We start from the raw sequence: 44260 nt of genomic DNA on the forward strand, positions 1-44260 counted from the left end.
ATAGAATCCACAACCCCATCGTGGGTTGCGAACCCTGTGGGGCTTCAGGTGATCCCAAGCGCAACCCGCGTTGGGGTTGTGAGAAAACCACGACTAACCCAGGGTAGGCGCTCCTGCGTCGCGCCAACCCTGGGCTTTGAGCCGGAATCCCTTTGGGATTCTAACATTTGGTCGAAGAACTTGTGGGTAATGCTTAGGGCATGCCACGGCGCCGTCCAGAGGGCGAATGGTCTCGCTGGTCGCTCCTGGAACTCAATCCGCTCGCTTGGCTTCCCAGTCGGTTTCGGTGTCCTCACCGTTCACTTCCGATTCGATTTTCCCTTTGATCGTATCTCCTTCGAGCTTTCCTTCGAAGTTTTGAACGGATCGAAAGTCGCCACGGCCGCGCTCAACGGTGAACTTCACAATGCCGTCCTTGAAGCTTGCATCCTTGATCGGAGTATCCCGCGGGCCGCGCCCTCCGCCTCCCCCGCCGAATCCTGGCATGGTGCCGGTCAGCTTATCGTCTTCGAGCTTCAAGGTGACGCTCACATCGAACTCCCGTTCACGGAACATGGCCTTCCACTTCCATCGGCCTTCGATGCCAGCGGCTCGTCGGGCCTCGAAGGGATACTGTTGCCGAGTGCCGTTCCAATTCCAATCCGACTCTACCGTGCCTTTCAGGTGGTTACCCTCCAGAGTCGCCTCATAGTGAGTCGTGGCCAGGATTCCGTTTCGCTCGCGAATGACATCAAAGCGCAGCACCTTGCCGTTCATCACGCCATTGGTGATCGCGACGTCGGGGCCGCCTCGATGACTGGAGGTCCCGGTGACCCGGCCGTTCTCCTGCTTCAGCTTGAGCTTGGGCTGGACTTCGGTTCCGTCCGGCATGCGAAACTGCCAGCGCCAGGTGCCGGTGACCGTCGAATCCGCTGCTGCCGGATCCGCCGCATTGACGTTGTGGCCGCTGACGAGCAACAAAACGCTGAGAAGCAATCGTTTCATGGGGATGGGTTCCGGGAAGGAGCGCGCGAGGTCTTCGTTGTCGGTGTGGCTGGGACGGAGAACTTGAGCTTCAGCTTCTCCTCGTTTCTTAGGTTGCGTCCACTGAAGGAAACTTGGATGGAGTCGCCCAGATCGTTCACGCTGATCAGCCCAAAGGCTCCTTCGCCCTTTTCCACCCGGTAAACTCCCTCGCTATACGGCCCGCCCTTGATGGATGCGTCTTGGTCCAAGGGGGCGGCGCCCATCACGGGCAGGGTGAGCGACCCAGTGGTGGCAAAGTTGGCGTTGCGTCCGTCGTCGGCGGCGAGCATGTGGGAGTCACCGTGCAGGATGCAGACACCCGAGATTTGGTTGGTCTGGATGAAGTCGCAAATCTCGCGTCGCTCGGTCGCGTAGACGCTCCAATGATCTTCGTCGAGAGGAGGAGCCGCATCGCGTCGCCGCCCCGTGCGGTTGGTGCTGGAGGAGTTGGTCGATGAACTGCGAGCCCGCTCCGCGTTCAACTGCGTATGATGGATGTAGCCGAACTGATTCGACTTAATGTTGCGATAGTAGTTGGAGCCCTTCTGTCCAAGCCAAGGAACCGAGCTGACCCAGCAGATCAGCGGAAACTTGCCTTTGGCGGAGAGTAGCTCGTTCTTGAACCATTCCTTTTGGGCGGCGCCCATCATGGATTTCTTGGAGTCGTCCTTGTTGGTGACGGAATCCCGTTCCGAGCGCAGGTCGGTGACGATGAATTTGACCCGTCCGACTTCGAAGGACTGATAGATGGGCACATCTCCGGATCCGGCGGCGAGCGGGTAGTGCGGAAGGCACTCTTGATAGGTGAGACGGGCCGCTTCGCGGCTGCTCGACCATCGTCCGCTCCCGTTACCCCCGAAGTCGTGGTCATCCCACATGTAGACCAAGGGGACTTCGCGATAGAGTGCCGATTGTTGGGGTGACGCCAGCACGGCATCGTAGCCTTCGCGATACCGACTTCGAAGATTGGTGGCGATGTTCAGATAGTGGAAGTCGCCCATGTTCATGTAGAACAGCGGTTGGGCCTCCCGGATCCGGTCGAAGACTTCGCTGGTGCTGCCGGTGCGAGCACAGGACGCGAGCGCGATGCGGAAGGAGGCTGGTCCAGAAGGGAAGGTTCGAAGCTTTCCGCGCTTAGCAGGCTCGAGTCGCCCCGCCACTTCGAGGGTGTAGGAGTAGCTGGTGTCCGCTTTCAGTCCGGAGAGGTCGAAGCTCACGATGTTGCCGGAGTTCGTATCGCTCGTTACGGGCCCCCAGACCTGAGCTCGTTTTCCACCGGGTTCCTCGGCGAGGCGCAGTCGCACCGGCAGTCCTCCGCTGGAGACCCTGGCCTTGATGGTCGCCGAGTGCGGGGTGACCGCTCCGGACCAGGGACCGCTGCCGATGCGGGAGTAGAAGACTCCCAATTGGTCGAACAGAAAGCCATAGACATCTGAGAGCTGAGCGACCCGGGCGCTGAACGGGGTGCCGGATCCATGCCCGGTGGTTCCGCTCGTCCGCAGGAGAACGGGTCGGGAGCCTTTGGTGGCCGCCTGGAGCCGGGCGGCCATTTTTCGGGAGTGGGCGGGGTTAACCCGGCCGTCGTTCTCTCCGGTGAGCAGGAGCACGGCGGGATAGTCGACACCATCCTTCACCTGATGGTAAGGGGAGTAGGACCGAAGGGCGCGATACTGCGCCGGATCCGTCACGGTTCCGAACTCGGTGATGTTAAAGGCGCCGTTTGGATCCAGTTCCACCCGGAGTGAATCATAGATGCCCACATGAGCTACGACCGCTTGGAACAACTCGGGACGCTGGGTCAACAGTGCACCCATCAGGAGTCCGCCGTTGCTTCCCCCTTCGATCGCCAGCTTGCCGGCGCGCGTGTAGTTCGACCGGATCAAAAACTCGGCACACGCCGCGAAGTCGTCGAAGACGTTTTGCTTGCGGGTTAGATTTCCCTGGAGATGCCAGGATTCGCCGTATTCGCCGCCGCCGCGGAGATTGGCCACCACATAGATTCCTCCCTGGTCAAACCAGGCGCGGCGAGCGACATCGAATCGCGGGGTGAGGCTGATGCCGTAGCCTCCGTAGCCATAGAGGAGGGTTGGATTGTTGCCATCCCGAGGTAGGCCGCGCTTCGCCAGGATGTTCAACGGAACCTGGGTGCCGTCCTTGGAAGTGGCGAAGGCTCGCTGCACTTCGATATCGCTAAAATCCGCTGCTGCGGTGGCGGCGAACTCCGTGGCCGTCACGCGCGTGCGATCTCGTCCCGGGTCGCAGGCATACCATTTGAACGGCTCGGTATAGCTTTCCACCCGAAACACGGCGAGATCACCGGCGAGGACGAGCGGAGGGCTGATGGAAACCGGCTCAGCCGAGCCTCCGGAGCGCGGATAGATCAGGCGATTGGTCTTCTCGCTGAACTCGCGGAAGTAGAGCGACATCGGCCCTCCATCGAGATAGTTCAGATACATTCCATTGGCGGTCGGGCTGAAGCCGACCAGGGCTCGTTTGCCCTCGGGAACGACGGTTTGAGCTTGGCTCAACCGCGGTCCTGCCAGGGAAAGGGGAAGTCGAAGCAACTGACCTTTGGGCGCGCCGGCGTGGGACAGAAAATAGAGAGCGTTGTCGCGCGGCCATTCGATAAAGACGGGATCGCGGCCGAAGCCCGCCTGACTCGCACCGTCGCTAAAGCGAGTCACCTGCGTCCATTGGCCTTGGGGGTTGCGAAGGTAGTGGGCAAATTCTCCGCCGTCCCCATTCGCCACCGTCGCGAGCTGCCACTGGTGGTCGGGGCTGGAATCCAGCTGGATTTCCGCGATGCGGGGAAACTGCTTGCCCACCTCGTAGGTATCAGCGTCTGTGGGTGTGCCCAAGCGATGAAAGAAAACCTGCTGATAGAACGCCAGATCCTCCGCAGGCCGCTCCCCCGGTGCGGGATAGCGCGTGTAAAAAACTCCCGTTGAATCGGCGTTCCACGCCACACTGCCCCCGGCCGTCGGGCCATTCACGCGCGGCAGTTGGTCGGGTAAGGCGCGTCCGGTTTCCGTTTCGTAGAAGTGGAGGGTCCCCAACTCGCTTCCTTGAGAGGAAAGGGATACCGCTACCCAGCGTCCATCACGAGAAGGCTGATACCAGTCGATCGAGACGCTCCCATCGGCGCTGAGTTTGTTCGGGTCCAGAACGATCTGGGCTTGGCTGGGGCCGTTGGTTCCCTGGACCCGTTTGAGCAGGGGTTGCTGGGACGGTGGTAGGAACTCCAGGTAGAAGATGTTGGTCCCGGCAGCGCTCAGCGAAAAATAGTTGGCCGAGACTTTGGCGAAGAGTTCCTGCAGTCGGTCGCCGACCCATTGGCGGGACTCAATTCGATCGAGTCGCGTTCGGGAGCGCTGGTTCTGTTGCGCTGTCCATTTGCGCACGGCGGGATTCGTCCCCGCCTCGAGCCACTGGTAATCGTCCCGCACCGATTCCCCATGATACTGTTGCGTGACAGGTTGCCGGGCTGTTGCCCCCCAGGACGCGGAGGTGATTGCCATCTGGGTCACCAATAGGACCAGTCCTAGACCCAGGCCTCTCCTCGTACCAACGAGCCTGCTGATTCGGGTGGACACCGGTGTGCTGCCGTCGAGGGGGTCAGACGGCGAAAGGTCCGGTCCGGGAGGCATGCTGGGGTTCACGCTTGAACGGGGGTGAATCCGGAGACGATATCGAACCGGGCCGACAGTTCGCCGATGCGCGAGCCTTTGACGGGCTGGAATGGCACGAGTACCGACTTGCGCGCTTTCGGATCCTGAATGCCCTTCAGAACCCCATCCCCATCGTTGCTAGGATCTCCGGCGATGTAACACTGAGTGACGAACTTCGGCTGGCCTTTCACCTTTACCGCAAAGTGGATGTGAGGCGTCCGCCCGGGGTAGGGGACAGGCTTGATCGTGCGAAATAGGTATTCGCCAGTAGAACCGGTGAGGAATCGGCCAAATCCCTGAAAGTTGCCATCTCGTTTACCCCCGTTGTCACTCTTGCTGTGGAGATAGACCCCGTTCCCGTCGGCCTGCCAAATCTCGACCAGGGCATTGCGAACCGGACGTCCTCGCGGATCAAGAATCCGCCCGCTGAGCCATGTTACCTGGCCGACGCTCGGGTTGATGGCATCGTTGATGATCAACAGATCGTTGTCGGTGTCCAACGGCAGCTTGTCGGGATAGAACGGTCCTTCGGTCTGTGGCGGGGTGCGCACCAACTCGCGAGCGAAAGCCCCTGGCACAGCCAGGAGACTGGCGGCCAAACCGAGGTGCAAGAGGAACCGCCGACGAGGTTGTGGGACAGACAGGATGGGTTTGGTCGGCGGCAAGAAATTCGAATTCATGAGGAAGTGTATGGGGTTTATTCGACTGAGCGTTAGTGATACCCGCCGATGGCCGGACTGCAAGCTCAAGATGCCCGGATTGCGGGAGGGGATCCGCGCAATCCGGGCCGGGGGGCAAACAGTTTTAGGACGCCTTCTTCTTGGCTTCTTCGGACACCTCTACCTTGGTGCTGCCAATGTCTTTAATCTCCACCGTAGTCGTGCGATCAATCGTCATGTCGTTGCCGTTGAAGCTCATCGTACCCTGAACCTTGTATTCATACTTGCTGACGACGCCATCCTTCACCCAGAACTTGACCGAGCCCTTGGGATCGGCGGGCGACGGCGCTTCGCCGCCGGGACGCCGGAAACCGCGGGTGAGCAGCTCTTTGACCCCTTCTTCAGTCAAGTCCCCGGAGTAGACGTCGTCCGCCTTCTTCAGTTCCTTGGCCTTGCCGGCCAAGTCTTCCGCCTCGACGGCCGGCGAGCGGAACGTCTGCAGCATCCGGGCGGTAGCCCGTGCGGGATTTCGTTGGCCACCACCACCGCCATCGCCCTCCGTTGCTTCCGCGAGGGACTTCCAGCCGTCCGCTGTCTTGATGGCACCTTTCCCGGCTTTCACCACCGCCTCCGTGGTGTTCTCCCCGCGGGTGATCGCGAGTAGCGCAAACCCGTCCTTCTCGATCTTGCCCTCCACCGGACCGGGACGACCCCGCCCGCCCGCATTGGCATTGGCGCTCTCGGTGGTGGACTTCCAGCTGTAGCTGGCTTTGTCGGCCAACTTTTTAGCAGCGCCTTTTACTTCATCCTTGGGACCGGAGTCGGCGGCAAATAGCGACGCGGCGAGCAGACAAGAGAAACTCAGAATTGCTGGTGTTTTCATGGCAAATGAGATGGAGGGGTCGGTTGTTGTGAGTCCAGGTCACCGTTACCGCCTTACCGAGCGGGACATCAGAAGTGTCCCACGGTCCAGAGAAATGTCTGTCGGCCTGAGCGCTCAGTGACACGGGTATATTGATCTGGCAGCAGGCTCCGTTCCAGGGGGCCAGCCGCGTCAGGAATTGTTGGGGATAGGCAGGCGCGCTCCCGCCCACTCGCAGGTGAAAATCGTTCAAATGATTAAGAATTCTTAATTTATTCCCCGTTTTCCGCTGGGGCATGGTTTCCTGAACGGTGGACCCTCATCGTCAACCAGGCGCCCGCGACTCCGGTGAGTTATGTGCAAAACCTGCGCAAAGAGTCCTCCATCTCGCGCAAAAGATGCGCGTTGCTCAGGCCCGGGGGCTTGGCTATGAGTGTTCGAAGTTCGTGGGGGATGTCGAAACCGTGTCAGTGGTGTGGCGGAATTAAGTTTGGTTTTGGCGGGGGAACTGCCGATCCGCCTCGGTTTTTGGACGACGACGGACGTGTGGTGGGGGGCGGAAGGACGATCCTTGCGTTCCTGGCATGCTAGCTGCATGTGGTGGTGTGTTGCATCTTTGCCCGAGGACCCTAAGTCCCTCAAAGGTGCGTAACCGAAACTAAAGATTCTTACTCTCGATACCTTATGAAAATGCTTCAATCCAGGATGTTCCTCGGGGTTCTTGCCGCAGTGCTCTGCCTCGGTGGAAATTCATTGTCCGTTCAAGCGCAAGATCGTCCGCAGGGCGGCCGTGGCAATTTCGATCCCGAGCAATTCAAGCAGCGCATGATGGAACGGTATCGCGAGCAGTTGGAAGTGAAGGATGATGAGGAGTGGAAGCTGATCTCCACCCGCGTGGAGAAAGTGCTCGATGCTCGTCGTGACGTGGGGACCGGCGGCATGGGCATGGGCATGGGCTTTGCGGGAGGTCGAGGCGGCCGACGTGGCGGTGGGGCGGATGGCGGTGGCGATGCGGCCCGGCCTGCGCCGGCTGGCGATGATCAGGGCGGACGCCCTCGTGGCGGTGGCGGTCCCCGTGGGTTTGGTGAGACTGGACCCGAAATCGAAGCCTTGCAACAGGCCATCGAGTCCAAGGCCTCGGCCGAGGACTTGAAGGCGAAGATGGCGAAGGTGCGCGAGGTTCGCAAAGCGAAGGAAGCCAAGTTGGAGAAGGCTCAAGAGGAGCTGCGCGCACTGCTCAGCGCCCGTCAAGAGGCTGCTGCCCTGCTGGGTGGACTGCTTAAGTAGGCTGCGCCGAACGGCTGATTCCCTAGCTTGCGCCTTTCATGAACGCATTGACACCTCACCCGGCGGCGTTGGCCGAGGCTCTCGATCGGTATGTTGCCGCTCGGCAGCTTTCGGCCTCGGATCGCGAGGCGTTTGCGGCTGATTGGCGTCAGCAGAATCCCGACGGCGTGCCGTCGGAGGAAGAGGTGCTGAAGTGGTTGGCTCGGGAATACGACGTGCGGTTTACGATCTTGGATGACGTGGAGCCGGACAAACAGGTCCTATCCCTGTTTCCCGCGCGACTCTTGCTCAAGGATGAGTTGCTTCCGTTGCGTCGGGTGAATGATGAGGTCGAGATTGCGACGAGCCGGCTGTTCTCCACGCAAGGGTTGGACGCGCTCAAGACCACCAGCGGCCTCAAGCTGAAAGTGGTGTTGGCTCCTACCGAGGTGATCCAGCGGGAGATGAAGAAGCGTCTCGGCGTCGGGGCGGACACCATCGACACCTTGGGGGAGGAGGCCTCGTTCCAGGTGGTGAACGACGAGAATGAGGAGGACACCAACCTCGACAATGCCGCCGAAGACGCGTCGATCATCCGCTTCGTGAATCAGGTGCTTCGCGACGCCATCGATCTCCGCGCTTCCGACATTCACCTCGAGCCGTTTGAAGACGAGATGCGCATTCGGTATCGCATCGACGGCGTCCTTCAAGAAGTCCCGGTGCCGGCTCAGATCAAGCGGTTTCAGCCGGCGATCGTCTCGCGGGTTAAGATTCTCAGCCACCTGAACATCGCCGAGAAGCGCCTGCCTCAGGATGGGCGGATCAAAATTCGTCTAGATCAGGCGGAGGTGGATATTCGGGTGTCGATTATTCCCATGCTGCATGGTGAGGCGGTGGTCATGCGTCTGCTGCGTCAAACGTCCACCCTGCGGGGGATGGAGCAGCTGGGCATGGATGCCCGCGAGCTCAAGTCGTTCCGCCGAGTGCTCGGGCTGCCTCACGGAATTATCCTGGTCACCGGTCCCACGGGAAGCGGCAAGACGTCCACGCTGTACACCGCGCTCAACGAGATCAACGATGCGGTCCGAAAGATCATCACCATCGAGGATCCCGTCGAGTATCAGCTCAAGGGGATCAATCAGATTCAGGTTTCGGAGAAGGCGGGTCTTACGTTCGCCCGAGGTCTTCGCTCCATCCTTCGTCACGATCCGGATGTGGTGTTGATCGGTGAAATTCGCGATCAGGAGACGGCGCAGATCGCCGTGCAAGCCTCGCTCACCGGGCATCTGGTCTTCTCCACCCTGCACACAAACGACGCTCCCGGCGCCTTGACCCGTTTGGTGGATATGGGGGTGGAGCCTTATTTGGTCGCCTCCTCTTTGGAGGCGGTGCTGGCCCAGCGCCTGGTGCGTGTTCTCTGTCCGCATTGCAAGCAGGTGGACACATCCTCTACGGCGCAGGCCTTGCAGCTCCAGGTGGAAACGTTGCGCAACGCCACGATCTATCGTGCCGTGGGGTGCCGGGAATGCCGCAACACGGGCTACCATGGTCGGCGCGGCATTTTTGAATGGATGGATGCCTCCCAGGAGGTGCGTCGGTTGATTCTCAAGAACGCCTCCAGCGGCGAGATTCGCGAGGCCGCGTGCCGTCGCGGTCTTCGCTCGCTGTCGGACGATGGCTGGCGGCTGGTGAGGGAGGGAATCACGACCCCTGAGGAAGTGATGCGGGTGACGAAGGATCAGTCGCTCAGCGACGGAGAGGATCTGCCCGCCGCCGAGTTGCTGGTGGAGAAGGCTGGATCTAAGTCGAGCTAACCCGTCATGGCTACCTTTCAATATCGGGCGATACAATCGGACGGGCGCATCGCCGAAGGCCAAATCGAGGCCGGGGGGCGATCCGATGCGTTCCGTCAGATGGAAGGAAAGGGTTTGCGGCCGATCAGCCTGAGCGAACGAGCGGGAGGCAAGGGGCCGGGCAAGGAGGCTGTTTCCGCACCTGCAGCCAAGGACGCCAAGCCGGGCTCCTCGCCGGAGGTTTCCAAGCTTTCCTTCGGCGGTGGGCGGATCACCCCGAGGATTCTCGAGAACTTTACCCGACTGCTGTCCAGTTTGCTTTCGGCCGGGGTCCCGTTGAGTCGGGCCCTGGTGATTTTGTGTCGGGAAGCCGCCACGCCCGTGGCGGGCGCGCAATGGAAGAAAGTGCATGATCTGGTGATCGACGGCCTCACCTTGGCTGACGCCATGTCCCGGTCCCCGGAGACCTTTCCCCGGGTCTATGTGGCCATGGTGGAGGCTGGTGAGACCGGCGGCTTTCTCGATGTGGTGCTCGCGCAGATCGCCGACTTCCAGGCTCGGGAGAAGGAGATGCGCTCCAAAGTCACCACCGCGTTGCTCTACCCCATCATCCTGATGGTGCTCGCGATTGGGGTGCTGGTGTTTCTGCTCGTCTTTTTCATTCCCCGCTTTCAGACAATCTTTGCCGGTTTCGGTGCATCGCTTCCGTTGCTCACCCAGATGATCGTGTGGGTCAGTGAGATGCTCCGCAGCTACGGGCTCTTCCTGCTTTTCGGAATCGTTTTCGCCCTGTTCTCCCTTCGAACCTGGCTGACCTCGGTCGCCGGTCGCCGAGTGTGGGAAGGTTTGATGTTGCGCGCTCCCGTGATTGGTCCGCTGGTGGCGCAGTTCGCGATGTCGCGTTTCTGTCGCATGCTGGGCACACTTCTCGGTGCCGGAGTTCCGTTGATCAATGGATTGAATGTGGCCCGGCGTTCCATCGGGAATCAGATCCTGGTGGACGCGGTATCGAACTCCATCGAGCGTGTCAAGGAAGGCAAAGCGTTGGGACCGAGCTTGGGCGAGTGCCGGACCTTGTTCTCGGGCTCGGTCCTGGAAATGATTTCGGTGGCGGAGGAAAGTGGACGGCTGGATCAGGAGTTGGTCCGCATTGCCAACGTGACCGAGGGAGATCTGGATCGCCAGCTCAAGACGGCTGTGGCGATGGCTGAGCCCCTGATGTTGTTCCTGATTGCAGGTTTTATCGGAACCATCTTTATCGGCATGGTTATCCCCATCTTCTCGCTCCAGGATCATATCAAGTAAGCTGACTTTTGCATTTATATGAAAACTCAAACAACCACCCTCCACCTGTTTCTCCGTCGCCGTCGAAGCGGCTTTACTCTGATCGAGCTTCTGCTCGTGCTGGTGATCCTCGGCATCTTGGCCGCCATCGTGGTTCCTAAGTTCTCGGGCCGGACCGAGCAAGCTCGGGTTACGGCAGCCCAGACGCAGATCTCCACTTTCGGCACCGCCCTGGACGCCTTCGAAGTCGACATGGGCTATTACCCGAAGGGCAAGGATGGGTTGAACGATCTGGTGCAGCCTCCACGCGATGGTCAGAACTGGAAGGGGCCCTATCTCAAGAACGAGATCCCATTGGATCCCTGGCAGAATCCCTATGTGTATGAATATCCGGGGAAGCGAAATGCGAAGTCGTACGACCTGCTGTCCATGGGACCCGATGGACGGGTGGGCGGCGATGATGATGTGACCAACTGGCAGTTGGGTGGGGGCTCAGGAAAGTAACCGAACCATGCTCCCCGACGTTCAGCACCTTGAAGTCATGCGCGAGTCCGCCCGATGGGGTGGTGGTCGAGTGAATTCATGGCGGCGGCGTACTCGGCTGGGGTCGGGTTTCACTCTCATCGAGCTGATTCTGGTCATGTCGATGATGTTGATCGTTCTGTCGCTCATCGGACCGTCTCTCTCGGGGTTTTTCCGCGGTCGCACCCTGGATTCGGAGGCGCGGCGATTTCTGGCCCTGACCCGTTTTGCTCAGGCGCGGGCGGTGTCGGAGGGGATTCCCATGATCCTATGGATCGATGCCCAGCAGCGTCGCTTTGGCGTCGAGAGCGAGTTCTCGTATACCGGGGTGGATGAGCAGTCCAAAGAGTTTGCCCTGAGCGACACCTTGGAGATCGAAGCCCAACTGCTTTCCACCTCCTCAGGCAGCTTGGGTGGAGGCGCAGGACAGGGAGGCTCGGGATTGGGGAAATCAAGTTTGCTCGGAATGAACTTGGGGGGCGGACGCAGCGGGCTGCGCATCCGGTTCGCGGCGGACGGGTCCATCGCCGGATCGAGTCCGGATTTGATCACCTTGCGAGAAGCCCCTCGCGCCGGCGAAACACTGAGGAACTCGGGGGCTACGGTCTATATTGCCCAGAGCTTGAATCGGCTGAACTATGAAATTCGCACCAACAACCTGGTCTACTTGCGTCGCTAAGCGGAGCCGATCCGCTTTCACGCTGGCCGAGGCGTTGGCTGCCTTGGCCTTTATGGCGATCGTTATTCCCGTGGCCGTCGAGGGGTTGCGGGTGGCGAACCAAGCGGGCCAGGTCGCGGACCGCAAGGCCGCCGCCGGCCGGGTGGCGGATCGGGTTTTGAACGAGATGCTGGTCACGAAACAGTGGCAGCAGGCTTCTTCGAGCGGAGAAGTCCAGGAAGGCCGCCTGAGCTACCGGTGGCGATTACTGACGGAGGCTTGGGTACAGGATACCCTCAAGCAGCTTACCGTGCTTGTGACTTATTCGGTGCAGGGGCAGGAGTATGACGTTCGTCTCAGCACCCTGGTGGATTCGGCGCAGCAATGAACCCCGCAATGACATCCTCGATTCGCACCCGGCGCACCCTCAACGGCTTTACGCTGATTGAGCTGATGCTGGCGATCGTGATCTTTGCGGTAGTGCTGACGGCCATCAATGGCGTGTTTTTCGGCGCGATGCGCCTGCGCAACAAGACCACCGCGATGTTGGAACGCAGCGTTCCGGTAGCTCAGACCATGACCATTATTCGGCGGGACCTGATGGGCATTGTGGCGCCGAGCGGCCTCCTCTCCGGCAGTCTCAAGACGGGGGCTGCCACGGGTGGACTGGGGCAGGAGACGAGCCTGGAATTTTTCAGCAACACGGCCGCCCTCGATGAGTTGGCGCCCTGGGGCGAGATCCAGCGCATTAGCTATGCCCTGCGCGATCCGACCAACCGGCTGAGCCGTGGGCTGGGCAAGGATTTGGTACGACTGGTGACCCGGAACCTGCTCCCGACCGCACAGGAAGTTGTGGAGGAGCAGGGGTTGATGAATGATGTCACGGCCCTCGAGTTTGGCTTCTACGACGGCACTCAGTGGCGGACGAGTTGGGATTCAACCACCGAGACCACAGTGCTGCCCAAAGCTATCCGACTCATCCTCAGCACGGCCCCGGAAGAAGAGGAGGGGGTTCCAGGCGCCATTTCCCAGCGCACCGGCCCCACCCTGCAGCTGGTGGTTCCGGTGATGGTGAACGTCTCCACCAATCAAATCTAGCGACAACGGAAAAGTGATGAGTGACGAGTGACGAGTGACGAGTGACGAGTGACAACTGGCAACTGACAACTGACAACTGACAACTGACAACTGACCCCCGGAACCAAATTCATTCGATCGATGAGAACCCAACCACAACACAAGATTCAGCAGTACGGCCCGGCTGGCGGCAGTGCCCTGATCATTGTGCTTTGGGTTGCCTTTGGATTGGTCAGCATCGCCCTTTATTTTGCCCATTCGATGTCCCTGGAACTACGGGCGGCGGAGAATCGGGTGGCCGGCCTGGCGGCGGATCAGGCGATCGATGGTGCCTCGCGGTATGTGGCTTATTTGGTGTCGAATTTGGAGACCCCGGGTGCGTTGCCGGAGATTCAGAGTTATCGGCGTGAAGGGGTGGCCATCGGGGCCGCCAACTTCTGGTTGATCGGACGGGACGATACGCAGCTCTCGGCGAGCGACCCTTACTTCAGCCTCACGGACGAGAACGGGAAGATCAACCTCAACACCGCCACGCTCGACATGCTTCTCGCGCTGCCGCGGATGACTTCGGGGCTCGCGGCGGCGATTCTCGATTGGCGCGACGCCGACTCCGAGGTCAGCAGCGGAGGCGCTGAGGACGAGACCTACTCACGGCTCACCCCCGCTTACAAATGCAAGAACGCCAAATTCGAATCGATCGAGGAGCTTAGGCTCGTCGCCGGCGCCGACCTGGAGATCTTGCTGGGGGAGGATACGAATCGAAACGGGATATTGGACCCCAACGAGAACGATGGCGACGTGTCGTTGCCGATCGACAATCGGGACGGGAAACTGGATCCCGGCATCCTGGAATATGTCACGGTGTATAGCCGTGAATCGAATCTCAAGGCAGACGGGACGGCCAAGACCAGCATTACCGATGCGAACGCTCTCCTCACTGTGTTGGAGGAAAAGCTCAGCCTGAGCCGGCAGCAGGCGCAGCAAGTGGTCGCGCGCCTGAGCGGAGGTGGCCCGCCGGTCAGCAACCTGTTGGAGTTCTATTCTCGCAGCGGCCTTACGGAAGACCAATTGACGACCCTGGCTCCCGAGCTCTCCTCCACCAATGGGGTCGTGGAGGGGTTAATCAACGTCAACACGGCCAGCGAAGTTGTTTTGACTTGCGTGCCAGGGATTGGAAAGGAAAAGGCGGCGACTTTGATAGCCGAGCGCCAATCGAGTGCCAATAACCGCAACTCGCTCGCGTGGGTCACCAAGGTGCTCTCCACGCCGGCGGACGCGCAGGCGGCCGGTCCTTTCCTCACCGGGCAGTCGTTTCAATACACTGCCGACATCGCCGCAGTGGGGCAGAATCAGCGCGGCTACCGGAGGGCTCGGTTTGTTTTTGATGTCGCGGAAGGCACCAACCGGATTGTCTCGCGGCAGGACCTGAGTGGACTAGGATGGGCGCTGGGTCGGCAGGCGCGGCAGAATTTGCTTTCGGCGAAGGGTATACGATGAGCATGGCATTGAAAAAGAAACGTCCCAACAGTGTGTTGGGACTGACATTTGACGGAGGCCGACTGGAGGGCGTGGTTCTGCGTCGGACCAACGGCAGCGCCGAAGTCGTGAACCGCTTTGCGGTCGACCTCAACTTGAGTCCCCTGAGCGCGGAGCCCGAGCTGGCGGCGCAGGAAATTCGAGGGCATTTGGATAAGGCGGAGGTCCGGGAGCGGAACTGTGTCGTGTGCCTTCCCTTGAGCTGGGCGATGGCCTTGCAGACCCGGCTCCCCGAGCTTCCGGAGGCCGACCTGGTCGAGTTCCTCCAGATCGAGGCGGAACGGGGTTTCTCGGTCAGTCCGGAAGCCATGTCGATTGTGTCGACCCGGTATTCCCTGGGTCCGGGTGAGTCTTACGCCACTCAGGTGATGATTCCCAATGATCCGCTGCTCAAGCTGGAAGCGGTTCTCCGGGGCGCGCGCCTGGTGCCCTTGGCTTTCTCCCTCGGGTTGCCGATTTTGGAGCAGGGTTCGTCCCACTCCACCGAGGGGACGGTTTCGTTGGAGGTGGGGCATGTCACCGTTGGGCTTCAGGTCAACACCCGGCATGGCCTGATGGCTCTCAGGACTCTGGATCAGGTTTTGGAGGATGTGGATGGTCGTCAGCACTTCATTGTTCCAGCTCTCTACCGCGAGTTGCGCATCACCCTGGGCCAGATGCAACCGGAGATCCGGGCGTCGATTCGAAAGCTAAGAGTCTATGGTGCTTCTCCCGCATTGGATACCGCCTATGGCGAGCTAAAGACCCGGGCCTCTGCCCTGGGCTTGGACGTTGAGCGGGTCGCTGCGATCGCGCCGGATGGCGGGGTTAAGCTCCCTCCCCAGACTCCGGCCCAATCGGCTACGGTGCTGGCGGCGAAGTTTTTGAGCGGTTTGGTCATTGCCCCAGACTTTCTGCCCCCGAAGGTGAGCGCTTGGACGCGTCTGACGGCCAAATACTCCGCCAAGAAGCTCGTCTATGCGGCTGGTGCCGTCGTCGTTGGCGCCTTGGTGGTGCTGGGCTTGTTTACGGTTCAGCAGCTGGAGCTGCGGGAGCTGGGAACCCAGTGGAATGCGATGAGCCGGAAGGTTCGCGACCTCGAGGAGATTCAGCAGGACATCAAACGATTTCGTCCCTGGTTTGATGAGTCGGTTCGGAGTCTGAGCATCTTGAAGCGCCTGACCGAAGCGTTTCCTGAAGAGAACACGGTGACCGCCAAGACCTTGGAGATCCGCGATTCCTCCCTGGTGACCTGCACCGGCACGGCGGACTCGCGCCAGGCGCTGTACAAGACTTTGGATCACCTCAGATCCGCACCGCAGGTTTCGGAGATCAAGGTCGACCAGGAGAAAGGGGCATCCCCCGTGCAGTTCTCCTTTAACTTTCAATGGGGAGAAAAGAATCAGCCATGAATCCGGCCCAGCGTCAGAAAATGTTGATGGTCGCCGCCGTGGCGATCGCGGTGGTGTGGCTCGGCGACCGACTGGTGGTCACCCCGCTTACCAAGGCCTGGAAGGAACGCTCCGCCCGCATCCTAGACTTGCGCAAGAAAGTTACCCAGGGTTCAGCCTTGCTCGAGCGCGAGTCCATTATCCGGAAGCGCTGGAGTGGGATGGAAACGAACACCGTCTCCGAGGAGCTGTCGATCGCTGAAAGCCGGGTTCTCAAGTCTTTCGATCGCTGGTCCAAGGACAGTGACCTCAACATCCTTTCCATCAAACCCCAGTGGCGTCGCAACGCCGATGACTACATGACACTGGAGTGCCGGGTAGATGCGTTTGGCGATCTGGGCAAGATTGTTCGATTTCTCTACGAAGTCGAGCAGGCCTCGCTGGCCCTGAAAGTTGATTCCTTCGAGATTTCCCCGCGGGACAACACCGGCAAGCAATTGACCTTGGGGTTGCAAGTGAGTGCACTCCGTCTCCAGACTCAGGAACCATGAAACGCCGTTTTTACCTCCCTTTCCCAGCACGCCGAGCCTGTGGAGCGGCCGTTGCGTTTCAGCTGTTGTTCAGCGGCTTGAGCATGGCCGCCGCAGAAGGCACGGCTTCGGCGAGGATCGAATCGACCAACTCGGCCTCTGAGTCGCTGACTCTCACCAACACTCCAGCTCGCTCCCAGGAGCGCACGTCGGGTCCGGTTCGCCTGGATCACGCCTCGTTCCGCCTCATCTCGGAACGGAACATTTTTAACCCCACTCGATCTTCGCGTGCTTCGAGCGCCAAGGCGGCGTCGGAGCCCCGAAAACCCACCAAGGTGGAGAGCATCGCTCTGGTGGGGACCATGAGCTACGAAAAGGGGGACATGGCCTTCTTTGATGGATCCTCCTCGGAATTCAAGAAGGCGCTGAAGCCGAATGACAGTATTGCGGGCTTTCAGGTTCAGCAGATCTCTTTTAGCCAAGTGAGTTTGGTGCAGGACGGGAAGACCCTTAGTTTGCCCGTGGGAGGGAAATTGCGGCGTCAGGACGACGGGCCTTGGGAAGTGACGGCAGCAGCGGAGCAGGGTTCCTCGGAGGCCAGCGCCTCATCCGGAGGAGCGGGCGCCTCGGAAGGCAGCAGCTCAACGGATGCAGGCGAGAGCGATGTGCTCAAACGATTGTTAAAGAAGCGAGAACAGGAGATGAAAAATGAAAAACAGTAATCCTATGAACATGACCTTTTGTTACCCGAGGCTGCGCGCCGGCGGTGGTTGGGTGGGTTGCTCGCTTCTGGTCCTGGCCGGTTTGATGTCTCACGGCCAGGACGCTCCGGTGGCGCCCGCCTCAGGCCAACCAGCGGCACCCGGTGCCGTGTTGTCTGCCCCGGTCCAGCCGACGACAAAGCCTGATCCTTCAACCTCTGCGGGGGACAAAAAGCTGCGCCTGAATTTTCGCGGCGTTCCTTTGGAGATGGTTCTCAACTACCTGAGTGAGGCCGCCGGTTTCATCATCGTGTTGGAGACCGAACTCCGTGGCAAAGCCGACCTCTGGAGCAACCAGCCGGTGTCTCAGGAGGAGGCGCTCAGCCTGTTGAATGGAATGCTCAGCAAGAACGGCTATGCGGCCATTCGGAACGACCGCGTGTTGACCATCGTGAGCAAGGAAGAGGCAAAGAAGCGTGATATTCCGGTGAAGAGCGGAAATAACCCGGAGCTTATCCCCAAGGACGAGCAAATCGTGACCCAGATTGTGCCGGTGCGCTTCATCAACGCCGTCCAGCTGATTAAAGACCTCCAGCCCCTGCTGCCGGAGAAGGCGACCATGACGGCGAACGAGAGCGGGAACGCCTTGGTGATCACCGACACTCAGATGAACATTCGTCGGTTTACGGAAATCGTCCGAGCCCTGGATACTTCGGTCTCGAGCATTTCTTCCATCAAAGTGTTTCCACTGCGATTCGCCGATGCGAAGCAGTTGGCGACGGTAATCAAAGAACTCTTTCCGGCCACCGATAGCTCGCGCACGGGCGGGGGGAACGCAGGGGGCAACCGGGCTCGGTTCGGGGGCGGCTTCCCTGGCTTCGGCGGCCCAGCCGCTGGCGGGGGGGATGCCGGCGGTGGTGCCACGGGGTCCAACGGGCGTCCGAATGCGTCGCGGGTGGTGGCGACCGCCGATGAGCGCAGCAACTCGTTGGTGGTGGCGGCTCCGGATGACGTGATGCCCTCCGTCGAGGACGTCGTCATGAGTGTTGATGTGTCCGTCGATGATGTGACAGAGCTTCGCGTGTTCCGGCTCAAACATGCGGATCCTTTGGAGATGGCTGAGCTGCTCACCAGTCTCTTTCCCGATGACTCCCGCTCGGGTTCGACGGATCAGAATCGTGGGCCAGTCCGCTTTGGCGGGTTCTTTGGCGCGGGCGGCGGCGGAGCCGGACGAGGGGCGGCGGCCAATACTGACAGCGACAGGATGAAGAAGAAGGGTCAGGTCCTGGCGGTGGCCGATCAGCGGACCAGCTCGGTGGTGGTGACCGCAGCGCGCGAGCTCATGACCCAGATTGCGCAGATGGTCAACGAGCTGGATTCTAGTCCGGCGAAGAAGCAGAAGGTCTTTGTTTACTCGCTCGAAAATGCCGACGTTCAACAGGTGGAGCAGATCCTGCGCGGCATGTTTGAGAAGAACACCACGTCGATGAACCGCAATAACACCACCCAGACCAGTCCGCTCAGCACGCGCAGCAGCAATGGTCAGACCACCGGTGCGGGCACCGGATCCGGCCTAGGCACCGGTGGAGGATTGGGTACAGGCGGTGGTTTGGGCGGCAACCGGGGCGGAAACTAATGGGGTGGGACGGTCTGGATGGAGATTTGGGTGGTTAAGAATTTAGGGAACTAACGATATGCAACGATTTCGAATGACGGGTTGGTTGCTCGCACTGCTCCTCTTGGCGGAGATGAGCACTCTCTCCCTGCTGGGCCAGCAGCGAGGCGGGAATCGCGGTGGGGGTGGATTCGGCGGTGGCGGTTTTGGCGGTGGGGGCGGCGGTGGTTCCACCAGCGCCAGCGGCCGGCAATACTACAACAATGGCATGATCGGTGACGCCATCATCACGGCGGATCCCGAGACCCGCCGCCTGATCGTGATCACCGACGATGAAACCAGCCAGTATATCAGCCAGGTCATCACCAATCTGGACCGGCCTAAGCCTCAGGTGTTGATCAAGGTGGTCTTCATGGAGGTCACGCACAGCAAAGGATCGGACATCGGCATCGAGGGCTCCCTCAGCAAGAAGATCGGCGGATCGACCATCGGCTCCGTCTCCAATCTGTTCGGGCTAACTCCCGGGGTGGGTGGGTCCTTGGCCGCTCCGGCGGGCGGTGGACTGTACCAGGTTCTGGGCAACGACTTCACCGCCACCTTGCGAGCGATCGCTTCCGCCGGAAAAACGGAGGTGCTCTCCCGACCCTCGATCCTGACCCGCAACAGCCAACCGGCCACCATCACGGTCGGCAAAACCCTCCCATTCACCACCAATGTTCGTTTTGACAATAATGGCAACCAGATCAACACCGTGTCCTACCAGGACGTTGGAATCATCCTGCGGGTCACTCCATTCATCACCTCGGATGGCTTGGTTGAGATGATCGTAGCTCCGGAGATTTCCGACATTATCCAACTCGATACTCCCATCAAACTCACCGACAACACCGATGCGTTGGTCATTTCCAAGACCTCTGCCGACACGGTGGTGTTGACTCCAGATGGACAGACGGTGGTGATTGGCGGGTTGATGCAAACCACCAAAGGAAGCGTCGACAGCAAGATTCCGATCCTGGGCGATATCCCCCTGCTGGGCCTGGCCTTTCGGCGTGAACAAAAGAAGGCCGAGAAGAAAGAGCTGCTCATCTTTCTGACTCCGCACATTGTGAAGGAGCCTTCGAACCTGTTGGCGGTCTCCAATGTGGAGAAGAGCCAGGCCACCCTTTCGGGCAAAGCCTTCACTGAGGAGGATCTGAACAAGTTTGTCGACGGCCTTCCGGTCAAGCAGATGGAAGAGGCTGAGAAAGCGGAGAAGGAGAGCAAGAAAGCCAAGCGGGCCAAGGACCGACGGTGAAACCCGGACGAAAAAATCTAATTTACGGTCTGCTAGTTCTTGCCTGGTTGCTGATCCTGGGTTGGCAGGCGGTTGAGCACCACCGGGTGCGGGAGTCGGCTCGAGCGAGTCTGGCGGTGCGCGGCCGGGACATCACCACGACCTTGGGCCTGGTGATTCGATCCCAGCGGCGTTTTGGCAGCATTGTCAGCCAGGAGCGCATCGAACCCGCGCTGAAGGAGTTGATCAAAAACGAGGATGTGGAGTCGGTTCACCTGCTCAACGTCAGCGGTGAGGTGGTCGCCTCGGCCGGTCCCCCGCTCGAATCGGGAACGAAGTCGATCAAGACTCACGCCGGGGAGTATTGGGATGAGCGCAGCGTCACGCTGGTGAATCTGGTGGACTTAGGAACCAATGCCGTGACGGAGGGGGATGGGGGAGTGAATCGGATCATCGTCGTGCCTCGTCGTGAGGCGGGCAGCACCAACACGAACGACCGTCGCGGGGATTGGGGATTTCCTTGGCGGTCTCCCGGATCAGGTTCCAACACTCCGCCCCCGCTCGCGCCGCCTAAAGAAGGGGAGGTGAAGGAGGTTCAAGGGCCGCCGTCGCCCCGCGAGTCACGGGGTCCTTCCGGCCGCCAGTGGTTCGGTCGGCCGCCCTGGATGAATGAGGAGGAATACCGAACCCTGATTTCCAAGCAAGGACTGCATGGATTTGTCGTGGTGATGACGACGCAGTCGGTCCAGGCTGTCTGCGATCAAGATTTCTGGATGCGCATGGTGGTGGCCGTCATGGGCGGGGTTGCCGTCGTGGGGCTCTCGCTGGCGTGGCGCACGATGGTTAAATCGTCGGAGCTACAGTTGCGCCTCCTGAAGGCGAGCGAGATGAACAGCCATCTCAAGGAGATGAACATCGCCGCCGCAGGCTTAGCGCATGAAACGCGCAATCCGCTGAACATCGTTCGGGGACTCGCGCAAATGATTTCCAAACGCGAGGATGCCACCCCCGAGATACGGTCCCGATCCCTGGAAATCACCAACGAGGTGGATCGCGTGACCGTGCAGTTGAACCAGTTTATCAATTATTCAAAACCCCGAGAGGTGAGGGCCACGTCGGTAGATCTTGATGCGGTCATCGATGAGGTGGCCTCGGCCCTGGGATGCGACATGGAGGAGAAACGGGTTCGTTGGTCGCGAACTTCCAGCGGGCTCAAGATCCTGGCCGACGAGCAGATGTTTCGTCAGGCCTTGTTCAATCTGGTGATGAACGCGATTCAAGCGGTCGACGATTCCAAAACCATTGAGATAGTGTCAGGGCGGACGGACTCGGGCGAGGGTTACCTGGAGGTGATCGACAATGGGCCCGGAGTGCCGGCTGGAAACCGGGACGAGATCTTTAAGCCTTACTTTACCACCCGGGCGGACGGCACGGGGCTCGGGTTGGCAGTGGTGCATCAAATCGTGCTCGCGCACGGTTGGGAGATTCAGTGTCTTCCGAACGAGCCGCACGGCGCCCGTTTTCGGATCAATCATATCAAGCTGGTCACGTTGCCTTAGCTGTCATGTCCTCGAACACTCTTCCCACCTCCCCGGAGTCATGCCAGGTGCTGATCGTGGATGATGATCCGGGCCAGCGAAGCCTGCTCGAGTCCTTTCTGAAGGGGCACGGCTTTTTGATCACCACCGCCGCCTCCGGCGAGGAAGCCATTGATTTGCTCAAGCGAAAGGAATTCTCCCTCATGGTTTCCGATGTTCGAATGCCAGGGATCAGCGGTCTGGAGGCCCTGCGTTTGGCTCGGGAAATCAATGCCAGTTTGCCCATCCTGCTGGTGACCGCTTTTGCTGACATTCGGGAAGCCGTTAGCGCGATGCGCGACGGCGCTGTGAATTATCTCAGCAAACCCATCGATCTCGACGAGTTGCTGAACTCGGTTCAACGGGCCACCGGATTGCAGATTCCTCCGGCGCGTCTCGCCTCAGACCGTCAACTGCCTGCCAGCGTGGTAGCGCGGAGCTCGGTCATGCAGGCCGTGTTTCGAGACGCCTCGCTGATCGCCTCCTCCGAGAGCCGGATTCTTATTACGGGCGAGAGTGGTGTCGGCAAGGAGGTGTTGGCTGATGTCATTCACGGATGGAGCCATCGCGCCGAAGGGCCGCTGATCAAAGTGAACTGTGCGGCGATCCCGGAGAACCTATTGGAGAGCGAGCTGTTCGGACATGAGCGCGGCGCCTTTACCGGTGCCACCGCTCAGCGGATCGGACGCTTTGAAGGGGCGCGCGGCGGGACGATCTTCCTGGATGAAATTGCGGAGATGTCGCCCCAGCTTCAGGCGAAGCTGCTTCGAGTGACTCAGGACGGGCGATTTCAGCGGGTGGGGTCCAATCAGGATGTGCTGACGAATGCGCGCATTTTGGCCGCGACCAATCGGAATCTGGAGGAAGAGGTCAAAAAGGGCCGATTCCGGGAAGATCTCTACTACCGCTTGAATGTGGTGGAGCTGTGCATCCCGGCGTTGCGTGAGCGAACGGAAGACATCGTTCCCTTGGCCTCCTTGTTCCTCGAGCAGTTTGCTCAGGGGCGATCCCGCCTGTCGCCGGCTGCGGCGGAGTGTCTGCAGCGTTACGGGTGGCCGGGTAATGTGCGTGAGTTGCGCAATGCGATGGAGAGAGCCTCGCTGCTGTCGGGAGGAGAACTGATTCTGCCGGACCATCTTCCCACCAAAGTGAGGGAGAGCAAAGCGACGTCAGTGCTCCCGGAGTCGGCCGTTCCACCGCGATTGGAGGATATCGAGTTGCAGGCCATCCACCAAGCGCTCTGCAAGTTTCATTTCAATCGAACCGAGACCGCTAAGGCTTTGGGTATCAGTCGGCGCTCGCTCATCTACAAGCTGCACCATTTGCGCGAGCAGGGTTATCAGGTCGACGGGCCGGGTAATTAAACACCGACGATCGCGTTTCAACCTGAAAGCGGCAGTTTTTTGAAACCGCGGATTTCCCGGATGACACGGATGGAAAAGCATTGGTGGCGTCCGCGGCCGACATTGTCCGGTTCCAGGTGGGATGAGCCGGGAATCACCTCCGGGGGGGGGCTCGAAAGCGGTAGAGGGCTCTAAGCATTGCCCACCAGTTCAGAGTGCTTCGGACCCTATCCCAAGGGGATTCCGCCTCAAAGCCAGGGTTGCGAGGAACGAGCTACCCTGGAAAAATGTCCCCACTTCCACAACCCCCATCGCGGGTTGCGCTCGGTATCACTCGAAGACCCACCGCGTTCTGTCCGTAGGGCGGGGCTCCTTACCAACTCGATGAACGTACGTTCATCGAGTTGGTAAGGGCTTGGTCTGCTGACCTAATACAGCGTTCTGTGCTGCTGCCCGATTCGGCTTGCCGCACTCGGGTTCGGACCTTAGGATGTGACTTTGCCGCAATGAGTTGTACATTAAGTTATCGATCGAGAAGGGGCATAGATTTGATTTATGGGGCTGTTTTTCGCTTGTAAGCCGAGGAGGCCAGCGTTGTGTCTGGGGTCTTCTGTCGTGGTTGGACCACGGGAAGCGACGCGACAGTCATTTACACCTAGACACCTGCAGGAGGTTCACGCCCGCTGCCATTACAGGCCGAAGGAACCATCCGCAGAACCTGCTTCCGCTTAGCCAGACAGTGAGGTATACTAAAAACTATGACCGCACGCGTCGTCATCGAACAAATCAAAGCGCTTCCCCCGGAGGAGCAAGCCAAGGTCATCGACTTCCTTGAAGAGGTGAAGGCTCTGCAAGCCGTGCGCACGATGAAGCCGGAGACTTTCGAGGAGTCGAGCAAGCGCGTGTTCGACCGCCATGCCGAACTGATGCAGAAGCTCAGCCGATGAGCGACCCGGTCTTCCTCACGATCGAGCAGATCAAGATCCTCCATCGCCTATCTTTGGAACGTCACGGAGGGCAGGAGGGGGTGCGAGATCCGGCCACGTTGGAGAGTGCGACGATGCATCCTTGCAACGTGTGGCTCTATGGACAGGGAGATTTTTTCGATATTGCGGCCGCTTACGCGTTCCACATCGCCGAAGCTCAGGCGTTCGTCGACGGAAACAAGCGAACGGGAATGGGTGCCGCATTAGTGTTCCTGGAAGGCAACGGGTTCCCGGTGCCGGCAGCAACCGAGGAACTCTATCAAGCGATGATCGCCATTGCAGAACGTCGGATGGGCAAGGCGGGTTTGGCCGACATACTCAGGAAACTCTGCGGTGCTCCTTAAGAATCCGTGGTTTCCATCCACCTCTCTGCGCTCTTCCCGTCTCTGCGGTGCTCTTTCACCCTCAGGTCGCTGGTCGAGATGGTCCGCTCCTGAGGTAGTGCTCCAAAGCTTGTGCCACGCCATGGCCCCAGGGCTCGGTGGCTAGGAATCCGCCCGTGGTCTTCATGAGCGCCTGCACCTCCGGGATCGCGTTCGCGGGAGCGGCCATCATTCCGGCATGGTTGCCGTTGAGCATCGGTAGATCGTTGAGATGGTCGCCGGCCGCAAAGATGCGCTCTCGGCTCACCCCCAGCTGACGTGCGACTTCCGCCACCACGGTCCCTTTGTCATACTTGATGTGACTAAATCGCGCGTAGATGTCGTTGCGGACGACGGTCAGGTTCGGAACGGAGCGGCAGTAGTCCTCCAGGTGCTTCATGATGGCGTCCGCTTCCTGATTATTGGCGGCGATCATGCACAGGGGCGAAAAGGCATCTTCGTACAGAGTGGCCTCGTGTCGAGCATGCACCCATTCCATGAGGCCGGCAACATCGGGACGAACTCGTTCGAAGAGCAGGGCGTGATCCTGGGTGCAGGCATCGTTCCACGGCTTGCAAGGGTGGTAGTCATGACCCTCCCGGATGTAGATCTCCCGCTCGACGAGGCCGAGGTAGTCGGGCCAGATCGACAGCCGGGCTCTCGCCAGCGACTCCATGAGGCTGGAGAGGTCGCGTCCGGTGTTGATAATCCACTTGGCGCCCTGGCGCTGTAGCTCGGCAATCTGCTGTTCCAGGTCCTTGGGAACGGGTGGGTTTTCAAACTCCGCGTGGAGCGTTCCGTCGAAATCCGTCGAGATGAGTTGAATGGCTAATGATGACATCGCTTGCGTCGTCGCAACATTCGTGGCATACCCGGCATTGTCAAAGGCAATTTCGTGACTTCCCAAGACCAATACGACGACGCGATGTTCGACTACAGCACCGGTGACTACGATCAAGCGATCGCCAAGTTCACCCGGTTGCTCGAGTTGGAGCCCGCCAATTTCGACGCGCAGTGTGCGCTGTCGATGTGTTTCTATCGCAAGGAGGATTACCTCCGGGCAATTGAGGAGGGAAAGAAAGCTGAGGTCATGCGTCCCAAGGAGCAGTTGGTGCACACCAACTTGTCCCTGTTTTATATGAAGGCCGGGGACAAGAAGACGGCCGAACATCATGGGTTGCAAGCCCGGGTCGCTTCGTGGCGCGACAACATGGCACCCCCTGGCGAGAAACCCTCGGAGGATCCCGATCTGGCCATGGCCCAGCCCAAGCCGCCGCCGATCAAGCTACCTTCTAAGCTCGCCGACGCACCGTGGAAGAAGAAGCCATCCTTGGCCTCCGGTGATGCGGCTCCTTCAAGTTCGAGCGGCCCCAGCCAGTCCCCCTCATGAGCCGGTTCGTGGAAGTGGCGGATGTGAGCAGTTTGCCTCCCGGAAAGTGCCGCACGGTGGTTGCCCTGGGCCGTGAATTGGCGGTGGGAAATGTCGGAGGGCAATTCTTTGCGGTGGACGATGCCTGCCCGCACGCCGGTGCCTCGTTGGGCGCAGGCATCCTGCAAGGCGAATTTCTCGTATGTCCACTGCATCAGTGGAAGTTCAAGCCCTGCGAGGGCGCCTGTGTGAGCCAGCCAGCTGGCCGCATCGCTCGCTACGCCACTCGGGTGGTGGATGGGCATCTTGAAGTGGAACTGCCGAGTTGACCCTGGCGTGGTGTGACTCGGGCGGGATGGTTCCGGAACTACGGTCGAACCTTTTGAAACGGTCTTTTTTATGAAATCGGCATATGAATTAGCAATGGAACGGCTCAACAAGGTCAGCCCGACGGTGAAGCTGAGCGAGAAGCAAAAGCAGGAGCTGGCGGACCTCGACTCGGAGTATCTCGCCAAGATCGCCGATCGCGAAATCTTTCTCAAAGGCGCGATGCAGAAAGCCCTCGAAAAGGGTGACATGGCCGAGATGGAAGAGCTGCAGAAACAGGTGGCGAACCAAAAGAAAACCTACCAGGCCGAGCTTGAGGAAAAGAAGGAGCAGGTCCGGAAGCGTTCGGGAAAATAGACCTGCAGCCCAGTAAGACAGGGAGAAGGTGTTGCCCACGGAACACGCGGAACACACGGAGGGGACGACAAAGGACGGGACGTCGGGTGCGAAAGGAACCCGAGTTCCTCACACGAAGCTCACGAAGGGCGGGAGGGAATTGGGAAGGAACCGGATTGCACATTGCTCATTTCACATTGCACATTTTTCATTGGGGTCCGAGAACCCGTAGGGTTCACAAACATTAGCCGGGCGATCGCCGATCCCCGGAAGCTGGTCCCCAATTAAACGCACCCCGCAGGGCGTGCCAGCTTCGGAAGAAGGGCAGTAAATTCATGGAGATTCTCCATTCAATTTCGGTTGTTAGAAGCTCGTGAAGGGCTCAGCCTCGTCTCCCCTCGGGGTCCACGACTCCAATCTTGCGGTTCGAACGTTCCAGAACATGCGTCCGGAGGGAACGTTGGTTCAAGGGACAAATATGAGCATCACTCCTCCGCTGCGCTTCGAGCGGACATGTTTCAGGGACGCGCTTTGGACGCACGATTGACCGGGGGGCAAATCAAGTTTTCAACGACAACGCGAGATGCCTCGAGCTTGAGCCCGGTGTCGCCGAAAACGAGGGAAGGGACGCCAAGCTGGTCCTATCTGCGGAGCAATCCACCACCGTAAGCATTGGGTGGAGTGGACATGTTGAGGTGGCACCGTTTTTCGCGTTGTTCGCCACGGCTGGTCCCTTCTTTCACTACGACCCTTCCAAGGGCAACCTTTTGTTGGATGTCACTGGCCTATATGTAGACTCTTTTCTCGATGGGGTGAGCGGTGACCAACCGCTTAGTGTGTGGCAGCGATTTGGAGAAAAGGAAGGCCGACTTGTCAACAAGGGCCTGGTCACTGGATTTAACTTCGTGGTCCCTGAGCCTTCAGGCGTCGGACTCCTCGGTCTGGGTGCCGGGTTGGCAGTTTTGGCTGGATTGGCCTCCTCAAGCAAACAAAAGGATTCGGATGTCACTTCGTGATGCGCTGTTTCTAGATCCAGTACCGTTTCATATCTGGGTTTCAATTCGGAACGACCTGCAGCGTTCCTCTTTCGGTAGTCCCCCATCGCGTCCTTTGCGTCCATTGCGGCTCAACCCTCCTCGGTTGGCCTGACTACTCTTTGCACGCGAGCTCCACGATGGCGTGCAGCTTCCCGTTCACTTTCTCGAAGTGGGCGTTTTCCACCGTGCCGTGGAGTTCCTCGGTGGCGTAGCGCGAGGTGTTCTTCCAGAGGTGACCGTAGCGCGCCTGGAGCGCGGAAAAGGGGAGGCCTTGAATTTCTAAAGAGGAGGGCTGCTCGGATTCATTGAAGGCCGCACTCTTTCCGAGCTTTCCCACGAGAATCATGCCGGCAGAGATGGGAGTGCCGATGCGAGGCAGGCCGTTCTCATCGAGATGGCGGGTCTGATGAGGATCGACGACCGGCAGTAGATCCCAGGTGAATTCCTCGAGATCGCCTTGCTCGTCCAACTCCTGTGCTACTTCGATTCGCATTCGCTTCATTTCAGCTCCGAGATGATGGCCTTCAACCCCTGGATGTCTTCCAGGGTCAGAAAAGGGAACCGTCCCCGCTCGTGGTTCTGGATGATCCGCTGGAACAGTTCAGCGTGAAACTCGACATTGTCCAGCCCGCGTTTGATGGCTTGGCTGGCTTCCGACGTGGCCCGGTCGAGTCCGTGCTGGATTTCCTCCGCCAGCATGATGCGGTTGATCTCCCCACCGACGAGATCCTGTCGGCCAATGACGACCGCATTTCGGGCGTTTTCAAAGCGAGAGAGACGGCCGATCTCGAGTCCGAAGCCATGCGACTCCGCCAGCGTTCGCGCCGCCTGAGCGGAAATCCCACCGGCGTGTTCCCAGTAGGAGCTCTTGCCGAGGAGAGCAAAGAGTCGACGTGTCACCGATGCCTCGTTTGCCATCAGCCTCCCCAGGCGAAACGAGGAGAGCGCGCCCGCGCCTCGGCTGATAGCGACACCGACTCCCAGGCCGAGCGACACTCCGACGAGATACTCTTGATAGATGGCGTCAGCTGTCAGACCGGCCTGCACGCCCTTAACTGTGTCCATGAGCGCGAAGCCGGTCGAGGAGACCGCTTCGTCGTAGAGGGAGTGTAGGCTGGTTCCCATGCTGGTTGCGATCGAGACGCCGACCAAGGATTCATGGCCGGAGGGATCGACACGATTGATCGGATCCCCTTCCGCATAGGTGTATTTGTGAAGGGAGTTGGGACGATCAGCATGACCCTCGAAGGAATCCATCGTGGTAAAACGCCCCGAGGAAACCACGTAGTCTCGTGATCGCAGGTGTAACATCCCGATGGTCGGGTCAAACTTCTCCCCGCGGAACCGGTGGGAAGAGTAGCTCCCAGATTCAATTTCGATTCCGAAGGAGTCGTAGGAGGTCTGTATCCTGATGAGGGGCAGCATCGTCGCGTAGGACTCGGGTGCCGAGATCCGCACTGAACTCGACCCGTCCAGAATCAGGTAGTGCGCTTCGGCTTCCATCTGGCCGCCATAGCCTCCTTCCCAGATCGGGCCGAGTCCGTGTAAGAATGGGATGGTCACCAGCTGGTCATTACCGAGTTGAGCGACCACTTGGGGGAAGCCGTTGGGAGCGAGGGGGTCGATCAGGAACCGGACTTCCCCCAATCCCGCGGACGCAGTTGGTTCTTCACTGGGGATCCTATGAGCGGCGACTCTTTGACCGTCCGCATCATAGACGAAGGAGATCCGCTCGCCGAGAGCCACGGAGGGCGTGGGGACTAAGGCCGACACTGAAAGGAGCAGAGCATAATGCAGGGCAGCGAATGAAGTCTTGTTGGTGTTGGTGGCCATCCTGCCTGGAACAATGACAAAGCTTGCGCTTACGGCAATCGCGACAATGGGGGAGTGGTGAATGAATTCGGCGTGGCAATTCCCTAGTGTTAGGGGTTGGCAGATGTTTTCCTGCGGAAAGGGACCAGATCGATGTCGGGCAACTGCCGCTTCTAGGATGATAGAATTCGGAGAAGTGGATCCCGCGATGGGGCGGGCTTTCAGCCCTCAGCGTGTGTGGGGTGATGGGACCTGGGGTTGTCACCCCAGGCTGGAATGGTGCTGGGCCTGTGGCCCGCGGATTCCAACAGCACGGATGAATCCACTACGAACTTGGGCTCAATGTTCTAAGCTCGGTTTGGTATGGGTAGTGTGGCTTGTCGGGCTTTAGCACCAACGGTGCGCCCCATCCCAGCCTGGGGTGACAAACCCCAGGTAAACCGTCCCCCTCCCATCCAGGGCTGAAAGCCCGGCATATGGCCGCCGAGTTCGTTGCGATTTCACCACCCCTCTCACCCACTAAATTGCACCCAGGATTCTAGCCGGCCGACGTCCGGAAGGGCTAGAACCGAGGGATAGCACTGTGGGTAACCCTCAAACACACCTCTAATTCCTGCGGCCGCCTAACCGTTCGCGCAGAGTTCGAAGTTGGCGGCGTCGGACGGAATCGAGCGCGCGGGCTTCTTCAAGGTCGCGTTCCAGTCGCCGAACTTCGTTCAGCAGCTCTCGCTGTTCTTCTCGGCTGGCTTTCTCCAAAGCTAGGGGTGTCACTTGGCGGGCTTCAGGTGTGCGGAGTTGGGGGGCGGACGGGGGGATCACTCCGGATCTCACCAGCAGGATTTCGTAATCGAGAAGCAGCTGTTCCATTGGGGAGCGTTCTCGGGGCAAGTTCGCCCGGTCAGACGATTGGTTGCGATCGATGGGGACAGGGGGAGTTGCCCGAGGGAGCGGCGAGGGAGTTGGTGGTGGAGACGTCACGCTGGGCGTTGGAATCGGTTGGGTCGGCGCGGCGGACGGCTGAACCTTGGCTAGCTCGACACGGGTTTCGTTCGGGGTCGAAGTCGTTGGCGATGCAGGAGGCTGAATCGACGGAGGGGCGAGCACTGGGGTATCTTTAGCGGCAGGGGCAATGACAGGCGATTTAACCTCACTCGGCTTAGCTTCACTCGGCTTAGCTTCAATCGGCTTGGCTTCAATCGGCTTGGCTTCAATCGGCTTGGCTTCAATCGGCTTGGCTTCAATCGACTTAGCTTCAATCGGCTTAGCTTCAATCGGCTTGGCTTCAATCGGCTTAGCTTCGATCGGCTTAGCTTCGATCGGCTTGGCTTCAATCGGCTTGGCTTCGATCGGCTTGGCTTCGATCGGCTTGGCTTCGATCGGCTTGGCTTCAATCGGCTTGGCTTCAATCGGCTTGGCTTCAATCGGCTTGGCTTCGATCGGCTTGGCTTCGATTGGCGGCGCAACCGCTGGTTCGCGGGCGGCGGCGGCGATCGACGGCAGGACTGCAGATTCCGTCTTCGTCAAGTTCTCGGTTGGAGTGGCAGTTCCAGAAGCCGCTACCGGCTCGGTCAGGTTTTGGCTGATCTCGGTGGACTGGACCGGGAGCGTAGGCAGGCCCGCTGCTTCGGGGGATGGTGCTTTGGCGGCCATCTGTGAATCGGAATCGGGCGGTTTCGTTTTCCCTCCCCAGATCAACCAACTGCTCAATGAAACCATCGCGAGCAGTATCATGAGCGGTAAGAAAACGCGGCGGCGCGGTGTCGCAGACTCCTCAGTGAGATCGCCTAGCGTCTGCTCGACGGGTGCGGCAGGGAGGGGCTGCTCTTGGCGTCCCGGCAAGTGAGCCAATGTCGGGTTCTGCTCCTCCTGTTCTGCGAGTTCCGGAGCGATGGTCATTGTCTCTGCTGGCGTCGCCATCTCGGCCTCGCTCCCAACGGATCCGGGGAGGCCAAACGGAGTGTTTGATCCCAGCAGAATGATGGAAATATTGTCTTTGCCGCCTGCTGCATTGGCCTCGGATATGAGCGCGTTGGCCAGGGATTCGAGCGAACGGTTCTGTCGGCGGGCCAGGACCCTAGCAATCAAGTGGTCTGGAAACATCCCGCTCAGTCCATCCGAGCAGAGCAAGAGCAAATCCGCGGCGCGAACCTCGACCGGGGTTTCCTCTAAAGCGAGCTCCTCTCCTTTTCCAATACACTGCGTCAAAATCGGGGGGGCGGACGGACCTTGGACCGCAGTTCGGAGCTGCGACTCGAACTCCCGACTCGTCGGATCCACGTGGTCTCCCGAAAGTAGATCCAGACGAAACTCTCCAAGCCGTATCTCGCGGAGTCGATAGAGTCGGCAGCTGCCGGCATGCAGGCAGAGAGCTTTCTCCGAGTCTTTAGGATCGAGAATCAGTCCCAAAAAACTGCAGGATTTGGGTTCCTGGGCGAGGAACTCTGACTCCTGGCGGAGTCGGAAATGAGCGACTCCGAGGGCATGACGAAGCGCGGCCTTATAATCGGAAAGGCTGGAAGCCGAAGCGAGGCCATCACTCGTGAATGCTTTGTGGAGCACATCCGCGAGGAGTTGGCTGGCAGGCGCGCCTTGAAACTGGGAGCCGTGGTCGTCGATGAGGCAATGGATTCCAAGTTCAGGGAACTGGACGCAGAGGTCGGTCTGATCCTGGCGCTTTCGACCCAGATCGAGGATCTGAGCCGATTCGAACTTCGCTGGTTGCATGGATTCCGTGTCGCCCATCATCGCTTACTCAGAATGTTGTCGTCGAGCTGCCTTCCGGGGCATCGATTCGTGAGTGCAAGCATCGTGGCGAGTCGACCGGGGATCAATGCGAAAAGTGAGCCGTCGAACGGCTGGCAGAGCTGTCTGGGGCGGGGAAGTGTTGGCCCACGGATCACGGGGAACACACGGAGGAGACCAGGAATCACAACTGAACAAGTAGCCCTCGAAAGGGGATGGAACCACGGATTTCGCGGATCGCACGGATGGGCCAGGGATGGAAGGGGCCATCTCATGACTCTGAAGTGGCACGGCGATCTTCCGCTAAAGAATGTCACGACCCTTTTTTTGATCCGTGTGTTCCGCGTGATCCGGTTAAGCCAATACCTCGGGTTTCTTCTCGTCCTTCGTGGGAATTCGTTAGGGGCGCACGGTGATTTGGGCAGGCGGGTGATTCGAGGTGGCTCCGGTTTGGTCGGTCACCACCACCTGGTAGGCTCCGCTGCTGAGCGGGCTGGCATTGGGTATTACCAGCTTCGAGGAACTGGCTCCAGCGAGCGGCTGTCCGTTGAAGCGCCATTCGTAGGTCAACTCGCCGGTTCCCACCGCGAGGACGCTCAGTTCGATTCGTTCCCCTGCATTCTTCATTGTTGATCGTGGTGAACGGAGGATCCATGGCCCGGCTGGCGCGCTGGCCGCCGGCGGCGTGATGAGCCGATAGTAACGCTCTTCGGTCGAGGGCAACAAATCCTCCACCCAGACGACTTGATCCGATGGGACCGTGATGACGTTTCTCAAGGGAAGCCAGCGGCCGTAGTCTAAGCTCTCTCTCCATTCGAGGGCATACACCTGATTCGACAGCGCCAGGAAGCTCACTTGTGGGCGGCCGCTTATGGAAAGAGTGAGGTGGGGAGGGACGATCGGGATTCTTGAGTTGGGTTGGGCTGGAGACGGAGTCTTCAGAACTCCGATCTGGCTGCTTCCGTCTTCAATGCGTCCTTCGCTGACATCGCTCGCCTGCGTTCGGAAGAGAACGGCGTCGAGCCTTCGCCCGTTTGGGGCGAACAGGCCAATCGCCTCGCCCGTGCGACTGAGCTGGAAGTTGACATGCAATTCGGGTCGGCCGGGGAGGTTGAGCCCAGGCAGACCGTCCGCCCAGACGAGCAGGAAATCACGGGGGCCGATCTGATATCCCGCTGGAATTTGGAACCGCCTCGGGTCGTCGAGATCATCCGTCAGGTAGTAACCTTCGAGGTCCAGAGTGCTCGACCCTGGATTGTAGAGCTCGAACCAGTCATCGAATGCATTTCCATGGGCTTCGTTCCCTATCGTCCTCGTGTTATCGGCCATCCACTCGTTGATGAAGGGATGGGGCTCAGCGCCGCTGCTCCCGTTGGAGGCCCCGGGTGTCACCTGGCTGAGAATCTGTCGAGACAGGGGTTGCCCATCGGGGAAATCCCCGTATCCCCAGTCTGTGGGGACTTGATCGTAGTTGAGGTAATCAACCACTTGTAGTGCGGGGGCTAGCTGACGAGATAGGACGATCGATCCCGAAGTGGCGTTCGGACGAAAACTGCTATGCCACTCGGTGTCGGTGGTTTGGTTGGACTCGCCATCGAGGAAGACCACCCGGAACTCACCTGGCGTGAGGGTGCTGCCGGGAGGAAATGCCCAGCGGCTCGCGTTCGAGTATTGGTTCGATAAGAAGAATCCTTCCAAGCTCACCGTCTGAGTCCCGGAGTTCCACAGTTCCACCCAAGGCTCCTCGTTTCCGGTCCGATCCTTCAACCCCGTCCGGTTGTCCGGCTGTACCTCGTTCAGCCAAATCGGTGGGAAGTCAGGTAAAGGTGCCGCGGCGGAGTTAAGAGCTCCTGGTGTCGAGAGGGCGGGACGTATGTTAATCGCCTTGACGGAGCGAAAACCACTGCTGAGGCGGTAGTTTAAATTGTTGGTGCTCGCGCTGGGCAGATACCAAAAGCTCAGCGTGTAAGCGCCGGCGGGGTCGATTCCCCCCAACTCTTGACTGATCGCGGCGCTGACGCTCCCCGAGCCGGCGGCGATCAATCGCAGGGCTCCACTCCCCAGGTAATGCACCGTTGGGGTGGAGACCGAGTTGGAATGATTTCCGGTGGCCTGCCAGGGCTGAAGTGCGAGATCGTCGAAACCCGGGTTCTGAACCAAGTTGAGTCCCTGTTCCGGAATGCTTCCACGTACCAAGGAAACCTGATCGAGGTAGATTTCCCCCGCTGAGTCACTCCACAGGCTGAGTCGCGTGGCATCGGATCCGGGTACGCCCGATACACTGAAAAAGCGCCATCCCGATCCATCCGACCAGTTGGCGACTCGACGATTGTCGCGTGTGGCATCGATCAATTGGAGCGAACTTCCTCGCGCATGAGCCGCTTCGGGCCATGGGTTCGTGGACTCATAACGAAACTCATCGACGATCACCTCCGGGGTGCCTTGGGTGGCTGGCTTGACCAGCCTCAGGATGCCGGCGGGATTCGGTAGTTGACCTTCAAACGGTGCGAATACCACGGGTTCTGGGCCATAGGCGGTGGCGAACGCGGCGCGATCCTTAACCAGCAACAGTGTTTGTCGGGGAGCAATGAGCGTGCCGGTCGGGAACACCATCCCCAGCGGTTCGACTCCCCAACCGGACAGGTCGAAGGCGGACGAGCCGGAGGAGTTCAGAAGTTCGACAAACTCCGTGTTGTGCACGAGTGGGGCATACATGACCTCGTTGAAAACGACCACGTCGACCGGAGAGGTATCGAGTCCGGTGGAGATGACATTCACCCGAATGGGCGCGTTGGTCCCGATGCTTCCGAAGCGATCTACCCACTGGAGATCAATCTGGTTGGTGCCGGGTTTTAGTGGAACACTCATCGACCAGGCCTTTGCGCTGGTCCACGTGACTCGGTAGGCAACGCCATTGGCCAGGATTCCAGCGGCAGCCAAAGGGGCGGTGCCGGTCAGGGTCGCCAGGTTGCTGCTCGTGGTTGGAGGATTAGAAGTACCCAGCGCGAACGGCGCCTCAGCGGCGGCCAGTTGGGAGAGAATATAAGTTCGGCGTTGACGGATGTAGGAGGTCGCATCATCGGGCGGAGTCACATTAAGCCCGTTTGCTCGCAGGGCGGCATGTCGAGCGGCGGCGACTGGACCTACCCGCGTCTCCAGCAACGGCCCGTTGACGGCATCTTTCAACGCTCGCCAATAGGCCCTACGGAAGGGTGGATGACTGTTCATGCGCGCGAGGGGGGGGTCGGCCGCAACAAAGAGATCAGAGGTTGGGCCGTCGGCCACGAAGGATATATCGACATCCCAGGGCAGCAGGTTCCAGCGTCCGTTTCTGCCTTTGTAGGGATACACATTCGAGCCCGTGTTGTATCCCAGGCTGTCCCATTGGCCGACGATATGCTCGTAGGCGAAGAACCGCATCCATTGCTCGGCATCGATGAGGCCCTCGAGGGCGGCCGTGTAGCTCGGGGCGGTGGCATTGGCCGCGTCGACGAGTCGGAAGATACTGGCGTAGTCGTTGGCGGACCCGCCGCGAACCGCACGAGGCTGCCAGTTCCAGCGGTAGCGCGCGGTTTTCTTGACACCCCCGGTGGTGTTGAAGACTTGCAGGCTCGCCGGCATCCAGGTCAGCGGGGCAGGGGTAGCCTCATCGATCTCGAAGGAGAAGCTGGTTTTGAACAGTTCACCCTCAGAATCCTCCGGGAACCATTCTTCCACCACGTCTCCATTGGGAATCTGCGTGTCCTCCATGATCAGGCTTCGTTTCACTCCGTTGACGAAAAAGTGGACGAAACGCCGTTCCATAAAGGGCAGCCCGAGCTGGCGGGCAATCCAGTAGGAAAGCTGCTCCCGTAGTGCGGTGGGCTCGGCCTCGCCGGGGAAATTTCCCGGGGTGGCGATCTCGAATCCGGTGGCTCCTAAGAACTGGTCGTCCTCAGGAAAGTCGAGATTGTAGTCGCAGCCCGCCCCAATGGGTGAATCGTAGCCAGGTGTCTTGAACGGACTGCCGCTGTAGGAAGCCCCCATGTTGTAGATGACGCGCTGATTTCCATAAACGAAGGTGCAGTCGAGTGGTTGGTTGCTGTTGTTACCTCGGGTGGACCAACGCTGCTGCGTCGCTCTGGTCATCCACAGCCGGTAGGTCCCCAGGTTGCCAAAGGGTTGGGACTCACCGAAACGAATCAGACATTCGCGGATGGGATCGTTGGCTGGAAAGGTGCGGTTGGCCGCCGGGGTGAACCGATCGCTGGCCTGGATATGGAACGCGATGAGGCCTCCGGCCGATGGTCCGGCAATCACCGCCGTATAGACTCCGTCCCGGCTGGTCAGATCACCTTGGGCCCCGTCGTCCCGCATGGGCAACGAAAGGATTTCTGACGACGGATCCAGCCGATACCGGACGGACACCTCTCCCAGGCCATCGGGGTCGGCGATCCGTGCGGTGATGGTCACGGACTGTCCAGCGGAGGGAAGGATCGGGTGATGGCTGACCTCGGAGATGGAAGGTCCGACATTCTGCAGGGCGCGACTGTTCGCGGCGCCGGGCGTACCGAGCTGAGACGGGACCGCCAACGTGCCGGCCGCTTCCAGCCAGTTGCCGCGCAGTCGCATCAAAAACTCGGGATGACCACGCAGCCAGCGAACGCGCGCGCGCAGGGTCGCAACGCTCCGGATGGCTGGAGTGCTGGTCAAGCGAGCGCGAACGCGGTCGGCCACCGGGCCGCCGTGGCCGCTGGCGCGCACATGGAGGGAACGAGAGCTTTCGAAACCGGCCTGGACCTCGAGCCCGCTGGCATCGTGGTTGCCCTCCAGGAGCCAGCCTCCAATGCCGGTCTCGAACGTCCCATTGGCGACGCGATTCGTGCCACCGCTCACCACCTCGATGTTGTCGACCAGACATTCCCCTGCGCCGAGGAGGAACAGTTGAACAGCGGTAGCGGCGTGGTCGGCGCTGCCATTGTCTAGCACCCCGGTGTGTTCGATGAGGGTCCAGGCGGTGGCTTTGGCGGACTCATCGCTGTCGGCCCAGCTCGAGGGCTGCCGATGGTCCGATCGCGGATCGATCAACTCCAAACTGCTGCCCCCGCCGTCCGCCCATTGGCCCCAGCGCCCACCAGTGCCGTAGGTGACTTCGTCGACCAAAACATAAGCTGTGGTGGGCGATGGCAGCCCGCCCGGCGGCAACGGCGGTTCGGGCCTCGACAAAGCCAGCCTTTCGCCGCCATTCGACAAGGTGCCGTCGTAGTTGCCCAGGGTGTTGACCGAGTTCAGTTGAGGGTAGGTGGCTAACAGGTGGTCGACGTTGCGGGCGATGACGAGGTATCCACCGGCGGAAATGAACGCGTTGGTGGGGAAGATAAAGCGGATCCCGTCCGTAAAGGACCATCCGGAGAGATCGATCGTGTTGGTCCCTTGGTTGAACAGCTCCACATACTCGTCGTCGGTATTACCCGAGATGGGGTTATACATGATCTCGTTGATCACCAGATCGGCAGGCAATACTGGCGTGTTGGTGCTTCCGGGAGTTGGTGCGAGCAGCGCCTGGATGGTCGGTGCCCCATCCGGCCATCGGCCGGCCGAGATTCCCGAGGCCTGTCCTGCAAAGGAAATCGCATCGATCACTCGAGTGTGGTTCGAGTTCACCAAAAAGAGTTGCTCGCCATCGGAGTCGATGGCGAAGCCCAGCTGGGTTTGCGTGAAGGTGGCGAAACCACGCGCCGGCAGAACGGTGCCGAGCGGGATTCTAAATTTGGACTGAGCCGCCTCGTCGCTAAGGAAGCAACCCGAGAGGTCGACGGGCTTCGGATGGGGATTGTAGAGCTCGATGAAGTCCAGATCCGGGCCGTCGGGGTTAGCCAGGAACTCGTTGATCTTCACTCCGCGCAGCGGTTCTGCCAGGATCGATTCGAGCGCCCCGGGGGATCCTCCGATGCGATCGCTGGATGCCCAGGCCGCTGGATTGCGTTCTCCGAGGGAGGCCCGGGCCAGCACCAGTGAATGGCCGGTTCCCGCCCCAGCCACAGGCCAGGGCGCTGTCGAAGCGTAACCCACCTCCAGGAGAACCGCTCCGCTGGCGTTCAGCAGGCGAAGAGTTCCCGAGTTGTCGGGGAGACTGCCGGCGTAGGGGCCCAGGATGCCGGTGATACCGGACTTCCGAGCCAGTTCCGACGGCTGTTGGGCGATGACGAGCACCCCACCGGCCGGGATGAGGGTGCCGTTCGGGAAGCGGTAGTCAATTTCACCCCCCAAGCTATAGCCACTCAGGTCTTCGAAGTAGGGCAGGGTGTTGAAGAGCTCAACATACTCCTCGCCTTTTCCATCTGGACCGGGGGCGGGCCGATACATGATTTCTGAAAAGACCAAGCCGGTGCGGCGACTGGAGGGCCCCAGAGGCTCGGAAGGAAGTGGGATCGCATCTGCGAGCCTTCCGGTGCCTGGGCCCAGATTGCGAAACTTCGCCAGGGTGGTTTGGTTGGTGTTGTGGCTCGTCACCGCCATTCCGAAGTAGGTCGTATCGCCAAAGCTGAGGGTGGCCGAGCCGAGTTGCATCCAGTTTTCGCCATCGAGACTGGCAAATCCGGAGAACCGATTTCCCGCGCGCTGCAATCGCAGCCAGGTCGAGGGAAAGTTGACCGGAAAGGAGCCGGTGACACTGGCGACGCCGCCGGTCGTGGTCCTGGATTCGAAGACCGTGCCGGAGATGCTGGGCGTCGCGAGGATTGCAGCAAACGGGCTTCCCGCACTCAGGCTAGCTCGCGCCATGAGTCCCGCTTTAGCCCAGGCATCGGACAAGCTCAGGGATTCCACCCTAACCTCGACATCGAAATCGCCCTGCCGAACTTCATAGCTCAGTTCGAGTTGATCGCTTCTGCCGCCGATGTCACTGCCGCCAGCGGTGACATCGTAGCCATCGAGCTGGGCCGTTGATGATCCCACCGGAGCGGGATTCCCAATCGCTTCCCGCTGGTAACCTCGGGGGGTAAAGCTCAGGGAGGTGTTTTCCCGAATGACATTGGGGATTGATGCCCGATCGCGCACCCGACTCACCGTCAGGGTGGCGGGTTGGTCCAGAACCAGCGGGGAGGTTTGCAGGAGAATGGTCCGGTCGTCCGCGCCGAACGCGGCGGAGAGAACAGTCACACCTCGGTCGAGAGTGTAATTCGATGAGGCCGTGGAGGAAGTGATGTCCACGGCCTCTGAGAATTGGATCACCAGGTTCTGGGCGCCGTTGTTCTGTACGGAGAGGAGGGTAGGGGCGGTGGTATCGCGAGAGACGCTGAGCAGTGCTTGGCGGGTGATGTTGGTGCTGACGGCGTTGGTGATGACGCAGCGAAAACGCGTGGGATTCTGCGTCACGAGCGCGTTGGTTACGGTGTAGGTCGAGTCCGTGGCGCCGGGGATGTCGACGCCCTCGCGCTGCCATTGGTAGAACGCGAGGTTGTTATCGATTTGGACCCGGAACACCGCCGGTTGGTTCTCCTCGACCGCTTGATCTGCCGGTTCGGAGACGATGATGATGGGTTGAGCTGTGATGGCGGTGACGAAGGCGATGGTCGCATCGGTTTCCGTCGATCCGGACCCATAGCCACTGGGGCCGGGTCCCACCCCCACGTCAATCGTATCCCCGAGTCGCACCACCAGGCCGGTCACTGAGAGTGAGGTGCCGGCATTCCGGGAGGAAACGCCGGTCCGGGCGACGATGCCATTGGTGAGGATGTACCCGCGCTGGGTGAGCCCGTGTCTTTGAAGGAAATTTCCGGTGACCGAAACGGTTCCGTCTCCCGGTGCTGTCCAACGGAGCGTGGGAACATCGTAGGTATCCCCAAAATTTCCTCCGGCGGGCGAGCTGGGGTGCATGAGGATCTTACCGGGCGCGATGGGGGTGATGCCACAGCACGGGCTTTGAGCGGTGGTGCGGTTGGTGTTGACCACCAGGGTCGGAGTGGCATCGCCGGCGAGGCTTGCGTAGCCTTGGAACGTGCCGCTTTGCAGGCTCGCCGGCCAGTTGTCGAGGTGTTGGTCGGCGGTGAAGGGTGTGAACTGGGTGAGCGACGGGTTGTATCCGCCGTAGGTCCAAACGCCATTCGATCCGTTTTCCGCTCCCGGCAGCGACTCGTCGGCCAACAGATCGATCGATGCCTGATAGATGGCGTTCGTGGCGGGTTCGGCGTTGGCGTGAAAGCCCGCCAGGATGAATGTGAGCAGCAGCCGGATGAGGGTGCGAGAATGCTTCATAGGATGGGGAAGCGACGGGGACCAAATGTCCGCAGTGTGATCATGTACGGCAGGGTGAAGGGCGATTACATGACACAATGCCGAGCCTGAGGCGCGAAGTCAAATCACGCCTGAGGACAGCGGTCCATCCGGGTGTCATTCTTTTAGGTGAGGGCGCATCCGCTTTCGCCTGCCCGCGTAGCGGGGATCCCCTCCGGGGTTACCGAAAAGCTGTAGAGGGCTACAGCACTCCAAAGGCTTCGCGGGAATGGTGACCTATGGAGTGCGGCAGCCCTCTGCCGCTTTCGCCTGCCCGCGTAGCGGGGAGACAGGCCCACAAAATGGCTTGCCTTCGTCGCGTCTCGGAATAGGGTGGCTGTGCTATCCCAAAACATTCTTTGCCCGGTTCAGGCAATGTTACGTTCTCGCATCGTCGCGTTGCTGCCGTTCGCAAGGTCAAACTACACTCGAAGGAACTGTACTATGATGACTCTTCGTCTGGTCCCTCACCGTTTGATGAGCTTCGTCTCTCTCGCATCCCTTGGCTGGTGGCTGGAGGCCTCGGCTGCCGTCGTCAACATTGACTTCCAAGGCGTCAGGAACGTACCCGGGCCGGATGTTCCCGGTCCCGTCTACTCAGGCCCCAGCGCCGCGGGGGTGGGAACCTCGTGGAACGGATTGAACGCCGACTCCCGACTTCCGGATGGCAGCGATGACGACAATCTCAACGTCATGGGTGCTAGTTTGGTGGACGAGTCGGGGCTCACGACGGCCGTGAGTTTCACGCTCGGGCCGGTGGGCGGTGACGTCTGCTGTGCCGCGCCCGTCACAGACCCGTTGGATCCTTTGGCGCTTTTTAATGATTACATCTTCAATAACTCGGCGGGCAACAGCGCTGGGCAGTCTCCGTTTACGATTTCGGGTTTGGGCGACAATGCCACGGTGGACCTTTATTTTTACAAGCGCAGCGGCAGCGTGACAATTGAGGGGGTGGAGGCTTCCGAGTTTATAGGCGAGCCGCCTTTTACTCCCGCGAACACCACCTACTTCCGGGAGGTTCCCGTCAGCAACGGTCAAGTGACCGGCTCGATAGGCGGCGGCGTGGCGGTGCTGTGGGGCCTGAGCGTTAGCGCTCCCGGAGAGTTCAGTTCGCCCGCCGCGCCGATCGTCGAATCTGCTTCGCCCTCCGGGAAAGCAGTGCGCACCAATGCGGTGGTGGAGATTAAACTGAGGGACAAGGCCACGGCGGTAGTGCCTGGCTCGATTCAGCTGCTCCTGAACGGGGCGCCGGTCTCGCCGCAAATCACGCGCGATGTCGGGGCGGGGCTTACCACGGTCTCCTATGATCCCCAGGGAGCGCTCCCCCCCGACAGCACACAGGTCGTTCGAATCATTTTCGGAAGCGATGCGGTTCCGGCCGTGGTTCAGACCAATGACTTCTCCTTCGCCGTCTTCAGCGACCTCAAGGCGGCCTTGGTGATCAATGTTGATTTCGATGGCGCGCGGACTGGAGATGAGATCGGGGTAACCTACTCCGGGCAGGGAGCGGGCGGGGGTGGCACGATCTGGAACGGGATCGCTGTTGACTCCCGGTTACCGGACGGCACGGACGACGACAATCTCAACATCGGGAGCAGCGGGTTGGTTGACTCCCTCGGAGGCGTTACCTCCGTGAGTTTCGGCGTGAACCCGGTGGGAGGAGATGTGGGGGGAACGCCTACGACCGACCCTACGGTGGGTCAGGCCTTGTTCAGTGACTATTTCTTTAATAACTCCGCGGGCAACACCGCCGGGGAATCTCCGTTCGTGATCAGTGGATTGGGTTCTGTGCCCAGCGTTGATCTCTATTTTTACCGCGCCGTGGGGACGATTTCGGTCGCCGGCGTTTCTCCTGGCGTCGTCATTTCCAGCGGCCTGTTCACCGCCGGCAACACGGTAGCATTCCGGGGAGTGCCGGTGGTGGGTGGTAGCGTGTCGGGAAACTTTGGTCCGGGAGTTACGGTGATCAACGGACTCTCGATCGTAAAACCTTTGCCTCAGCCGATTGTCAAATCTCTCGCACCCACCGGCGACGGAGTCCTCGGGAGCGCGGAGATCCGCATCGAGCTTCAGGACAACGTGACCCAGGTGGATCCGGCTTCCATACAGTTGACCCTGAACGGGCAGGCGGTGGTTCCCACCATTGCGAAGCCCGCCGGTTCGGAAGTGACCACGGTGACCTACGATCCTCCCGGCAGACTTCCTGCGGACTCCACCAATGTCGTGAGCATCACCTTCAGCGATCGCTCGACGCCTCCCGTAGTTCAAACTCGCTCCTTCAGTTTCACAGTCTTCAACGAGGTTAAAGCGTCCAGTATTGTGAACATTGACTTCAACGGCGTGCGCAATGTGCCGGGTCCAGACGAGTTGGGGCCCACGTATTCCGGGCTTGGCGCTGCCGGTGGGGGGCAGATTTGGAACGGCATTACTGCGGATTCCAGGATTGAAGGGGGTGGAGATGATGACAACCTGACGGTCGAGGCCGCTGGGCTGCTCGACTCCATGGGCGGCACGACCACCATCGCGTTCACGGTCGGGCCGATGGGCGGTGATGTCGGCGGGGCGCCCACGACCAACCCGAGCACGAGTCAGGCTCTCTTCAGTGATTACATCTTCAACAACTCCGCCGGCAACTCGGCTGGACAGTCGCCTTTTGTGATCACCGGCTTGGGGCAAGCCCCGACGGTGGACCTGTATTTTTATCGATCGGCGGGCACCATCACGGTGGCTGATGTAGCCCCGAGTAGCTTCACGCCCAGCGGGCTGTTTACGGGGGCCAACACCACCTATTTCCGAAATGTGCCGGTTCTGGGGGGCAGCATTTCTGGAAATTTCGGTCCGGGAACGACGGTGATCAACGGGCTAACCATCGTGAAGCCCTTGCCGCAACCTATGGTCAAATCCGTGGCACCCACGGGTGATGGGATTCCCGGCGACACCACCATTCAGATCGATCTGATGGACTATGTCACTCAGGTTGATTCGTCCTCAATTCGACTGTCCGTGAATGGCCAGGCGGTGACCCCCACTATCGTTAAGCCCGCGGGCTCTGACATCACAACGGTGTCCTACGATCCTCCGGGCGATCTGCCGGGAGATTCCTTGAACCAGGTGGAGATTACCTTTGCCGATCGTTCCAATCCACCGGTGATTCAAACTCGCACCTTCAGTTTCAGCGTTCTCAATTTGGTGAGGGCTGCCACCATTGTGAACATTGATTTCAATGGGGCACGTCATCCGGACGAGCTGGGACCCACGTATTCCGGGACCAGCGCACCGGGCGGAGGAATGGTCTGGAACGGGTTGACCGCGGACTCCCGCCTCGAAGATGGAACGGACGATGACAACCTCACCGTTGCCGCCAGCGATTTATTGAACTCGTTGGGCGGCCCCACCACGATCGCTTTCAGCGTTTCCCCCATGGGTGGGGACGTTGGGGGAGCCGTTGCGACTGGTCCCACGGCCCGGGAGGCGCTCTTCAGCGATTACATCTTTAACAAATCGGCTGGGAACAGCACCGATGAATCGCCCTTCACCATCACGGGATTGGGATCGGTTCCGTTTGTGGACCTCTACTTCTATCGGAACAACGGAGGGGTAAGCGTGGCGGGGCTCGCTCGATCACCCTTCGCACCACGAGGGATCTTCACCGCAGCCAACACCTACTATTATCGCCGAGTACCGGTGACGAACGGTCAGGTGGATGGCTTGTTTGGGCCGGGCACGGCGGTGGTCAACGGACTGACGATCGTCATCCCGGGGGCTTTGAGCGTGGCTCCGCTGGGGACTGACGTCCTGGTCTCGTGGTCGGGGTCGGCTACGCTTCAAACGGCCGCGGAGGTGTCGGGTGTTTGGAGTGACTTGGTGGACGCGACGAGTCCGCTCCGGATCACGCCGAGCGAAGCGCGTCGGTTTTACCGACTGCGGCCTTGAATGAGGGGATCCGACTTGGACTGTCGTTCTACGAGATGCCCTAGAGCGGGATTTCTTCGCTCTAGGGCATTCTGGCAGTTGGTTCGTTGCGGTGAGCGAGAGGGTTTTGGTGGCGTGCAGGAAAAGCGGCGGCATGCCCCGCGCAGTCCATAGTGGGAAACAATGTAGCGTGGGCCGTGTCGGCCCATCGGGAGGGGAATCGTCCAGCACGGACGTCTCTACAATTGATAGGGGTAGGAATGCGGGATTGACCGCACCCCTCCCTCCAAACCGGACTGGCGGATCTCCCGCATCCGGCTTACCAGTCAGTAGGGTCCACTGTGGGGCTGAAGCCTATTGAGTCGGGTATCCTGCCAAACTGAAT

General features: G+C 60.0%; 32 protein-coding genes. 23 read left to right on the forward strand and 9 right to left on the reverse strand.

The window, feature by feature from the left end; genetic code table 11:
* Positions 1-252: 252 nt before the first annotated feature.
* The 4 genes from JNN07_17820 to JNN07_17835 form a co-directional block, all read right to left on the reverse strand.
* Positions 253-984 (reverse strand): hypothetical protein, encoded by a 732-nt coding sequence (locus tag JNN07_17820; GenBank protein ID MBL9169602.1) that lies wholly within the window; start codon positions 982-984, stop codon positions 253-255.
* Positions 981-4523, reverse strand: a complete 3543-nt coding sequence (locus JNN07_17825; protein MBL9169603.1) for a prolyl oligopeptidase family serine peptidase — start codon at positions 4521-4523, stop codon at positions 981-983. Before JNN07_17825 ends, JNN07_17820 begins: the two co-directional genes overlap by 4 nt.
* Before the next feature lie 137 nt (positions 4524-4660).
* Entirely contained in the window at positions 4661-5353 is a 693-nt protein-coding gene (locus tag JNN07_17830; protein MBL9169604.1) for an intradiol ring-cleavage dioxygenase, read from the reverse strand.
* A gap of 124 nt (positions 5354-5477) precedes the next feature.
* Complete coding sequence (locus JNN07_17835; protein MBL9169605.1) at positions 5478-6215, reverse strand: hypothetical protein; 738 nt, start codon at positions 6213-6215, stop codon at positions 5478-5480.
* Between the two features lie 663 nt (positions 6216-6878).
* Between JNN07_17835 and JNN07_17840 the strand changes: the two genes are divergently transcribed.
* The 17 genes from JNN07_17840 to JNN07_17920 all read left to right on the forward strand — a co-directional run bounded on the left by JNN07_17840 (position 6879) and on the right by JNN07_17920 (position 24069).
* Positions 6879-7481 (forward strand): hypothetical protein, encoded by a 603-nt coding sequence (locus JNN07_17840; GenBank protein MBL9169606.1) that lies wholly within the window; start codon positions 6879-6881, stop codon positions 7479-7481.
* A gap of 38 nt (positions 7482-7519) precedes the next feature.
* The gene (locus JNN07_17845) at positions 7520-9274 is read left to right on the forward strand and encodes a type II/IV secretion system protein (GenBank protein MBL9169607.1); all 1755 of its coding nucleotides are present in this window, start codon (positions 7520-7522) and stop codon (positions 9272-9274) included.
* A gap of 6 nt (positions 9275-9280) precedes the next feature.
* Positions 9281-10558 (forward strand): type II secretion system F family protein, encoded by a 1278-nt coding sequence (locus JNN07_17850; GenBank protein MBL9169608.1) that lies wholly within the window; start codon positions 9281-9283, stop codon positions 10556-10558.
* A gap of 18 nt (positions 10559-10576) precedes the next feature.
* Positions 10577-11041, forward strand: a complete 465-nt coding sequence (gspG, locus tag JNN07_17855) for a type II secretion system major pseudopilin GspG (protein ID MBL9169609.1) — start codon at positions 10577-10579, stop codon at positions 11039-11041.
* Positions 11042-11048: 7 nt separating this feature from the next.
* The gene (locus JNN07_17860) at positions 11049-11738 is read left to right on the forward strand and encodes a prepilin-type N-terminal cleavage/methylation domain-containing protein (GenBank protein ID MBL9169610.1); all 690 of its coding nucleotides are present in this window, start codon (positions 11049-11051) and stop codon (positions 11736-11738) included.
* Positions 11698-12105 (forward strand): type II secretion system protein, encoded by a 408-nt coding sequence (locus JNN07_17865; protein ID MBL9169611.1) that lies wholly within the window; start codon positions 11698-11700, stop codon positions 12103-12105. Before JNN07_17860 ends, JNN07_17865 begins: the two co-directional genes overlap by 41 nt.
* 8 nt (positions 12106-12113) lie before the next feature.
* On the forward strand, positions 12114-12815 hold the full coding sequence (locus JNN07_17870) for a prepilin-type N-terminal cleavage/methylation domain-containing protein (GenBank protein ID MBL9169612.1): 702 nt from the start codon (positions 12114-12116) through the stop codon (positions 12813-12815).
* Between the two features lie 120 nt (positions 12816-12935).
* Positions 12936-14291 carry a general secretion pathway protein GspK gene (locus tag JNN07_17875; protein MBL9169613.1) on the forward strand — a complete coding sequence of 452 codons (1356 nt, stop codon included), beginning with the start codon at positions 12936-12938 and terminating at the stop codon, positions 14289-14291.
* Positions 14288-15721: a hypothetical protein gene (locus JNN07_17880; protein MBL9169614.1), complete on the forward strand. Its 1434-nt coding sequence runs from the start codon at positions 14288-14290 to the stop codon at positions 15719-15721. The genes JNN07_17875 and JNN07_17880 overlap by 4 nt, the downstream gene beginning before the upstream one ends.
* Complete coding sequence (locus JNN07_17885; protein MBL9169615.1) at positions 15718-16251, forward strand: hypothetical protein; 534 nt, start codon at positions 15718-15720, stop codon at positions 16249-16251. The genes JNN07_17880 and JNN07_17885 overlap by 4 nt, the downstream gene beginning before the upstream one ends.
* Positions 16248-16952 carry a hypothetical protein gene (locus JNN07_17890; protein ID MBL9169616.1) on the forward strand — a complete coding sequence of 235 codons (705 nt, stop codon included), beginning with the start codon at positions 16248-16250 and terminating at the stop codon, positions 16950-16952. Before JNN07_17885 ends, JNN07_17890 begins: the two co-directional genes overlap by 4 nt.
* 10 nt (positions 16953-16962) lie before the next feature.
* Positions 16963-18567, forward strand: coding sequence for a hypothetical protein (locus JNN07_17895; GenBank protein MBL9169617.1), 1605 nt, complete (start codon positions 16963-16965; stop codon positions 18565-18567).
* A 58-nt stretch (positions 18568-18625) separates the two neighbouring features.
* Positions 18626-19840, forward strand: coding sequence for a type II secretion system protein GspD (locus JNN07_17900; protein ID MBL9169618.1), 1215 nt, complete (start codon positions 18626-18628; stop codon positions 19838-19840).
* Positions 19837-21378, forward strand: a complete 1542-nt coding sequence (locus JNN07_17905) for a HAMP domain-containing histidine kinase (GenBank protein MBL9169619.1) — start codon at positions 19837-19839, stop codon at positions 21376-21378. The genes JNN07_17900 and JNN07_17905 overlap by 4 nt, the downstream gene beginning before the upstream one ends.
* Before the next feature lie 5 nt (positions 21379-21383).
* The gene (locus JNN07_17910) at positions 21384-22760 is read left to right on the forward strand and encodes a sigma-54-dependent Fis family transcriptional regulator (protein ID MBL9169620.1); all 1377 of its coding nucleotides are present in this window, start codon (positions 21384-21386) and stop codon (positions 22758-22760) included.
* A 737-nt stretch (positions 22761-23497) separates the two neighbouring features.
* Positions 23498-23686 carry a hypothetical protein gene (locus JNN07_17915; protein MBL9169621.1) on the forward strand — a complete coding sequence of 63 codons (189 nt, stop codon included), beginning with the start codon at positions 23498-23500 and terminating at the stop codon, positions 23684-23686.
* The gene (locus tag JNN07_17920; protein MBL9169622.1) at positions 23683-24069 is read left to right on the forward strand and encodes a type II toxin-antitoxin system death-on-curing family toxin; all 387 of its coding nucleotides are present in this window, start codon (positions 23683-23685) and stop codon (positions 24067-24069) included. The genes JNN07_17915 and JNN07_17920 overlap by 4 nt, the downstream gene beginning before the upstream one ends.
* Positions 24070-24130: 61 nt before the next feature.
* Here JNN07_17920 and JNN07_17925 read toward each other — a convergent pair whose 3' ends face one another.
* A complete protein-coding gene (locus JNN07_17925; protein ID MBL9169623.1) occupies positions 24131-24928 on the reverse strand; it encodes an HAD family phosphatase in 798 nt (265 codons plus the stop codon).
* A 3-nt stretch (positions 24929-24931) separates the two neighbouring features.
* On the opposite strand from JNN07_17925, the gene JNN07_17930 reads away from it, so the two are divergent.
* From JNN07_17930 to JNN07_17945, 4 genes are all read left to right on the forward strand, one after another.
* Positions 24932-25477 carry a hypothetical protein gene (locus JNN07_17930; protein ID MBL9169624.1) on the forward strand — a complete coding sequence of 182 codons (546 nt, stop codon included), beginning with the start codon at positions 24932-24934 and terminating at the stop codon, positions 25475-25477.
* A complete protein-coding gene (locus JNN07_17935) occupies positions 25474-25785 on the forward strand; it encodes a Rieske (2Fe-2S) protein (protein MBL9169625.1) in 312 nt (103 codons plus the stop codon). The genes JNN07_17930 and JNN07_17935 overlap by 4 nt, the downstream gene beginning before the upstream one ends.
* Before the next feature lie 70 nt (positions 25786-25855).
* Complete coding sequence (locus JNN07_17940) at positions 25856-26140, forward strand: hypothetical protein (protein ID MBL9169626.1); 285 nt, start codon at positions 25856-25858, stop codon at positions 26138-26140.
* A gap of 674 nt (positions 26141-26814) precedes the next feature.
* Positions 26815-27135: a PEP-CTERM sorting domain-containing protein gene (locus JNN07_17945; protein MBL9169627.1), complete on the forward strand. Its 321-nt coding sequence runs from the start codon at positions 26815-26817 to the stop codon at positions 27133-27135.
* Positions 27136-27268: 133 nt separating this feature from the next.
* Here JNN07_17945 and JNN07_17950 read toward each other — a convergent pair whose 3' ends face one another.
* The 3 genes from JNN07_17950 to JNN07_17960 form a co-directional block, all read right to left on the reverse strand.
* Entirely contained in the window at positions 27269-27649 is a 381-nt protein-coding gene (locus JNN07_17950) for a hypothetical protein (protein ID MBL9169628.1), read from the reverse strand.
* Positions 27650-27654: 5 nt separating this feature from the next.
* Entirely contained in the window at positions 27655-28989 is a 1335-nt protein-coding gene (locus JNN07_17955; protein MBL9169629.1) for an RHS repeat-associated core domain-containing protein, read from the reverse strand.
* 585 nt (positions 28990-29574) lie between these two features.
* Positions 29575-29835, reverse strand: coding sequence for a hypothetical protein (locus tag JNN07_17960; protein MBL9169630.1), 261 nt, complete (start codon positions 29833-29835; stop codon positions 29575-29577).
* Between the two features lie 364 nt (positions 29836-30199).
* Here JNN07_17960 and JNN07_17965 point away from each other — a divergent pair, with 364 nt between their 5' ends.
* A complete protein-coding gene (locus JNN07_17965; protein MBL9169631.1) occupies positions 30200-30811 on the forward strand; it encodes a hypothetical protein in 612 nt (203 codons plus the stop codon).
* Positions 30812-32109: 1298 nt separating this feature from the next.
* Here JNN07_17965 and JNN07_17970 read toward each other — a convergent pair.
* Positions 32110-39945: a lamin tail domain-containing protein gene (locus tag JNN07_17970; GenBank protein MBL9169632.1), complete on the reverse strand. Its 7836-nt coding sequence runs from the start codon at positions 39943-39945 to the stop codon at positions 32110-32112.
* 462 nt (positions 39946-40407) lie between these two features.
* Between JNN07_17970 and JNN07_17975 the strand changes: the two genes are divergently transcribed.
* The gene (locus JNN07_17975) at positions 40408-43896 is read left to right on the forward strand and encodes a hypothetical protein (GenBank protein MBL9169633.1); all 3489 of its coding nucleotides are present in this window, start codon (positions 40408-40410) and stop codon (positions 43894-43896) included.
* The last annotated feature ends 364 nt before the right edge of the window (positions 43897-44260 follow it).

It is taken from the genome of Verrucomicrobiales bacterium (genome assembly GCA_016793885.1).
Classification (GTDB): domain Bacteria; phylum Verrucomicrobiota; class Verrucomicrobiia; order Limisphaerales; family UBA11320; genus UBA11320.

Coding starts and splice junctions, on each gene's coding strand:
- JNN07_17850 (MBL9169608.1), top strand. CDS start 9,281: ATGGCTACCTTTCAATATCGGGCGATACAATCGGACGGGCGCATCGCC.
- JNN07_17975 (MBL9169633.1), top strand. CDS start 40,408: ATGATGACTCTTCGTCTGGTCCCTCACCGTTTGATGAGCTTCGTCTCT.
- JNN07_17870 (MBL9169612.1), top strand. CDS start 12,114: ATGACATCCTCGATTCGCACCCGGCGCACCCTCAACGGCTTTACGCTG.
- JNN07_17970 (MBL9169632.1), bottom strand. CDS start 39,945: ATGAAGCATTCTCGCACCCTCATCCGGCTGCTGCTCACATTCATCCTG.
- JNN07_17880 (MBL9169614.1), top strand. CDS start 14,288: ATGAGCATGGCATTGAAAAAGAAACGTCCCAACAGTGTGTTGGGACTG.
- JNN07_17955 (MBL9169629.1), bottom strand. CDS start 28,989: ATGGCCACCAACACCAACAAGACTTCATTCGCTGCCCTGCATTATGCT.
- JNN07_17895 (MBL9169617.1), top strand. CDS start 16,963: ATGACCTTTTGTTACCCGAGGCTGCGCGCCGGCGGTGGTTGGGTGGGT.
- JNN07_17925 (MBL9169623.1), bottom strand. CDS start 24,928: ATGTCATCATTAGCCATTCAACTCATCTCGACGGATTTCGACGGAACG.
- JNN07_17920 (MBL9169622.1), top strand. CDS start 23,683: ATGAGCGACCCGGTCTTCCTCACGATCGAGCAGATCAAGATCCTCCAT.
- JNN07_17915 (MBL9169621.1), top strand. CDS start 23,498: ATGACCGCACGCGTCGTCATCGAACAAATCAAAGCGCTTCCCCCGGAG.
- JNN07_17860 (MBL9169610.1), top strand. CDS start 11,049: ATGCTCCCCGACGTTCAGCACCTTGAAGTCATGCGCGAGTCCGCCCGA.
- JNN07_17825 (MBL9169603.1), bottom strand. CDS start 4,523: ATGGCAATCACCTCCGCGTCCTGGGGGGCAACAGCCCGGCAACCTGTC.
- JNN07_17830 (MBL9169604.1), bottom strand. CDS start 5,353: ATGAATTCGAATTTCTTGCCGCCGACCAAACCCATCCTGTCTGTCCCA.
- JNN07_17910 (MBL9169620.1), top strand. CDS start 21,384: ATGTCCTCGAACACTCTTCCCACCTCCCCGGAGTCATGCCAGGTGCTG.
- JNN07_17890 (MBL9169616.1), top strand. CDS start 16,248: ATGAAACGCCGTTTTTACCTCCCTTTCCCAGCACGCCGAGCCTGTGGA.
- JNN07_17900 (MBL9169618.1), top strand. CDS start 18,626: ATGCAACGATTTCGAATGACGGGTTGGTTGCTCGCACTGCTCCTCTTG.
- JNN07_17820 (MBL9169602.1), bottom strand. CDS start 984: ATGAAACGATTGCTTCTCAGCGTTTTGTTGCTCGTCAGCGGCCACAAC.
- gspG (MBL9169609.1), top strand. CDS start 10,577: ATGAAAACTCAAACAACCACCCTCCACCTGTTTCTCCGTCGCCGTCGA.
- JNN07_17865 (MBL9169611.1), top strand. CDS start 11,698: ATGAAATTCGCACCAACAACCTGGTCTACTTGCGTCGCTAAGCGGAGC.
- JNN07_17875 (MBL9169613.1), top strand. CDS start 12,936: ATGAGAACCCAACCACAACACAAGATTCAGCAGTACGGCCCGGCTGGC.
- JNN07_17940 (MBL9169626.1), top strand. CDS start 25,856: ATGAAATCGGCATATGAATTAGCAATGGAACGGCTCAACAAGGTCAGC.
- JNN07_17950 (MBL9169628.1), bottom strand. CDS start 27,649: ATGCGAATCGAAGTAGCACAGGAGTTGGACGAGCAAGGCGATCTCGAG.
- JNN07_17935 (MBL9169625.1), top strand. CDS start 25,474: ATGAGCCGGTTCGTGGAAGTGGCGGATGTGAGCAGTTTGCCTCCCGGA.
- JNN07_17960 (MBL9169630.1), bottom strand. CDS start 29,835: ATGGAACAGCTGCTTCTCGATTACGAAATCCTGCTGGTGAGATCCGGA.
- JNN07_17835 (MBL9169605.1), bottom strand. CDS start 6,215: ATGAAAACACCAGCAATTCTGAGTTTCTCTTGTCTGCTCGCCGCGTCG.
- JNN07_17840 (MBL9169606.1), top strand. CDS start 6,879: ATGAAAATGCTTCAATCCAGGATGTTCCTCGGGGTTCTTGCCGCAGTG.
- JNN07_17885 (MBL9169615.1), top strand. CDS start 15,718: ATGAATCCGGCCCAGCGTCAGAAAATGTTGATGGTCGCCGCCGTGGCG.
- JNN07_17845 (MBL9169607.1), top strand. CDS start 7,520: ATGAACGCATTGACACCTCACCCGGCGGCGTTGGCCGAGGCTCTCGAT.